Source organism: Kitasatospora sp. MAP5-34 (assembly GCF_029894335.1).
Classification (GTDB): domain Bacteria; phylum Actinomycetota; class Actinomycetes; order Streptomycetales; family Streptomycetaceae; genus Kitasatospora.
In genome coordinates this window covers 57,672-115,342 of the sequence record NZ_JARXZC010000022.1, presented here as the reverse complement: position 1 = coordinate 115,342, position 57,671 = coordinate 57,672, and the positions used below count along the sequence as shown (strand labels likewise).

49 protein-coding genes (2 of these 49 cut by a window edge) are annotated in these 57,671 nt (G+C 70.6%); 23 read left to right on the top strand and 26 right to left on the bottom strand.

Going from position 1 to position 57,671, the window contains the following annotated elements; all coding sequences use genetic code 11:
• A protein-coding gene (locus tag P3T29_RS19395; RefSeq protein ID WP_280717779.1) for an MFS transporter crosses the window boundary here: on the bottom strand, positions 1 to 230 show its beginning. Its footprint begins 1,276 nt before the window's first position; the window shows 230 of its 1,506 coding nt (coding positions 1-230); it begins with the start codon at positions 228 to 230; the stop codon falls past the left edge of the window.
• Between P3T29_RS19395 and P3T29_RS19390 the strand changes: the two genes are divergently transcribed.
• The 8 genes from P3T29_RS19390 (at position 189) to P3T29_RS19355 (ending at position 6,523) form a co-directional block, all read left to right on the top strand.
• Complete coding sequence (locus P3T29_RS19390) at positions 189 to 929, top strand: helix-turn-helix transcriptional regulator (RefSeq protein ID WP_280717778.1); 741 nt, start codon at positions 189 to 191, stop codon at positions 927 to 929. The genes P3T29_RS19395 and P3T29_RS19390 overlap by 42 nt on opposite strands.
• A gap of 15 nt (positions 930 to 944) precedes the next feature.
• Positions 945 to 1,715 carry a restriction endonuclease gene (locus tag P3T29_RS19385; protein ID WP_280717777.1) on the top strand — a complete coding sequence of 257 codons (771 nt, stop codon included), beginning with the start codon at positions 945 to 947 and terminating at the stop codon, positions 1,713 to 1,715.
• Between the two features lie 158 nt (positions 1,716 to 1,873).
• Positions 1,874 to 2,485, top strand: coding sequence for a DUF5753 domain-containing protein (locus tag P3T29_RS19380; protein ID WP_280717776.1), 612 nt, complete (start codon positions 1,874 to 1,876; stop codon positions 2,483 to 2,485).
• A gap of 146 nt (positions 2,486 to 2,631) precedes the next feature.
• Positions 2,632 to 3,432, top strand: coding sequence for a restriction endonuclease (locus tag P3T29_RS19375; RefSeq protein ID WP_280717775.1), 801 nt, complete (start codon positions 2,632 to 2,634; stop codon positions 3,430 to 3,432).
• Between the two features lie 866 nt (positions 3,433 to 4,298).
• Entirely contained in the window at positions 4,299 to 5,144 is an 846-nt protein-coding gene (locus P3T29_RS19370) for a hypothetical protein (protein ID WP_280717774.1), read from the top strand.
• A 302-nt stretch (positions 5,145 to 5,446) separates the two neighbouring features.
• Positions 5,447 to 5,611: a hypothetical protein gene (locus P3T29_RS19365; RefSeq protein ID WP_280717773.1), complete on the top strand. Its 165-nt coding sequence runs from the start codon at positions 5,447 to 5,449 to the stop codon at positions 5,609 to 5,611.
• A gap of 5 nt (positions 5,612 to 5,616) precedes the next feature.
• Positions 5,617 to 6,144: a hypothetical protein gene (locus P3T29_RS19360; RefSeq protein ID WP_280717771.1), complete on the top strand. Its 528-nt coding sequence runs from the start codon at positions 5,617 to 5,619 to the stop codon at positions 6,142 to 6,144.
• A complete protein-coding gene (locus P3T29_RS19355; RefSeq protein WP_280717770.1) occupies positions 6,083 to 6,523 on the top strand; it encodes a hypothetical protein in 441 nt (146 codons plus the stop codon). The genes P3T29_RS19360 and P3T29_RS19355 overlap by 62 nt, the downstream gene beginning before the upstream one ends.
• Before the next feature lie 295 nt (positions 6,524 to 6,818).
• Here P3T29_RS19355 and P3T29_RS19350 read toward each other — a convergent pair whose 3' ends face one another.
• A complete protein-coding gene (locus P3T29_RS19350) occupies positions 6,819 to 7,106 on the bottom strand; it encodes a hypothetical protein (protein ID WP_280717769.1) in 288 nt (95 codons plus the stop codon).
• 126 nt (positions 7,107 to 7,232) lie between these two features.
• Here P3T29_RS19350 and P3T29_RS19345 point away from each other — a divergent pair, with 126 nt between their 5' ends.
• A complete protein-coding gene (locus P3T29_RS19345; RefSeq protein ID WP_280717768.1) occupies positions 7,233 to 7,817 on the top strand; it encodes a TetR family transcriptional regulator in 585 nt (194 codons plus the stop codon).
• A 535-nt stretch (positions 7,818 to 8,352) separates the two neighbouring features.
• Here the strand turns inward: P3T29_RS19345 and P3T29_RS19340 are convergent.
• The gene (locus P3T29_RS19340) at positions 8,353 to 9,900 is read right to left on the bottom strand and encodes a hypothetical protein (RefSeq protein ID WP_280717767.1); all 1,548 of its coding nucleotides are present in this window, start codon (positions 9,898 to 9,900) and stop codon (positions 8,353 to 8,355) included.
• A gap of 384 nt (positions 9,901 to 10,284) precedes the next feature.
• Between P3T29_RS19340 and P3T29_RS19335 the strand changes: the two genes are divergently transcribed.
• The 9 genes from P3T29_RS19335 (at position 10,285) to P3T29_RS19295 (ending at position 21,949) form a co-directional block, all read left to right on the top strand.
• Positions 10,285 to 10,641 (top strand): hypothetical protein, encoded by a 357-nt coding sequence (locus P3T29_RS19335; RefSeq protein ID WP_280717766.1) that lies wholly within the window; start codon positions 10,285 to 10,287, stop codon positions 10,639 to 10,641.
• A 206-nt stretch (positions 10,642 to 10,847) separates the two neighbouring features.
• A complete protein-coding gene (locus P3T29_RS19330) occupies positions 10,848 to 14,114 on the top strand; it encodes a hypothetical protein (RefSeq protein WP_280717765.1) in 3,267 nt (1,088 codons plus the stop codon).
• A 277-nt stretch (positions 14,115 to 14,391) separates the two neighbouring features.
• Positions 14,392 to 14,526, top strand: a complete 135-nt coding sequence (locus P3T29_RS19325; RefSeq protein WP_280717764.1) for a hypothetical protein — start codon at positions 14,392 to 14,394, stop codon at positions 14,524 to 14,526.
• An 81-nt stretch (positions 14,527 to 14,607) separates the two neighbouring features.
• Positions 14,608 to 14,772 (top strand): hypothetical protein, encoded by a 165-nt coding sequence (locus P3T29_RS19320; RefSeq protein ID WP_280717763.1) that lies wholly within the window; start codon positions 14,608 to 14,610, stop codon positions 14,770 to 14,772.
• 95 nt (positions 14,773 to 14,867) lie between these two features.
• Positions 14,868 to 17,615 (top strand): LuxR family transcriptional regulator, encoded by a 2,748-nt coding sequence (locus P3T29_RS19315; protein ID WP_280717762.1) that lies wholly within the window; start codon positions 14,868 to 14,870, stop codon positions 17,613 to 17,615.
• Between the two features lie 144 nt (positions 17,616 to 17,759).
• A complete protein-coding gene (locus P3T29_RS19310) occupies positions 17,760 to 19,016 on the top strand; it encodes a sugar ABC transporter substrate-binding protein (protein ID WP_280717761.1) in 1,257 nt (418 codons plus the stop codon).
• A gap of 31 nt (positions 19,017 to 19,047) precedes the next feature.
• Complete coding sequence (locus P3T29_RS19305) at positions 19,048 to 19,941, top strand: sugar ABC transporter permease (protein ID WP_280717760.1); 894 nt, start codon at positions 19,048 to 19,050, stop codon at positions 19,939 to 19,941.
• 11 nt (positions 19,942 to 19,952) lie between these two features.
• A complete protein-coding gene (locus tag P3T29_RS19300) occupies positions 19,953 to 20,768 on the top strand; it encodes a carbohydrate ABC transporter permease (protein ID WP_280717759.1) in 816 nt (271 codons plus the stop codon).
• A 92-nt stretch (positions 20,769 to 20,860) separates the two neighbouring features.
• Complete coding sequence (locus P3T29_RS19295; protein ID WP_280717758.1) at positions 20,861 to 21,949, top strand: helix-turn-helix domain-containing protein; 1,089 nt, start codon at positions 20,861 to 20,863, stop codon at positions 21,947 to 21,949.
• Here P3T29_RS19295 and P3T29_RS19290 read toward each other — a convergent pair.
• From P3T29_RS19290 to P3T29_RS19255, 8 genes are all read right to left on the bottom strand, one after another.
• Complete coding sequence (locus tag P3T29_RS19290) at positions 21,854 to 22,768, bottom strand: alpha/beta hydrolase (RefSeq protein WP_280717757.1); 915 nt, start codon at positions 22,766 to 22,768, stop codon at positions 21,854 to 21,856. The genes P3T29_RS19295 and P3T29_RS19290 overlap by 96 nt on opposite strands.
• A gap of 116 nt (positions 22,769 to 22,884) precedes the next feature.
• Positions 22,885 to 23,931, bottom strand: coding sequence for a helix-turn-helix domain-containing protein (locus tag P3T29_RS19285; protein WP_280717756.1), 1,047 nt, complete (start codon positions 23,929 to 23,931; stop codon positions 22,885 to 22,887).
• A gap of 168 nt (positions 23,932 to 24,099) precedes the next feature.
• On the bottom strand, positions 24,100 to 26,820 hold the full coding sequence (locus tag P3T29_RS19280; protein WP_280717755.1) for a LuxR family transcriptional regulator: 2,721 nt from the start codon (positions 26,818 to 26,820) through the stop codon (positions 24,100 to 24,102).
• Entirely contained in the window at positions 26,810 to 28,486 is a 1,677-nt protein-coding gene (locus P3T29_RS19275) for an ATP-binding cassette domain-containing protein (protein WP_280717754.1), read from the bottom strand. Before P3T29_RS19275 ends, P3T29_RS19280 begins: the two co-directional genes overlap by 11 nt.
• The gene (locus P3T29_RS19270; RefSeq protein ID WP_280717753.1) at positions 28,483 to 30,246 is read right to left on the bottom strand and encodes an ATP-binding cassette domain-containing protein; all 1,764 of its coding nucleotides are present in this window, start codon (positions 30,244 to 30,246) and stop codon (positions 28,483 to 28,485) included. The genes P3T29_RS19275 and P3T29_RS19270 overlap by 4 nt, the downstream gene beginning before the upstream one ends.
• A complete protein-coding gene (locus P3T29_RS19265; protein WP_280717752.1) occupies positions 30,243 to 31,517 on the bottom strand; it encodes a cytochrome d ubiquinol oxidase subunit II in 1,275 nt (424 codons plus the stop codon). The genes P3T29_RS19270 and P3T29_RS19265 overlap by 4 nt, the downstream gene beginning before the upstream one ends.
• Positions 31,510 to 32,859, bottom strand: coding sequence for a cytochrome ubiquinol oxidase subunit I (locus P3T29_RS19260; RefSeq protein ID WP_280717751.1), 1,350 nt, complete (start codon positions 32,857 to 32,859; stop codon positions 31,510 to 31,512). The genes P3T29_RS19265 and P3T29_RS19260 overlap by 8 nt, the downstream gene beginning before the upstream one ends.
• A gap of 49 nt (positions 32,860 to 32,908) precedes the next feature.
• Complete coding sequence (locus P3T29_RS19255; RefSeq protein WP_280717750.1) at positions 32,909 to 33,493, bottom strand: DNA starvation/stationary phase protection protein; 585 nt, start codon at positions 33,491 to 33,493, stop codon at positions 32,909 to 32,911.
• A gap of 286 nt (positions 33,494 to 33,779) precedes the next feature.
• Between P3T29_RS19255 and P3T29_RS19250 the strand changes: the two genes are divergently transcribed.
• On the top strand, positions 33,780 to 34,751 hold the full coding sequence (locus P3T29_RS19250; RefSeq protein ID WP_280717749.1) for an alpha/beta hydrolase: 972 nt from the start codon (positions 33,780 to 33,782) through the stop codon (positions 34,749 to 34,751).
• Between the two features lie 97 nt (positions 34,752 to 34,848).
• On the opposite strand, the gene P3T29_RS19245 is transcribed toward P3T29_RS19250, so the two are convergent.
• The 6 genes from P3T29_RS19245 to P3T29_RS19220 all read right to left on the bottom strand — a co-directional run bounded on the left by P3T29_RS19245 (position 34,849) and on the right by P3T29_RS19220 (position 41,074).
• Positions 34,849 to 35,478: an FMN reductase gene (locus P3T29_RS19245; protein ID WP_280717748.1), complete on the bottom strand. Its 630-nt coding sequence runs from the start codon at positions 35,476 to 35,478 to the stop codon at positions 34,849 to 34,851.
• Positions 35,475 to 36,578 carry an LLM class flavin-dependent oxidoreductase gene (locus P3T29_RS19240; protein WP_280717747.1) on the bottom strand — a complete coding sequence of 368 codons (1,104 nt, stop codon included), beginning with the start codon at positions 36,576 to 36,578 and terminating at the stop codon, positions 35,475 to 35,477. Before P3T29_RS19240 ends, P3T29_RS19245 begins: the two co-directional genes overlap by 4 nt.
• A gap of 1 nt (position 36,579) precedes the next feature.
• Positions 36,580 to 37,488 carry a glyoxalase gene (locus tag P3T29_RS19235; RefSeq protein ID WP_280717746.1) on the bottom strand — a complete coding sequence of 303 codons (909 nt, stop codon included), beginning with the start codon at positions 37,486 to 37,488 and terminating at the stop codon, positions 36,580 to 36,582.
• A gap of 43 nt (positions 37,489 to 37,531) precedes the next feature.
• Complete coding sequence (locus P3T29_RS19230; protein WP_280717745.1) at positions 37,532 to 38,221, bottom strand: YoaK family protein; 690 nt, start codon at positions 38,219 to 38,221, stop codon at positions 37,532 to 37,534.
• A gap of 80 nt (positions 38,222 to 38,301) precedes the next feature.
• Positions 38,302 to 40,209 carry an amidohydrolase gene (locus P3T29_RS19225; protein WP_280717744.1) on the bottom strand — a complete coding sequence of 636 codons (1,908 nt, stop codon included), beginning with the start codon at positions 40,207 to 40,209 and terminating at the stop codon, positions 38,302 to 38,304.
• Positions 40,210 to 40,240: 31 nt separating this feature from the next.
• Positions 40,241 to 41,074, bottom strand: a complete 834-nt coding sequence (locus P3T29_RS19220; protein WP_280717743.1) for an alpha/beta hydrolase — start codon at positions 41,072 to 41,074, stop codon at positions 40,241 to 40,243.
• A gap of 376 nt (positions 41,075 to 41,450) precedes the next feature.
• On the opposite strand from P3T29_RS19220, the gene P3T29_RS19215 reads away from it, so the two are divergent.
• The 3 genes from P3T29_RS19215 to P3T29_RS19205 all read left to right on the top strand — a co-directional run bounded on the left by P3T29_RS19215 (position 41,451) and on the right by P3T29_RS19205 (position 42,853).
• Positions 41,451 to 42,113 carry a hydrolase gene (locus P3T29_RS19215; RefSeq protein WP_280717781.1) on the top strand — a complete coding sequence of 221 codons (663 nt, stop codon included), beginning with the start codon at positions 41,451 to 41,453 and terminating at the stop codon, positions 42,111 to 42,113.
• A gap of 39 nt (positions 42,114 to 42,152) precedes the next feature.
• Positions 42,153 to 42,635 (top strand): DoxX family membrane protein, encoded by a 483-nt coding sequence (locus P3T29_RS19210; protein WP_280717742.1) that lies wholly within the window; start codon positions 42,153 to 42,155, stop codon positions 42,633 to 42,635.
• A 71-nt stretch (positions 42,636 to 42,706) separates the two neighbouring features.
• Positions 42,707 to 42,853, top strand: a complete 147-nt coding sequence (locus P3T29_RS19205; protein WP_280717741.1) for a hypothetical protein — start codon at positions 42,707 to 42,709, stop codon at positions 42,851 to 42,853.
• Positions 42,854 to 43,128: 275 nt separating this feature from the next.
• Here P3T29_RS19205 and P3T29_RS19200 read toward each other — a convergent pair whose 3' ends face one another.
• The 9 genes from P3T29_RS19200 to lat form a co-directional block, all read right to left on the bottom strand.
• The gene (locus P3T29_RS19200; RefSeq protein WP_280717740.1) at positions 43,129 to 45,120 is read right to left on the bottom strand and encodes an LpqB family beta-propeller domain-containing protein; all 1,992 of its coding nucleotides are present in this window, start codon (positions 45,118 to 45,120) and stop codon (positions 43,129 to 43,131) included.
• 77 nt (positions 45,121 to 45,197) lie between these two features.
• Entirely contained in the window at positions 45,198 to 46,754 is a 1,557-nt protein-coding gene (locus P3T29_RS19195) for an amino acid adenylation domain-containing protein (protein WP_280717739.1), read from the bottom strand.
• Positions 46,755 to 46,859: 105 nt separating this feature from the next.
• Entirely contained in the window at positions 46,860 to 47,402 is a 543-nt protein-coding gene (locus tag P3T29_RS19190; RefSeq protein WP_280717738.1) for an SET domain-containing protein, read from the bottom strand.
• A 72-nt stretch (positions 47,403 to 47,474) separates the two neighbouring features.
• The gene (locus tag P3T29_RS19185; protein WP_280717737.1) at positions 47,475 to 50,957 is read right to left on the bottom strand and encodes an amino acid adenylation domain-containing protein; all 3,483 of its coding nucleotides are present in this window, start codon (positions 50,955 to 50,957) and stop codon (positions 47,475 to 47,477) included.
• 145 nt (positions 50,958 to 51,102) lie between these two features.
• Entirely contained in the window at positions 51,103 to 52,638 is a 1,536-nt protein-coding gene (locus tag P3T29_RS19180) for an aldehyde dehydrogenase family protein (RefSeq protein ID WP_280717736.1), read from the bottom strand.
• Positions 52,635 to 53,897, bottom strand: coding sequence for a Zn-dependent hydrolase (locus P3T29_RS19175; protein WP_280717735.1), 1,263 nt, complete (start codon positions 53,895 to 53,897; stop codon positions 52,635 to 52,637). The genes P3T29_RS19180 and P3T29_RS19175 overlap by 4 nt, the downstream gene beginning before the upstream one ends.
• Positions 53,894 to 54,742, bottom strand: a complete 849-nt coding sequence (locus P3T29_RS19170; protein ID WP_280717734.1) for a formyltransferase family protein — start codon at positions 54,740 to 54,742, stop codon at positions 53,894 to 53,896. Before P3T29_RS19170 ends, P3T29_RS19175 begins: the two co-directional genes overlap by 4 nt.
• Positions 54,739 to 55,737 carry a 2,3-diaminopropionate biosynthesis protein SbnA gene (gene sbnA, locus P3T29_RS19165; protein ID WP_280717733.1) on the bottom strand — a complete coding sequence of 333 codons (999 nt, stop codon included), beginning with the start codon at positions 55,735 to 55,737 and terminating at the stop codon, positions 54,739 to 54,741. Before sbnA ends, P3T29_RS19170 begins: the two co-directional genes overlap by 4 nt.
• A gap of 32 nt (positions 55,738 to 55,769) precedes the next feature.
• On the bottom strand, positions 55,770 to 57,128 hold the full coding sequence (lat, locus tag P3T29_RS19160; RefSeq protein WP_280717732.1) for an L-lysine 6-transaminase: 1,359 nt from the start codon (positions 57,126 to 57,128) through the stop codon (positions 55,770 to 55,772).
• Between the two features lie 375 nt (positions 57,129 to 57,503).
• Here lat and sbnB point away from each other — a divergent pair, with 375 nt between their 5' ends.
• Positions 57,504 to 57,671, top strand: partial view of a 2,3-diaminopropionate biosynthesis protein SbnB gene (sbnB, locus tag P3T29_RS19155; RefSeq protein ID WP_280717731.1) — the 5' end (the start) only. Its footprint extends 867 nt past the window's final position; only the first 168 of its 1,035 coding nucleotides appear in the window; its start codon is at positions 57,504 to 57,506; its stop codon lies beyond the right edge, outside the window.

Genomic DNA, 57,671 nt, shown 5'->3' with positions numbered 1-57,671 from the left:
AACGCGACGTTGACGATCGAGGTGTCCAACAGAACGATGACGTAACTGACGCCCGTCGCAGCGAGTACCCGCCTCTGCAGTGCGGTTCGCGCGCCGGGTCGATCGAGGGTTTGTTCGGTCATGGTGTGGACGCTCGCACGGAAACGGTTCCATGGCGGTGGAACCAACGGCGCGCGAGAATCCACCTCATGACCGAGTCCCGCAGCGACGCCGAGCCCGATGTGGCCCACGTGGCCAGGATCTTTGCCGACGGCACCCGGGCGCGCATCCTGACGGCGCTGGCCGGCGGGGGCAGCCTGGCGGCCGGCACACTCGCCGACGAGGCCGGCGTCAGCAGGCAGGCGGCCAGCACGCAGCTCGCGGCGCTGACCGCGGCCGGAATGATCACCGTGGAACAGTCCGGTCGGCACCGCTACTACCGGCTCGGCAGTCCGCAGATCGCGGAGATCCTCGAATCCCTGGCCGGACTCGCACCGGGCCTCTCCATGCCGAACACGCTCCGCGCGAGCACCCGCGCCGCCGCCCTGCGCAGGGGCCGCGTCTGCTACGACCACATCGCCGGCCGCCTCGGCACCGCCATCACCGATGCGCTCGTCGAACGAGACGCCCTCACCCCGGCCACCAACACCATCAGCCCCACCTCGGACCACCCGTACCGCCTCGGCAGCGCCGCGACCGCCGTCTTCACCGAACTCGGGCTGTCCGAGACACAACTGGCCGACCAACAGCACGAACCACTCCTGCGGTTCTGCCTCGACTGGAGCGAAAAACGCCCCCACCTCGCCGGCCACCTCGGCGCCGAACTACTCACCACCTTCACCCAAGCCCACTGGGTCACCCACTCCCCGAAGAGCCGCGTACTTCGCCTGACCGCCCTCGGCGAACAGGAACTCAGCCGACGGCTCGACATAAGAACCGGAATCGAATGACATGACACGGCCGGGGTGGCCAGGCTGGCGCTGCACGCCATCGAGGAGGGCTTCGCGGTCACCGCGCCCGGGCTGGTCGACTCGGTGCTCTTCAACGGCCATGTGGACGCGAAGGACCGGGCGACGGGTCGCGCGATCCGCCCGTGCCTGGTCAGCGTGGTCGCCGAACGTGACTCCTACGCGCAACTGGTACTCGACGAGCCCGCACTGGATCCTGCCGGCTGCCTGCACCACCTGAACGCCATCGTCTCCCAGCACCCCTTCGACCTGGAGGCGGTCGCGCCGGTCGCCGTCTTCGACCTGACGAAATACCAGTTCATCGCGGAAGTCGACGTGGTCTCCGGCCTGGACAGCCGCCCGGACCTCGTCAAGATGGACCCGTTCGCGTTCGAGCACCTGGTCCGACAGCTCTTCGAGGCCATCGGCTTGGAGGCGTGGACGACGCAGGCGAGCCGGGACGACGGCGTCGACGCCGTGGCGATCAACCGCGACCCCCTGACCGGGGGCCTGTGCATCATCCAGGCCAAGCGGCTCAAGGGAACCGTCCCCACCGACGCGGTACGGGCGCTCGCCGGGGTGATGCACGACAAGGCCGCCGCGAAGGGAATCCTGGTCACCACAGCCTGGTTCGGCAAGTCCAGCATCGACTTCGCCCATCGCACCGGCCGCCTGCAGCTGATCGACGGCCGAGGACTCAAAGCACTCCTGAAGGAACACCTGGGAATCGACGCCCTCCTCGGCCTGCCCAAAGTCCCGCCCGGATGGCGCCCGGACGACGTTCGCTGAACTACCCGGCCCGCCCGAACCAGGTCCAGCGCCGACAGCCGGATTGGGGCGCAGGCCGGAGCCTCGCGCCCCCAGGCCAGTCCGCAGCGGACCGTGCCGGCAGGGGAGAGGGATCAACTCCCGGACAGGGATCGCCAGTCACTGAAACAATCGCACGCATGGTGACCGCATCGAGCTCAGCCGACAGCACCTGGGACGACCTGCTCCAGCAAGGCACCGGCCCCGTGCAGGAGTCGTTCCTGGACCTGGCCAGGAACACCCGACACTACGTCGGCTACCAGCCCGACATCGTCTGGGGAAACCTCCAGACACCCCAGTACGCCGAGGCGATGCTGCGCCTCGTCGTCGACTTCCACGGAATCCCTGACGACATCGAGGCCGGTGTCGCAGCCCGGACCGCCCGCGCCCAGTTCATCGGGCAGGAGGGCCGTACCTACCACGTCCTCCTCGGCGAGCAGGCCCTGCTGACAAACATCGGCGGCCCTGAGGTGATGCGCGGTCAACTGCACAGGCTGATCGACGCGCTCTCCCTGCCCGGCCTCACGCTCGGGATCGTGCCGGCCCGAGCCCGGCTGCTGGTCTACCCCGGAGACGGGTTCTCGATCTTCGACGACCGCAGGGTCGAGGTGGAGGGCTTCCGGGGTGGCGAGACCATCACCGACCCGGACCGCCTCGCCATCTTCCGCAAGGCCTTCGACCGCATCCGGCCGTCCGCGGTCTACGGCCCGGCCGCACGCGACCTCATCGAGACCGCTCTCAGCGGAACCTGACAGCCATGGCGTAACGGAAACGGAGGAGGACGGGACCTCTGCGGTTGCCCCCATGAGGAAAGAGCAAGACCCGGCCACGCCCCTGGCCACGGTCACGCTCGTGATCGCGAAACCGGACGCGGGGGCCAAGGAAAATGGAGACAGGAATGACGTCGCAGGGTGACGGCACCGCCGGAGGCGAGAGCGACCGGACGGGATTCGCCGCACTCGCCGCTGTACTCGCCGCGGTCGCAGGTCTGTGGCAGGGGGCCGTCTGGGCCTGGGCCAACCCGCTCCCCGCAGCCGTGGTGCTGGCCTGCGCAGGAGCCCTGGTCGCCGGGCTGCGCTGGGCACTCGTCCGCGCCGGCCTCGACAAGCCGCTCCGCCGATTCCTCACCCCACTGTGGTCCCTGCTCCGAACAGGTATCACCACCCGCGCCACGCTCGTCCGTACCTCCCTCACCAATTCGATCACCGACCGGCTTGACCAGTGGGCCCACCGGCCGCTGCGCCCGGTGCCGCCGCGCGAGCCGGCTGCGTCCTATGACTTTCGTCCGCTCGGGTACACCCTCGAATCGTTCGACGGATCGTCACCTGGTCAGTTCGAGGACATGTGCCGAGAGCTCCTCGAACGGGACGGTTTCACAGACGCACGGCAGGTGGGTGGCGCCGGTGATCTCGGGGCGGACGTCATCGCCCGCGACGCGGTCGGTCGTCGGGTCGTGGTGCAGTGCAAGCGGCACGCGAAGCCGATCGGCTCGAGGGACGTCCAGACGTTCAACGGCACCGCGCGGCCCGAGCACGGCGCCGCTGTGCCGGTCATGATCGGGTTGAACGGCTTCACGGCGCCGGCCGTCGCCTTCGCCGGGAAACAGCACCTTCACCTGGTCGACCGCGAGCGGCTCGCCCGCTGGGGTGCCGGCCATCACCTGTACGACGTCCTCGGGATCGATCGCACCGTGACCTGATCGGCCCAAGTCCGCTGCTGAGCAGGCGCCTCCGGTGGGTAACCGCCACCCGGGATGACCACACGTCCTGCATGCGTCTGCACGGGGTACACGCGATGCGCTGGTTTGCACGCTTACGACGTGTATTTGAAGGCATTTCAAGGCAGATGAAGAACCCCTTACTTGACTGGGGGTCAAGGGGCCCAGGTTCAAATCCTGTCATCCCGACGTAAGTCGGAAGGCCGTTGGCCGGGAGCAATCCCAGGCCAGCGGCCTTTTCTGTGATGGGCCGTCAGTAAAACGAGGTACCCGCGAGAGCCTTTAAACGATCTTGCTGGGGACCAGATGGGGACCAGCACGCCGCGTGCACCTCCGCAGCGGACGCTCGGGGGACCGGGCAGGCCGGACAGCCAGATCTCCGTACCTGACCAGGATGACCCCAAGCCGTCGCCTTCGGACAGCACTCCGCGAATTCCGGTCGAGAATTCTCCACACCCCTCGCTCCACGGCGCTCGCCTTCCCGTCCTACGCGCAGGGAGCTCCTGATCGAGGCAGCGCAGGAGCAGCCGGGATGGAAACCTCCAACGCCCTGTTCGCAGATTCTGCGAGGGCGCGGGCGGGATTTCCCCGGGGCGCGTCGCGCGCCCGAACTATTGATTCGGTGCCGAGACTTGCACCGGAAGCACCAGGCCGCCGATTTGTGGCGATCCTCCAGTCAGCCACCACAGGGTGCCGGCCTGACGTGCCCTCGACGCGAGCCCATACGCCGCCGCAGGGCCAACCAACCGCCGAGCTGGAACGCTCCGACGCGGGCTGCCCGCAGCCCGGCCGGGATGACGGGCTCTCACGCCGAGCCGGATGTCGGTGCCCATCCGTAGGCTGCGACCATGAACACGGTGCGCGCCAGGGTCTGGCGGTTCAAGGTCGAGAAGGGCCCCGACGGGGCGGAGGCCGTGCTCGCCACGGAGATCGGGCAGGGCCCCCTGCCTGTCTCGCTGTCCGAACTGGTCCACATCAACGCGCTGGCCTGCGACCTCCGTAAGGTCGTGGACCAGCGGGTGAGGGACCACGAGATCTCGTTGCTCACCAGCTACATTGCGGGTGTGTCTGCCAGAACGCCGCTGATGGCCGACTGTCCGGCGCTGGACTCCAGTTCTGGGCACATCCGGCGGTTCGTCAGCGAGTGCACCGGGCTTGGTGTGATGACAGCCGCGAGTGAGGCCCTGTTCGACTGGCAAGCGGGTACGAGCGGTCTGAGCAGCTTCGACGTGCTGCCGGAGCACCTGGTTGGCATCTACAGCAGGACGGGAGTGCGTCCGGATCTGCTGTTCGACCTCGCGGGTGGGCCGGTCGCAGGAGAAGCCCGGGGCCGGCGCAGGGATGCCAAGGAGATGTTCCCGGCCGCGAAGGGCACGGCCGCCCAGAAGGCGCGCCTGGTCAACCTCGCCAAGTGGTCCGTCGCGCACGGCGACCACCCCTACTCCGGGCCGGCGCGGGAGTTGGCCTGGTCGGCCGCCTGCTCGATCAGTTCGGCGAGTTCGTTGTACCGCCAGGGACCGTCTGCCCCTTCGAGCTCCAAGTCCCTATGGACGAAGGCCGACCAAGCTGGCGATGGGCCCAGGGCCTCCCGGCCGACCATGTGCTTCATGAACACCGACTTCAGTGCCTGTGGGCCGGTGCCGGTCCGAAAGGCGTTGTTCTCCGCCCACGCCAGGAGTACGCCCTCAAGCTGATCGTCGTCCAGGGCATCGAGGTACATCTCAACCAGGGAGGCAGCACTTGCCGACGGGTCAGCCAGTCCTATGGGGCCACGGACTACCTCTGCCAGGAAACGTGCGTGGTAACTGTCTGGCGCGTGGAGCAGCAGCTGAAACCATTTCTGGTCTGGTGACAGCTGTGCAAACTTGCCCTCCAGGGCGGGGAGAGCAGACCGCAGCTCAGCCACTTTCACCAGGCCCACGACAAAGGTTGTCTCCACTGATGGCGTTTTCCCGGGGGCCGGGAGTTGCATGGCCTGGATCAGACCGTTGTAGCGATGCCAGATGCCGGCGTCGAGCGAGTCCCGGAAGACATCCAGGTCGCCGAGCTTGACTATGGCGGCCGGGTCGAACTCGCCGACTTCCTCGCCATGGCCGGCCTGCGGCTGGCGCCGGACGCCGAGGTCTGCACCACATCGCCGAACATCGACGGGAAGGCCTGAGGACGATGCCCGCGCACCCGAGCGGCGACTACGCGATCACCGTGATGTACTCCGTGCCCGACGACGCCTGGTACCTGGAACTGGACCTCGTCCGGGAGCAACGGGCCCTCGTGACCGCAGTCGTCCCCGACGAGGACCCGGCGCGCGAGCCGACGGTGTGCTTCGACCCCCACGGGCAACACCTGGACATCCCGTACGAGGTCATGCGCTGGTTCATGGACCACGTCGAGGAGGAGATCCGAACGTCCCGAGCCTGGATGCAACTGCGGCCCGAGCTCGTCGAGGTCATCCACCGGTTGCGCCAGAGGTACCTGGGCGCCATCGAGGATGACGACCTTCCCGATGTCCTCGCAGAGGTGTGCGTCGCTGTCCCCGAGAAGGATCTGACCGCCGTTCTTGAGGCCGCCTTCGGGCGGCATCCTGATGGCACAACCGTGAGCGGTGTCCAGGCGCTTCAGCTCGCAGAGGAGGGTGTGGCGGAACAACGACTACCGTCCCACCACGTCCTCTCCGGGAGTCAGGGGTGGTGTTGAGTCGGCTGATCAGCTGCCGGTTGCCGGCCCGCATGGCCTGGAGTTCTTCGGTGCGCTCCGCCGGCTGACCCGTGAGGTCGACTGCTCGCTGTTCGAGGGTGGTGATGCGGCGCTTGAGCTGGTCGATGTCGTCGGGGCCACCGGGTCCGGAGTCCCTCCAAGCCTGTTCGCCGAGGAGTCCGGAGAGCTTGTTCTCCAGGTGCCGGACCCTTCCGGTGAGGCGGCTGGCGCGTTCTTGGACGTTGGCCAAGTAGCTGTGGCGGACCCGGCGGAACTCGTCGGGGTGATCAGTGGCCAGAGGACCGAGTACGGCATCCGGCACACCGTCACCTGCCGGGCGCTCGGCGTGTCCCGGGCGTGGTTCTACAAGTGGCGGTGACCGGCCGCGCCGACGAACCGGGAGGTCCGACGGGCGAAGCTGGTGGAGCGGATCGCGTACTTCTTCTGTCGCTCGGGCGGCACTTACGGGTCCTCGCGGCTCACGCTGGACCTGTGGTCCGAGGGCTGGCAGGTGTCGGTGAACATGGCTGCCGAGATCATGGCCAAGTTCGGGTTGCAGGGCCGCAGGCCGCCGCGCCGGCGCCGCTCGCTCACCTGGCAGGGCAGGCGCGAAGCCGTCCCTGACCTGGTGCGTCGCGGCTTTGGCGCCGCCTGGTGCGGCGCACTGCGATCCGCTACACGACCGCCTTGCGGGAGTAGCGCACGGCCTCGCGACTCGCCCGCTCCGCGCGTTCGCGGCGGCGGCCGATCGTCGCGGCGTGGCCCTTGAACAGCAGCGGCATCAGCCCGTACACCACCACCGGCACTACGAGCGCGGTCAGGACGAAGGTGCGCAGGTAGACCGGCAGGTGGGCGGTGTACGGGCCGAGGAGCAGCGAGGCGACGGTGATCGCCGGATAGACCGCGAGCCAGGTGAGCAGGACGCGGTGGTGCACGGTCGGAGCTGACGTCGGAGCGGACATGGCGGACCCCCGGAAACTCTAGGTGCGCTGATCGGACAGACTCCAACCAACTGGTTGGTTGGAGTCTGACACGAGCCTGCGCCGCTGTCCAACCATTCAGTTGGGAATCCGGCGTAGGCTGGCCCCATGGCATGGGACACCCAGAGGACAAAGCAGCTGCTGCTCGAGGCGGCCGTCCAGGAGTTCGCCGAGTATGGCCCCGAGGGCGCGCGGGTGGACCGGATCGCCAAGCTGGCCGGTATCAACAAGGAGCGGATCTACCAGTACTTCGGCAACAAGGAGCAGCTCTTCGGGCACGTCATCGACCACGAGCTGGCCAAGGTGATGGCCGCCGCCTCACCGGTGCCCGAACAGTGCCGGGACCTCGGCGAGTTCGCTGGGCTGCTCTTCGACTGGCACTGCGCCAACCCCACCTTCCTGCGGCTGCTGCGCTGGGAGGGCCTGCTGGTCGAGCCGCAGCCGACCGCCCGGGACACCGAGCGGGCCGCCTACTACGTGGAGCGGATCACCGCCATCGCGCAGGCCCAGCGGGCCGGGACGATCGCTGCGGAACTGCCCGCCCAGCACCTGCTGTACGCAGTCTTCGCGCTCTCCGCCTGGTGGTTCACCGCGCCGAAGGTGATCGCAATGGTGATGGCCGGGCTGGCGGACGACAGCCCGGCGGCCCGGCGGGCGGCGCTGGTGCGGCTGGCCGGGAAGCTGGGTAGGTAGGGCCGCTGTTGGAGGCGGGCCGGCGCCCGGCGGCGGTCGGCCGGCCTTCGGGCCGCGCCGCTTCATCGCCATCGCCAGCAGGAAGAGCGCCGACAGCAGCGCGCCCGGTGCGGCCGCGAAGGCGGCGTGCGTCATCGGGGCGCTCTTGGCCTGCGGGTCGTCCAGCCGGGAATCTGCGCGGCTTCGAAGTGCGCGAGGGCCTGGCGCAGTGGGGCTTCGGCCTCGGTCCAGCGGCGGAGGGCGGAGAGACCCTTACCGCGCCACGATGGTCCGCGACAGGCGGATCGTCGTCGGGCTCCACATCGAGCGCTACTACGGCCAGGCCCGGTGACCATCGCCCTTCCGGCGCGTCCGGGGGCGCGGTGCGCAGGCGGCGGGCCGCAGTAGCCTCGCGAACCGCACCACCGCACCACCGCACCACCGCACCACCGCACCACCGGCTCCGGACCAGCCCCGGGGCCGGGACCGGGACGGCAGCGCTGCCATCGCCCCCGTCCCGGGCCGACCCCGGTCGTCGTAGTCCGACCGAGGCCTGTCACTCGCGCCAGGCGCCCCCGGACTCCTCGTAGGAGTCGGCCTGCTCCCGCTCCTCCTCCGTACCGTCGACAACGCCCTCCGCAGCCCCCCTTCGGTTCTCGTCACGCCGCCGGGACTGGTTGCGCTGCTGGGCCATCGAGGTCATCCGGATCTGCTCGCTGACTCCCTGCCCCCGCAGGGTACTTCCGCCGCCTCCGTGGCCCATGGCGACCGGGGTCGTCATCATCCCCGGTGTGGGCCCGATCCCTGGGTGGGTACCCGTGCCGCCGTCCTGAGTGGCCGTCATGTTGCTTACCCCGTTTGCTCCACCGTTCCGGGAGGATGACTGCTGCTCGCTGCTCCGTGAGCTCAATACGCGGCCCAGGCCGACCGGTAGCCCCAGCTGCGGTCCGAGTGAGGTGCCGGTGCGCCCGGTGCCCGTCTCAAGGCGCGACTGCTCCGTACGGGACTGTCCGGTCAGCTCGTCGGACTGCCCGCCGGCCAGGTTGGTGGGCGCGCCCGGCTGTCTGCCTCTGCCGGACAGGCCGAAGCCGAGGGAGTTGAGCGAGGTCTCGAAGCCTCCGAGGAAGCCCCCGGCGCCTGCCCCTCCCACTCCTCCGCCGAGATGCGGGCGCAGTCCGTCGAATGCGGAGAGTCCGGCATCCCGGATGCCTCCGCCGGTCGCACCGGCGCCCGATCCGCCTGTCAAGCTGGAGAGTTGGAGCAGGGAAGGCCCGCCGGGAGTCTGCCAGGCGAAGCCGCCGTTCATCTCTCGGGTGTTTGAATCCTCGTTGTCCGTCAGGTTTTTGACCATCAGGTCCATCCGGTCGGCGGTCCCCCGGAACGAGCCGAGCACCCGATTGAGAACCTGCATGCCGACTATCTTGGCGATCTGCTCGCCTGCCGCGACTGCCAGCTTGCCGAACATGTCTCCGGGCTGTCCCAGGTCCAGACTCTCGACGATCCGTCGGAACGAGCTGCCCTTGGAATCGACGTCGTCGGCATGACGCCTCAACTCCAGTGCGCAGCTGGTGATCTGTGCCAGGTCGACGCCGAACCCCTGGCCGTTCGACTGTGCCGGTGCGCCGCCCGTCACGGTCCTGACCGCAGCGTCGGCCAGATCGGCCAGCGGCTTGGTCAGAGCGGCGGCGAGCTTGTTCACCGCCTCGTCGAGGATGCGGGAGACGATCGCCTTCCCTGCTGCGATGATCGCGGGGATGCCCCACCCGCCGCTTGATGAAGCTGCGTCCAACTCGGCTTGAATCGTCGTCAGTTGGGTCAATGTCTCGCCCTTGCAGACTTCGATGACCACCGCCGCCGCGTGTAGTGCGGTGCTGGTGGTCTCGCAGGCCTCCACGATCATGCCGGAGTACTTGGATATGTCGGCCCACACCCCGGCCATCCGGTCCGCCGCCGTGCCGTGGCAGACCTCGGCCACCTTCTTCATCGCCTTGTCCGCAGCCAGCTGGGTCGAGTCGATCGTCAGGACTAAGCTCTTCAGCTCGTCGGCGAGCTTGACCAGTTCATCCTCGTTTGCCTGGGGCCAGTGCAGCCCGAGGAGTCCCATGACAGACGCCAGCTCTGACGGTAGTTCGATTCCCACGCTGCTGCCCCCAGCTGCTGCACGACTCCTACACAGATTGCACGGTGCGACGATACACATACAGAGTGCTTGTAACTAGAAAAAAACTGTCAGTCACGAACAAACCTGCTGCTGCCTTCTCGACCACTCCGCCGCAGGCGTCGGCCCCGGCTCCTGGGCCTTCGACCGGTGCTGTAGGCACTGGGCTGGGCCGTGGCGAAAGCGCCGCCATTCTCAGGGAGTTCGTCGCCCGGGGTGCGGCGCTGAAATGCATCATCGCGCCTGCCACTGACAGCGGACCTTGGAGCGGGCCCTGCCGAGGTGGGTGAGGATCCCGGTAGACCACTGCTACGGGAGGGGCCGTACGCAGTGGACGGCGAGGGAAAGGGGGAGTTCCCACCTCTTTCCACGCCCGACGACGCCGCCGACACTCCTGCCAACCGCGCCCGCGCCGACCGCATCGCCCGGCAGGCCGCCGACGCGGGTGACGCCAACGCCCTGCGCCAACTCGTTGTCCGGCTCATCGAAACAACCGGTTCCCCGCAAGCCCGTCAACTGCTCACCTGCGGCCTTGAGCCCGACGGAACTCCGACAGCACCTTGGTTGCAGTGGGAGGTGCTCCTCGGCCGCGAGTTCACCGTGGAGCGTCCAATCTCCCAGGCGATGAAGGCGTTCCTTCAACGCCGTGAGGTCGACCCGGCTCGGTGGGTAGGCAAGGCAGGCTGAGGGCCGGGTGGCGACGAGGGCCCAGCCGAAGCAAGCGCCCTCAGCCTTCTGCAACACCGGCCACGGCTCGTGGACCAAGCGGCCGTTTTCCCCATGCTCATGCGGCTTGAAGAATGACCTTCTCGAACCGGGTTGTGCCGTCGGCAAGCGCACTACCGCGAAAAACCGGGTGCCTGTGCCGCGTCCTCAGGGCACAATCATCGCCGATGCCTCAGCTGATCACCGACAGGCTGCTCGCCGCTGTCGAACCACTGCCCCATTCGCTTCGGCTGCGCGAGGTGGCTCGCACCGCCGCTGCCCTCGCCTCCTCCGATCTGCTGGCCCTGCTCGCCGAGCTGGACGGCCGTGGCCCGTATGAACGTCGGCTCGCCGCGTTGGCCGCCCTCGCCGGACGGCAGGCACGCCATCTGATCGACCGGATCGACGACCCCGACCCGGTGGTGCGCCGCTACGCGCACCGAGCGATCGGGGAGCTGCCATTCCCGGGCGACGACCTCGAGTTCACGATGCTCACCGCGCCGAAGGCGGTCCGTGACGAGTTGGCCCGCGCCATCCTGCAGGCCGGGCGTACAGCGGTGGCCGAGCGGTTGGTGCCCGTCATCCGCAGACGCTGGGGCGCCGCCGAGGCGGCCCGGCTGCTGCCGGTCTGCTCGGCCGAGATCGTCGTCGCCGAACTGCCGATGCTGGCGCACGCGATCACCTTCTCCACCTCGCTCGGACGCCGCCACCCGGGCGCCGTGCTGGACGAGGCCGAGCGCCAACTCGCCGATCTGCCGTACGGGTTGCGGCAGGCTTTCTGGGAACGGCACGCCCTTGGCCTGGCAGCTGCCGCCACCCGCGAACCGGCCCGGGCGCTGGAACTGCTGGAGCGCCACCCGGTGCGCACCTTCCCCGGTCCACTGCGCGACCGGCTTGCCGACCTCGCCGCTGTCTCCGCCGAGCGGACCGTCCGTCTGCTGCTCGCAATCGACCGGCACCGCCACGACCCACCGCTGCGGGCCGACTTGGCCCGCCGACTGGTCGCGGCCCGGCCGGACGGCCTTGCCGCGCTCGCGCACCGCCACCACAAGGACCACCTGGCGCTGCTGCGACAGATGCCCCCGGCCAGGCGGGCCGCCTTCTACGACGAGGTGGCGGCGCTGCCCGGCCTGTACCGCTACTGGTACTCCGTCGACGTCCTCACCGTGCTGCCCGCGAAGGAGCGGCACGTGCGGGCGCGGGCCCGGCTGGCAGCGGACAGCCATGACGTCGTCCCAGTCGCCCTGCTGCCGGTCGCTGAGGCACGGCCGAGGCTGCTGGCCGAAACCCGCGCGGCCGATGCCTGGGACCGAGGCTGGGCCTGGGCACAGCTGGTCCGCCAAGCCGAACTCTCTTGGGAGGCAGGCGCCCTGCCCGAGGCGCTCGAACTGCTCACCCGACTGCGCAACGAGCAGGACCAGGTCCGCCGTGAGGCGCTGGACGCGGTCGCGGCCGTACCGCCGAGTCTTTTCGACGACGCCAGCGCGGGGCTGCTGGAGCGGCTCACCGACGATGCCCTGGCGGCCCGGGACTGTTCGGCGGGCACTCGCGCCGCGCTCGTCCGCCTCGCCGGGGCCGTCCTCGGTGAGCACGCGGGCGGGTCGGCCCGCGAGCTGGTCGCCTGGGCCGTCCGCACCGTTGAACGGACCAACGGCGCCGGCCTCAACCTTCCTCCACGGCGGGAAAGGGCGGCGGTCGATGAGTTGCGGGGCGCCCTGGAACGCTCGGCACGGTCCCGAGACGCCGCACTGCTGCTCGCGGTGGCCGAGACGCTCGGCGCCCGTGCCCGACGTGCCCCCGCCCTCGCCGAGCTCCTGGAGCGTCTCCTGCACTCAGGCGGCGACAGTGCCGCCGAACGGGCCATCGCACAGCTGCTACGCGACCCCGCCACCAGCCCCGAACACGTGGCCCGGCTGCTCGTGCTGAGGCCGTCGGCCGTCACCCTGGCCCCGGTGCGGGCCGTACTGACCCGGGTCCGCACCGATCTGCTCGGCCCCCTGCTCACCACTCCCCTGAGCGCAGCCGACCTCGCCCACGCCGACCGTTGGACCCCCGTACAACAGCACGCGGCCATCGAACAGCTCGCCCGCACGGTCGGCGACCCCACACGGGCCCTGGACGAGCGGGTCGCCGACCTGCGCGCCGCCGCCCGGATCCCCGTCCACGGTGAGGACCTGCTGCGCCGGTACGCGAACTCTGCCGAGATCGTCCTCGCCGAGGCCGCGCTCGCCGCGCTGCCCTGGACCGAGCGCCCCGCCGGGGCACTGCCCGAGTTGCTCTCCCACGCCGCCGACGACCGGGCCCGGGTCGCCCTGTACGCGGCGGGCCGAGCCGCCCGGTTCGCACCGAGCGGCGAGCTCTCCCTGGGGCTGCGGCGGATCGCGCTCGACCCGGGGGCGAAGGTGACCAGCCGCAAGCAGGCCATCCGGCTCGCCGCCGAACACCTGGTCCTGGCCGAAGCGGCCGCCCTGCTGCGTGAGGCGTACACCGCGCCCGGGCAGCACCAGGACGTCCGCGCCGCCGTGCTGGCGACGATCAGCGAACGGATTGCCGACCTGCCGTTGTGGGACGTGCTCACCGACGCGGCCGACGGACCGCCGGCGCTGCGGACGATGCTCGTCCAGCACCTCCGCGCGCACGAGGTGCCCATCGAGCACCGCCCCGCGTTCGCCGGCCTGATGGCCCGACTGGCGATCGACGACGACCTCCTCGTTGCCGCACCCGCGCGAGGACAACTCGTCTCCTGGGGCCGGTACGCGCCGGAGGCGGTGCGGGCACTCACCCCTCTGGTGACCGACCTCGCCGAGCGCGACCGCTGGGATGGAGCGGCCCGAGTCCTGACCGGGGTGGCGCTGTCGGACGCCGTACACCCACTCGGCGGCTGCGCGCCGGGCAGCGTCCTGGCGGACGCCCTGACCACACTGATCGAGACCGTGCACGCCGGCGAGCCGGCTCTCCCCGGCCGCGACCAGCCGGCCCGGCGGCGGATCGCCGCGCTCACCGGCTCGTTCTGGAGTCCGGATGCCCCCTCGGAAGCCTTCCAGGCCACCCAGCGCGAGATTGCCTCGCTCCTGCTGACCGAACCCACGCTGCTGCCCGAGGCCACCGGCCGACTGGTCACGGCACTCGACTGGGAAGCACCCGACCTGGGCGAGCGACTTGCCGAGCTGGCCGTCCTGGTCGCCGAGCGTCCGGCGCTGGCGGTGTCCACCGCCGAGTCGCTGCGCCGATACGGCAGCGGACGACGGGAGGCTCCCGAACACGCCCTGGCGGCCGCCCGCCGGCTGGCCGCCGGCGATGGACTCGCTCCCGGCCTGTTCGCCGTCGTACTGACGACGGCCGGGGCGCAGCTCGGCTGGCCCACCGCCTGGCGGGAGGTGCTGCACACGCTGCGCCGCCATCCGCGGCCGGACGTCCGCGACGCCGCGCTGGCGGTGTTCACCGATCCAGCGTGAGCGGACCTTGTGGGGGCTTACGGCTCGGTTCGGACGTGCGCGGGGTCGAGTCGGAGTTCCTGGTAGGTCCAGCAGTCGGCGATCAGCGTGGCAGCCTCCGCGCCGCACGGGCAGATGCGGTTGCTGCTGTTCATGCCGTCGGGTCCGCAGCAGCCGACGGCCCGGCGTGGGCCGGGGTGGGGGCGCAGGCCAGCGGTGTCTTCGGGGTGGAGTACGAACGTGTCGCGAGGGCCGCCGGGCACGCGGGTGTTCGTCGGAGCGTCAGGGGCGGGGGCGCTTGGGACGACGTACGGGCACCGAAGGGTTCGGGATCGATGGCGTAGGTGCCACGGGCCATGGTGACGCCTGGCTGGTCGCCCTCGTCCTGGTCCGCATAGCGCTGCTCGGGCAGTTCGTCGAGACTCCTCGGTGAGGTCGGTGCCCAGGCGCTCCAGAAGGATGATTTCTCGGGTGTCCTGCAGCAGGTCTCCCACGTACCCGCCTCATCGTGCAGTTGGCGACCAACCCCGCGTTCGCCACCAGCACCGGCGGCTTCTTCGTCGCCAGAGGCGCCAAGCCCCTCGACTGCCCACCGGCTGGCCGTGACGAGCAACTGCAGCGCGAACTGTGGCAGGCCACCGCCGACTTCCTTCAGGGGGTGCGCCGCAGCCGCCGGTGACCTGTGTGGCTGGAGTCACTCGTCCCATGGGCCGCCCTGAGCTGCCGTTCTCTAGAATGGTCACAGTCGGCGAGGGCGGACAGAAGGGTGCGTGAGTGGCGGGGTCAGGCGGACCGCTGTCCCGTCGCGGTCTGCGTGGCCGCGAGGTTGAGCTCGAGGAGCTTCAAGCACTGATCGCTTCGGTGGCCCGCACCGGAAGCGGCGGGTTGGCCCTGATCCGGGGGGAACCGGGTATCGGCAAGAGCACGCTGCTCGCCGAGGCCGTCACCAGGGCCAGGGCAGCGGGATTCTCGGTCGGTCTCGGCAAGGCCGACGAGCTGCATCGCATCGTGCCGCTCTCGTCGTTGGCGGCATGCATCCTGCACGGTGATCAACCGCTGCTGTCCGGCGATGCCTTTGCCGATCTTGCGCGCAGTCACGATCAGCGGATCTGGCTGGTGGAGCGGATAGCGGAGGCGATCGAAGCCAGAGCCGGCAGCGTGCCGGTGCTGATCGCCCTGGACGATGTGCAGTGGGCCGACCCGCTCAGCCGGTTTGCCCTGAAGCAGCTTCCGACGCGCTTGTGGCCCTCGCCGGTGCTGTGGATGCTGGCCGGGCGACCGGAGCCCGCTGGTCCGGCGGAAGAGGTCGTCGCCGCCGCGAGGGGCACCCTCCCGACGGTTACCGTGCCGGTGGGGCCACTGTCCGGCGCGGCCATCGGCCAACTGGCCGACGACATGCTGGGTGCGGCCGTCGACGAGCGGGTACGGGACCTGCTTGACGGAGCCGGCGGGAATCCGTTTCTGGCGGTCGAGATGCTCGCGGGACTGAGGACCGCCGCAGGCTCCGGTGAACTCGTTCCCCCAGGGCTCGTCGTGGGTGTGCGCGGCAGGCTCAGCTCCCTGCAGCCCAGCACACTGCGCCTGCTCCAGATGGGAGCGGTGTTGGGGCGCAGGTTCGCCTTCCATGACGCCGCCGCGCTCTGTGGCCGACCGTCCACCACGTTGATCGCGGCGCTCGAGGAGGCAGTGTGCGCCGGGCTCCTGGAGGATGACGGCGATCACCTGGTCTTCCGTCATGACCTGCTGCGGCAAGCGGTCTACGCCGACATCCCGCCGTCGGCCCGGAAGGCGCTGCACCGGGAGGCCGCCAACCAGCTCGTCTCCGCAGGCCGCCGGTCGATCGACGCGGTGCCGCACATCCTCAGGGGCGCCCTGCCCGGGGACGAGGAAGCCGTGGCGTTGCTGCGGCAAGCCGCTGACAACGTGTTGCCGGTCGCGCCGGGGCTCGCGGCCGACCTGATGGTGAGCGCCCTGGAACTGGTGCCGTCGGGACGGCCGTTGAGGTTCCTCGTGGGTGAGCAGGCGATCGTCTGTCTGACCAGGGCCGGCCGGAATCGAGAGGCGTTGTCGACCGGCGACCGGCTGTTGGACTGCCGACCACCGGTGGAGACGTTCAGTCGGCTGCAGGCCGCCCTCGGCGGGACGCTGTGGAACCTGGATCTCGCCGGTGAGTTGCGCCGTCGGGCCGAAGCGGCCCTCGCTGTCGGGGGCGGCACCCCGGAAGTCGGGGCGAGACTGGCGGCCCTGCGCGCGCTGGCGCAGTCCCGCGCCGATGATCTCGTCGCGGCGCGCGCGGCCGGCGAGACCGCGCTGCGTGCTGCCACCGCGAGTGGTGACTGCGAGGCGCACATCCTGGCCCTGTGCGGGCTCGGCGAGATCGCGCTCAACGCGGGCGAGAACGCCGTCGCACTGGAGCGATTCGCCGCGCTCAGCGCCGTCGACTCCGCCTTCCTGCCCGAAGAGATCGTCGCGCACCAGCACATGGACGACTTCGCGTCGAGCGAACGACTGCTCCTGCGGGCGGCAGACCATGCCCGCGCGCCCCGCCAGGCGATGCTGATGTGGGGTCAGGGCCAACACCACCTGGCGCTCGGCAGGCTCGCCGACGCCGAGGCCGACTTCGTGACGATGGAGCGCCTGGAGGACGACGTACAGGTACCCGTCCAGCAGGTGAACTCGCGCGTTATCCGCTCGCAGATCGCCCTGCTGCGCGGCGACCGGGAGGCGGCGCGGCAGCACCTGGCCGCAGCGCAGGACAGACTGGCGGTCAAACCGAACCCGGGCAACACCGCCGCCGTGCGCTTCCTTGAGGCGGTCCACGCCGAGGCCGACGGCGACGTCGGGCTTGCCGTCGACAGGATTCGGCAGGTGCAGCAGGAAGGTTCCTTCATGCGCTGGCGGCTGTTGCGCAACTGGATCGATTCCGCGATAGGCATAGCCCTGCGAGGCGCGGACCGCGAACTCGCCGAGGACCTGGCCGCGCAGGCCGCAGCCCACGCCGAACGCAACCCGGCCGTGCCCACCGCCACGGGCATCGCGGCGCAGGCACTCGGGCTGGTCAGTAACGATCTCGCCATGCTGGAACACGCCGTCACACTGCTCAAGGCGAGCCCTCGCCCGCTGGTGAGGGCCGCCGCCTACGCCGATCTCGGACGGGCACTCCTGGCAGCGGGCCGGAAGTCCCAGGCGGTGGCCGCCCTTACCCACGCCCACGGCACGTTCGCCGAGTCGGGCGCCCATGCCGCAGCGGAACGCGTACGGCGCGAGCTGGCTGGTGCTGGGGCCGGCAGCCACCGTGCAGCGACCGTGCAGCGCCCCGTCCAGGGCTGGGAGGCCCTCACGGTCTCGGAGAAGAAGGTCGCGCGCCTCATCGCCGAGGGCTGTACCAACCGGTCGGCCGCCGACCTGCTCGTCGTCTCCCCGCACACGGTCAACACCCACCTGACCTCCGTCTTCCGCAAGCTGTCGATCAACTCCCGGGTTCAGCTCGCCAACCTGGTCATGGCCTTGCCCGACACCTGAGCGGACCTGCTGGTGCTCCGCCACGGCCTGAAGGAATTCCGCAATGGTTCATCAGGTTCAAGGTCGTCAGGTTCAAGTTTCTGGCTCTCCTCGTCACCTCCACCGGCACTCCGGCCACCCACGACACTCGGTAAAGGCGCCACAATGACCTCACCAACCAGACCACTTGCGCGGCGGATCACCGCCCGCCTGGGAACCGGAATCGTCGCCCTGGGCCTGGTCGCCACCGGTTGCGGTGGCCCAACCGATACCGAGTCCGCAGCAGGCAGGGTCACCTCCATCACGGCGCTCGACTACTACTCCGACGAGCCCGAACACGCCCAGTGGGGCGAGTTGCTCACCGCCTGCGGCAAGTCCGCCGGCGTAGCGGTCCAGCACAGCAGCGTTCCGGGGGCGTCGCTCATCCCCAAGGTCCTTCAGCAGGCGTCGTCGCGGACCCTTCCCGACCTGTTGATGCTGGACAACCCCGACCTGCAGCAGATCGCACAGACCGGCGCGCTGACCCCGCTGGACCAGTACGGCATCGACTCCAGCGGCTTCGCCAAGGGCATCCTGTCGGCGAGCACGTACCAGGGCAAGCTGTACGGACTGGCGCCCGACGTCAACACGATCGCCCTCTTCTACAACAAGGACATGCTCGCCGAGGCCGGTGTCGCCGTGCCGAGGACCTGGGACGAGCTGAAGCAGGCGGCAGCCAGGCTGACCCGCCAGGGGCGCTACGGCATGGCGGTCGACGCCAACGCCACTTTCGAGGGCACCTGGCAGTTCCTGCCCTTCCTGTGGTCCAACGGCGGGGACGAGAAGCAGTTGGACACCCCGCAGGCCGCGCAGGCACTCCAGTTGTGGGTCGACCTGGTGAAGAGCGGGTCCATGTCGAAGTCGGTGCTGAACTGGAAACAGTCCGACGTCAGCGATCAGTTCGTCGCCGGCCGGACAGCCATGATGATCAACGGCCCCTGGCGGATCTCCGCCCTGAACGAGGCGAAGGACCTGCACTGGGGGGTGGCCACCATCCCGGTCCCGCACGCGGGGCAGACCCCCGTCACCCCGCTCGGCGGCGAGGTGTGGACGGTCCCGCAGAGCGATTCCAAGGCCCGGCGGCAGAAGGCCGCCCAGGTCCTCGCCTGCCTTAACGACTCCGCGAACATGCGCGCCCTGGCCGAGCAGCACTTCACCGTGCCCTCCCGCTCCGCCGTGGCCGCCCAGTACGCCGAGCAGGAGCCGTCGATGGCCGCGTTCGCGAAGAGCGTCGAAGCGGCCCGTGCCCGTACCGGCGAACTCGGCGTCCACTGGCCGAAGGCGGCGACCGGGATATACACCGCGATCCAGTCCGCGCTGACGGGCGAGCAGACGCCGGAGGAAGCACTCAAGCATGCGCAGCAGATCGCGACCGGCTCCTGAGGGGAGTCAGCCCAAGGAGACTCGGTCGGCCGTGGCCGGGGCACGCTTCCGGGAGCTGTTCGCCCAGTGGATGTTCATCGCGCCCGCCGCCGCGTACTTGCTGCTGTTCTTCGGCTACCCGATCGCCAAGAACATCGTGATGAGCTTCCAGCACTACACGGTCACGACGTTCTACACCGGTGCCGCACCGTTCGTGGGGCTGCAGAACTACGCGGAGATCCTGTCGTCGGACCCGTTCCCCAAGGCCCTGCTGACCACGGTCCTGTTCACCGCCGGTTCGATATTCGGGCAGTTCGTGATCGGGCTGGCCTTCGCCCTGTTCTTCCGGCGCAGCTTCCCGCTCAGCCGCGTGCTGCGGTCGCTCCTGCTGCTGCCGTGGCTGCTGCCGCTGGTCGCATCCGGGACGACGTGGCGGTGGATGCTCGACGCCGACTCAGGAGTCGTCAACGACGTGCTGCGGGGCCTCCACGTCCTGCCGGCCGGCGTCCCCTGGCTCACCGGTACCTCACAGGCACTCGTGTCGGTGACGCTCGTCAACGTCTGGATCGGGATCCCCTTTAACACCACGATCCTGTACGGCGGGCTGCAGGACGTCCCGACGCAGCTGTACGAGGCGGCGCAGCTGGACGGCGCCGGCCCGGTGACGACGTTCCGCCATATCACCTGGCCACTACTGCGGCCCGTGGTGAGCGTCCTGCTGGTGCTGGACGTGGTCTACACGGTCAAGGTGCTGGACACCATCCTCGTCGTGACAGGCGGAGGACCGGCCAACGCCACGGAGACCATCGCCACCCAGTCCTACGAACTGTCCTTCCAACAGTTCGAATTCGGGCGCGGTGCCGCGATGAGCAACGTACTCGTCGTCATCTCGCTCGTCTTCGCCCTCGTCCACCTGCGCGCCAACCGTCGCGCCCAGAACGCCTGAGAGGCGATCCCGTGAAGCGCGTCCCCAACCGTGGCCGGCCGTCCACGATCGTCGGGATCGTCCTGCTCGCGCTGATGCTCTTTCCCGTCTACTGGATGGTGAATGCCTCCCTTCAGCCGACGGGCAGCACACTGCGGGGAGGCTGGTTCCCCTCCCACCCGGACTTCAGCGGTTACGTCACCGCGTTGCGCGACCAGGGACCGGGCCTCGTCACCAGCCTCGTCGTGGCCCTCGGCAGCGTGACGCTCAGCCTCGGGCTCGCCGCTCCGGCGGCCTACGCGCTGGCCCGGTTCCCCGTCAGAGGGACCGATCTCGTGCTCTTCGGCATTCTGGTTACCCAGATGGTGCCGAGCATCGTCGTGGCCAACGCGCTCTACAGCGCCTACAACGACCTGGGACTCCTGAACTCCTACCTCGGGCTGATCCTCGCCGACTCCACCGCAGGAGTCCCCTTCGCGATCATCATCATGCGTGCGTTCATGCAGGGCATTCCCCGGGAGATCACCGAGGCCGCGCGGGTGGACGGCGCCGGGAGACTGCGCGTCCTCCGATCCGTGGTGCTCCCGATGAGCGTGAACGCGTTGATCACGGCCGGCCTCTTCACCTTCCTCTTCGCCTGGAGCGACCTCCTGTTCGCCCTCACGCTGACCACCACGGAGACCGTACGGCCGGTCACTGTCGGCATCTACCAGTACATCGGTGCTCAGACGAACCAGTGGAACGCCGTCATGGCCACCGCAGTTCTGGCCTCCGTCCCGGCGGCCGTGCTGCTGGTCGTCGCTCAGCGTCATGTCGCGGCCGGCGCCACCAGCGGGTCCGGCAGGTGAGGGCCGCACTCCTGATCTAGCGGATTCACGCGATGTGCCGACCCAGGCCCGCTGGCAGTGTTCCGAAGGCACACCTGCTGAGGGGGGAGAGCATGTCGCTGGATGTCGTACTGAACACGGCTTGCGTGCCGGACGACGACAAGCTCGACTACTGGAACCAGGCTCTGACTCGTACGCTCGTCCCGCAAGCGGTCACCTCCCGCGTCAGGACGCCGTTCTCGGGCCGGATCACCTCGCACCGTCTGGGTTACCTCCAGGTCTCCACCATCGAGGCGGACCCGCAGCGGATGAGCCGTACACACCGGCACATCGCGCAGTCCGACCGGAAGTTCGTGTCCGTCGGACTGCAGAGCTCCGGGTGCGGCGAGCTGGCCCAGGACGGGCGGACCGCCCAGCTGGCGCCGGGCGGGCTCGTGGTCTACGACACGACCCGTCCCTACACCCTCGACCAGCCCGAGGCCTTCCGCCTGCACGTCTTCCAACTACCCCGCCGCGTCCTGGCGATGCCCGAGGCGGACATCCACCGCTTCACCGCGCGGGAACTTCCCCCGGACGCGGGTGTGGCGGGAATGCTCGCGCCCTTCCTGACCGCGCTGGCCACCGCCGCCGCCGGGCAGTGCAGCCCCCGCGTGGGCGAACAGCTGGCGGGCACCGTCGGAGATCTGCTGGCCGCACTGATCACCGAGCAGACCGCAGGGAGCGGGCCGGCGGACCGGGGGAGTGCCGGAGGCGGCATGGCGTTGCGCGTGCGTGGCTACGTCAACGATCACCTGTCGGATCGCGATCTCTCCCCCAGGACGATTGCCGCCTACCACCACATCTCCGTCCGCTACCTGCACAGACTCTTCGAGGGCGAGGGGACCACGGTCACCCGGTGGATACAGCAGCGCCGGCTGGAGGAGTGCAGCCGTGAACTCGCGCGCCGTGGGCGGGTCAGCCCGACCGTGTCCTCGGTCGCCCAACGCTGGGGTTTCGTCAACGCCGCCCACTTCAGCCGGGTCTTCCGAACCGCATACGGCATGTCGCCACGGGAATGGCGCAGCGCGACCATCAGCACGGCCCCGTCCCAGGGTGCCCTGGCCGCCTCACCCCAACTGCCGGTGCAGGGCGATGTGCAGGGTGTCCACGGCCTGGATGAACGCGGCCCGGGCGGTGTCGGTGGGACAGACCGCGTCGAGTAGCAGGAAGCCGTGCATGATGCCCTGGTAGCGGGTGGCCACCACCGGGACCCCGGCCGCGCGGAGCCTGGCCGCGTACGCTTCGCCCTCGTCCCGCAGGACGTCGGCCTCGGCGGTGACCACCAGCGCCGGTGGGAGCCCGGCGAGTTGTTCCAGGGTGGCGCGTAGGGGCGCGGCGGTGGCCTCACGTCGGCGGGGCAGGTCGGGCAGGTAGGCATCCCAGAACCGGCGCATGTCGTCGCGGCGCAGGAAGTACCCCTCGGCGAACTGGCGGTAGGAAGGGGTGTCGAAGTCGGCGGCGGTCACCGGACACACCAGGACCTGGTGCACCAGCCGCACGCCGCCCCGCTGCCGGGCGAGCAGGGTCAGTGCCGCGACCAGGTTGGCACCCGCCGAGTCGCCCACGGCCGCGATCCGGCGCCCGTCGAGCCCGATCCCGTGGCCGTGCGCGTGTATCCACTCGGCGACGGCGTAGCACTGTTCGACGGCCACCGGGTAGCGCGTGAGGGGCGCCCGGTCGTAGTCGACGAACACCACCGCGGCGTCGGCCCCCACCGCGAACTCGCGCAGGAGGCGGCCGTAGGTGGCGGCGTCCCCCAGCGCCCAGCCGATTCCGTGCAGGAACAGCACCACCGGGGTCGGTTCGTCGGCGCCGACCGGCCTGACCACCTGGACCCGGACGGGCCCGGCCGGTCCGCCGGGCAGCACGAACCATTCGGCGGTCGTGTCCTGCGGGTCGTCCGGCCCGTCGTCCAGGGGGAGGAAGGAGAGGTACGGGAGCTCCTCGCCCGCTGCGGCGGGCCGGCGGGCGTGGGCAGCCACTAAGTCCTGAAGCGCGCTTTCGAGCACCGGGGGCCGCGAGTACGAAGGGGCGGTGTCGGACACTCAGGTCTCCTGGCGTAGCGGCCGGTCGGGCCGGATGACACTCAGCACGCTAGTCACCGATCGGCCGGCCATGCTGCCGAGAAGGCACTGCCACTTGCTCCACCGCGCACGGCTCCGGGCGGGCAGGCACGGCCCGGCGGGCCGGCCGCTCCTTCGGAGGTACGGCGCGCGCGCCAGTCGCTCGGGGACATCCCGTAGGCGGCGCGGAAGGCCCGGCTGAAATGCGCCGGGTTGACGAAGCCCCACCGCTGGGCGACGGCCGACACCGTCGGCGCGGTACGGCTGCGCCGGGCCAGCTCCCGGGCGCACGCCTCCAGCCGGCACTGCTGGATGAACCGGCCCACCGTCACCCCTTCGCTCTCGAAGAGCCGGTGCAGGTAGCGCACCGAGATGTGATGCGCCTGGGCGATGATCTCCGGTGACAGCTCCGGATCGCCCAGGTGGCGGTCGATATGGTCCCGCACCCGCCGGACGAGATGGCCGTTCGAGGTGTGAGGGTCGGTGGCCGTCGGCCCGGTGAGGTGGGCGATGAGCGTGATCAGCAGGTCGGCGAAACTGCCGCCCAAGCGATCGCCGACGGAAGCGGGGCAGGAGTGTGCGGAGGCGGCCAGCCTGCCGAGGAAAGGCAGCAGGACGGCGCCGAACCCCTCGGTGGGGGTGACGGCCGTCCCCGCCGCCTGCCGGATGTCGGACTCCGGCACAGCCAGTAGTCTGCGCGGCACCTGGAACACGTGGGAGCGGAAGCGCTCCGGGTAGTCGAAAAAGTACGGCCGCGCGGTGTCGTACAGCACGAGGCCGCCCTCCGCCACCTCCGCCCGACGTCCGTCCTGCACCAGGACGGCGCGGCCGGACACCTGTACTCCCACCCCCACCTGCGGCTCCGCCTGCGGGGACCGTGCGATCAGCCCGGGCGTACGGGACACCCGGGTCGCGTCCGCCGCCAGCGTGGACACTCGCACGTATCCCAGCCGGTGCGACTCCAGGCTGCCCTCGAACGGCCGACCGGCCGGTGGCGCCACCTCCACCGGAACCAGTGTCCGCGACACCGCTTCTCCCCAGAACGCCGCCTTCTCCTCGTCCGGGACGGATGCGGTCGTCACCAGCACGTTCACCTGACTGCCCCTTTCGGCCGATGCGCTGCGACGTCAGCCTGGTTCGCAGATGGGCAGGCGTGGTAGGTCATTTGACTGCCGGTCTGCGGGGCGGTCCGGTCGTACACTGTCGGACCGGACGCGGTGCACGGGCCGTACACCGGCGACCGAAGGGCCTCAGCGCGTGGCGAGCGCGTGGGCGAGCGCGGCCCGCGAGGTGATGCCGAGCTTGGGAAAGATCTTGTACAGGTGCGCCGCGACGGTCCGGGGCGACAGGCGGAGCGCGTTGCCGATCTCCTTGTTGCTCATGCCGGTCGCGGCGAGCCGGGCGATCCGCAGCTCCTGGCCGGTCAGCCCGGCGACCGAGGTGCCGGGTGCCGGTGCCACCAGGTCGCCCGCCGCCCGGAGTTCCTCCTCGCAGCGCTGCGCCCAGGGATCGGCCTGGAGCCTGCGGAAGACGTGGTGCGCCGCGCGCAGGACGTCCCGGGCCTCGGCACGGCCCCGGCGGCGCAGCCACGAGCCGTGGGCCAGCCGCAGGCGGGCGAGTTCGAAGATCCACTGTTCGGCTCCCGGCACGGCGTACGCCGCGCGGTAGGCGGTGTCGGCGCTGTCGTCGTCCGAGGCCAGGGCGGCGGCTGCGGCCAGTACGAAGGCGTGGTGGCCGGACAGCTCCGCAGATCGCTCGGCCCGCGCGGCGGCGACGTGTGCGCGTGCCTCGCGGTGCCGGCCCGTGTGCACGGCAGCGTCCACGAGGTCGAAGAGCAGTACGTGGAACCAGGGCAGGCCGCCGGGCCGCCGTCCGGGCGGAGTGATCTCGGCGAAGTGCGCGTACGCCTGCTCGCGCCGTCCGTGGGCAAGGGCTGCCAAGCCCCGCAGATGGGTCAGCCGGTCCAGGACGAACCGCAGGCCGGCCCGCATGGCGGTCGGCCTGATGAGCTGCTCGATCTCCCGCAACCCCGCCTCGTCGCCCCGGCCGGCGAGGAAGTGGGCGTAGTAGTGGCGGAACATCAGTGCGTTGCAGTGGTAGCCGAGTTCCTCCGCGGAGTCGGCCTCGCGCAGGCAGACGGGTCCCAGGTCCCAGCGGCCGCGCAGGAAGTCCTGGTAGGACTTGGCCTTCGCCACCGAGCCCTGGGTGGCGTAGCCGTGCAGCCCGGTGAAGCGCCGCCACAGGTCGCCGTCGGCGCTGTCGACTGCCGAGGCGGTCCACAGCAGGAGCCAGGCCGCCCCCGCCTCCTGCTCCGCGTTCATTCCGTCGACCACCGTGCACAGCTCCTCGGCCACGCCCCGGGACGGCTCGGTCCAGGCGCGGTGGCAGAGTCGGCCCGGCTCGGAGACGTTCTCCCGGTGCCGGGCCAGGGCCTCCCAGGCTCTGGGATCGTCCGTGTAGGTTGCGGCGAGAAGCAGTTTGAAGTACACCTGCTCGGCCAGTCCGCCGAAGGACTCGGCGCCGGGCGTCGTCAGGGCGTCGAGGGCTGCGGGCAGCAGGGTGGAGGAGGACTCGAAGTCGATCCGGTGGCTCTGGTCGACGTACACCACCGCGTACGCGAACAGCGGGGCGATGTCCGGTGGCACCGGGGCGCGCTTCAGCTCCGCCACCAGGGCGGCGGTGTGGTGTAGTTGGCCGCCCCGGGCCGCCATCACGGCCGCCCAGGTGAGCCTGCGGGCCCGCTCGTCGGGGTCGGCGCTGAGCGCGGCGGCCCGGTCGAGCAGCAGCGCGCCTTCCGCGTCGCCGCCGCGCCGGGCGAGTCGGCGGCCGGCGTCCTGCAGGCGGCCCGCGAGCGCTTCGTCCGGGAGCAGTGCCGCCGACGCCTCGTGGACCAGCCGTCGGGGGTCGTCCGGTGCGAGGAGCCCGGCGAGGACGCGGTGGGCCTCGCGCCGCGCGGCCTCCGACGCCGTCGAGATCACGGCCGTACGGACCAGCGGGTGCCGGAAGACCAGTCGTCCGGCCGGGTCGAGCCGCGCGAGGCCGTCCGCCTCGATCCGCTCCAAGGCCGCCTCCGCGTCACCGCCCGCCGTCCCGCACGACCACGCCGCGCTGCCGCCGGCCGTGCCGGTGGCGAGCGCCGCCAGCAGCAGAACGCGCCCGGCCGCAGGAGTCAGCGAGGCCAGCCGCTCGGCGAACATCCGCTCCAACCGCCGCCCCAGGGGCAGCCGGTCGGGCAGCGGAGCCACGCCTCGCTGCTGCTCGCCGCGCAGCTGCCGTGGCAGCTCCACGAGCGCCAGCGGATTCCCCGCCGCCTCGTCGAGGAGCCGGTCGGCCGCTGTGCTGGCCAGCTCCGGGTGGCGGCGCAGCAGCAGTGCGGCCGCGTCCGGGCGGGACAGCGCCCGTACCTCGACGGGCTCCGGCGGCCACGCCTCCGCCGCCGCACCGTCGGGGCGGCTCGCGCCGACGATCACCAGCGGCAGTTCCGCGCAGCGCCGACGAAGGAAGGCGAACACGGTCGCGCTGGAGGAGTCGATCCAGTGCAGATCGTCGAGGACGAGCAGCAGCGGGCCGCCGCGCGCCGCCTCGTCGAGCAGCGCGAGCGCGGCTGCCCCGACGGCGAAGCCGCTCGGCGGGGTTCCCGCGTGGCCGCCGAAGGCGCTCTCCAGCGCGTCCCGCTGGTGGGGCGCCAGGGCACGGGAGCGCTGCAGCAGTGGCCAGGCGGCCTGGTGGAGGGCGCCGAAGGCGAACTCCGTCTCCGCCTCGACGCCGACCGCCCGCAGCACGGCGAAGCCGCGCTCGCGCGCCCGCTGCCCGGTCCACTCCAGCAGCGCGCTCTTGCCGATACCGGCCTCGCCGCGCAGCAGGACGGCCGAGCCGCCCCCGCCGCTTGCGGCCTGCTCCAGGGCTGCCGCCAGCAGGTCCGTCTCCTGCTGCCGCCCGACCAGAGCCGGGCCGTTGGTGTCACGCCGCATCCTGGTCCCCCGGGTAGGCCGTCCTCCCGGCGGCGCCGACGGCCGGACGGCCCAGCTGCAGCGTGGCGTCCACCGGGAAGGGCAGCAGGTCGTGGTGCTGGTCCGGCAGCGCTATGACGAGCGCGCAGCGGGGGAGCGCCGCCCGGACTCCACTCAGCAGCCGCACGGCCGTGGGCCGGTCGAGCCCGGCGGTGGGTTCGTCGAGCAGGAGTACGGCAGGGTCGCGCAGCACTGCGCGGGCGATGGAGAGCCGACGCCGCTGTCCTTGCGAGAGTGTGCCGCCCATCGGGCCGGTGGGCGCGTCGAGTTCGAGGTCCGTCAGCGCCGCCGCAGCGAGGGCGGCATGCAGCGCCTCGTCGGGGGCTGCGGGGGCCGCCTGCCGGAGGTTGTCGGCGACGGTGCTGTCCGCGAGCCAGTCGTCGGCTTCTACGAGGGTGAGCACGGTGGCCACCGTGGCGGCGGAGAGCAGGTACAGGGGGGAGCCACCGAGGAGGACGGACGGGCTGTCGATGCGTCCCGCGAGGAGGTTGAGCAGGGTGCTCTTTCCGCTTCCGTTCGGCCCGGTGACCAGAGTGGCGCCGCCCGGCGGCAGGACGGCCGACCAGCGGGTCCGGGCAGCCCCGAGGCCCACCGGGAGATCGTGCACGACCAGCGGCGTGTCGAGGCGGGGGAGGGCGGCCGGGCCGGACGGCAGCAGGCGGGCTCGCGCTCGCGTGAGCAGGTCGATCAGCCGCCGTGCGGAGTGCGCGGCCGTGCCGTGGTCGTGCAGGATCTGCGGCAGGGTCTCGACCAGTTCGTAGCCGGCCGCGACCAGCAGGACCTCGCCGATGGCGTCGGCGACCGGCTGCAGCGTCGAGCGGCCGGAGAGGGCGAGCAGCAGGACCGCGACCTGTCCGAGCGCGGCGAGCAGGCGCAGCAGCAACCGACCGGTGCGCAGGGCGGCGAGTGAGGTGGCGTCGGCTCGCCGGGCGCGCTCCACCCGCCGGGCGACCTGCTCGCGGGCCGGGTCGACGGCGTCCAGGCAGCGCAGCTCGGGGAGCACGGCTCGTGCGCTGAGCAGTGCGGACCGGGCGGCGGCCCGGTCGTCGGCGGCCTCGGCGCGGTGCGCGGCAGCGCGGCGGTCCGTCCGCAGGGCGACGGCGAGTGCCAGTGCGAGCAGCAGCGCCTCCGCAGCCCCGGCCACCGGGTTCGCCACGCAGATCAGCGCCACTACGACCACGGCGGTCACCCCGACGCCGGCCAGCGGAGCGACCGTCCGGGCCGGCGCCGCGCCCACGGCCGCCACGTCGTCGGTGAGCCGGGCGAGCAGCGCGCCGTCGCGCCGATCCCGCAACTGGCGTGGCGGCAGCGCGCCGGCGGTACGCACCATCCGGGCCCGCAGCGCGACGGTCGCGCCGAGCAGGGCGCGGTGGCTGGTGAGGCGTTCGGTGTAGCGCAGCCCGGTCCGGCCGAGAGCCAGCGCCCGGACGGTTCCCGAGGGATACATCCACGACCAGGTGGTGTTCGCGCGCAGCGTGACCAGTGCGCAGGAGGTGAGGAACCAGCCGGACACGCCGAGCAGGGCGGCGGCGGCCACCTCGGCGGCGACGGCCAGTTGTGCGCCGAGCAGCAGGTCGCGCCGGGCGCGGCGGTCGGCCGAGGTCCAGAGCAGGGTGAGGGCCCTCATGAAGTGACACCGTAGGGCGTCACCGTGCTGATGCGGCCCCGGTCGACGGCGACGACGGTGTCGGCGATCCGCAGGAGTGCGGGGCTGTGGGTGGCGAGCAGGACGGTCCGGTCGCGCGCCAGGGTGCGTACGGCGGCCATCACGCGTTCTTCCGCGTCCGGGTCCAGATGGGCGGTCGGTTCGTCCAGGCAGAGCACGGGCGCGTCCCGCAACAGGGCCCGGACGAAGACCAGTTGCTGGATCTGACCCGAGGAGAGCCCGCTGCCGCGTTCACCGACGACGGTGTCCAGGCCGTCGGGCAGCGCCGCCCGCAGGTCGGCGAAGCCGAGCGTGGCGAAGGCCGCGTCGAGCGCCGCGTCGTCCGCGTCCGGGCGGGCCAGCAGCAGGTTCGCCCGCACCGTGCCGGGGAGCAGGTGGCAGGGCTGGCCGATCCACGACACGGCACGGGGGTCGGCGGGCTGCCGCGTACCGTCGGCCTGATGGGTACTCGACCCGCTGTCAGGGGCGAGCAGCCCGGCGGCGACCGCCAGCAGCGTGGATTTGCCCGCTCCGCTGGGGCCGGTGAGGGCCAGCACCCGACCCGGGTGCGCGGTCAGGGTGACGTCGTCGAGAGCGGGCCGGTCGCGCTGGGGGAAGGCGACGCCGACCCCGCTCAGGTGGATGCTGCGGGGAGCGTCGGCGGGCCGTGGCGTCGCCCGCCCTGTGGCGGTCACGTCCAGCAGGCCGTGGACGAGCTCGGCGGCGGCGGACGCCTCGGCGCGGGCGTGGTAGCCGCGCGCCAGCTCCCGTACGGGCGCGAAGTAGGCGGGTGTGAGGACCAGGGCGAAGAGCGCCGTGCCCAGGCCCATGGTCGAGGGGATGCCGGGCAGGTGCAGGTAGTCGAGCAGCACCAGGCCGCAGTAGGTGGCGACCACGGCGAGCGTCCCGGTGATCAGCAGTTCCACCCAGGCGGTGGACAGGAACGCCACCCGCAGCACCGCCTGGGTGCGGTGGGCCAGCTCCCGGTCGTCCTGCTCCACGGCCAGGGCGGCGCGCTCGTCCGCGCCCAGGCCGACCAGCGTCGGTAGTCCGCGCAGCTGGTCCAGCAGCCGGGCGCTGAGGGTCCGGGCGGCGGTCAGCTGGGCCTGGACGGCGGTGCGGGTGCCCATGCCGATGACCTTGAGGTTGGCCGGCAGCAGCGGGGTGGCCAGCACCAGCAGCAGGGCGACCAGCCAGCTGCCCGACGCGATCGCCGCCAGCACGATGCCGCTCGCGATCAGCATGGTCCGGCGCGCCGGTACGTAGCCGGTCAGCCAGTCGGTGAGGCGGTCCACCTCCTCGTCGAGGGCCTGGACGTAGGCGGCGTCGCCAGGTTGGGACTCTGTTGTGGAGGCGGGCTGCCGCCAGGCGGGCAGGGCGGCGTCCAGCAGTCGGCCGCGCAGCGCGTGCCGGACGGCGGCGGCCGCCTCGTCCGCAGCCCGGTCGCCCGCCGTGAGCAGCCAGGCCCGCAGCGCGAGCCCGGCTGCGACCAGGCAGACCGCCGGCAGCACCGAGACCGGGGTGACGCCCGACCGCTGCCCGTGCAGGGCCAGCTTTGCGGCCAGGCCGAGCCCGGCCGCCCATCCCACGGTGCCGAGGGCGGCGAGCCCGCGCAGCCTTCCGGCGCGCCGGAAGGCTGGTGCCTGCGCGTGCGCCCACTCCCGCAGCCGTCGCAGCGCCCGCTGCTGGTCCTGCTGCGCGTCGTCGGCCAGGCGCGCCAGCAGAGCGGCGGTGTCGCTCACCGCCGGGCCGCCCGGTCGATCTCGAACTGCCCTGCGGCAGCGGCCCGTCGGTCGCCGACCAGCCAGGCGGTCAGCGAGCCGGCGCTGAACAGGACGAGTGCGACGGGGGCGATCCACTCGCCCTGACCGCCGAACACGTCCTGCGCGACCGCGAGCATCCCGAGGCCGAGCAAGGTGAACCCGACCCGGCGGGCGACGGTCCACAATCCTGTTTCCTTCACTACAATATGACTGACAGTCAGGTCTATGTGAACCTCAACGCGCTTCGCAGGTACGGCGAGCGCAGTCGGTGTCGGCGGCCGGTACTTCCCCCGGAACACCCACCAGGCGTAGATGTTGTAGGCGAGCACGACGGGCATGCAGCAGCCGATACCGATCAGCAGGAACACCTGCGACCCGACGGGGCTGGCGGCGGCGTGCACGGTCAGGCCGGGCGGCACGACGACCGGGGCGGTCGCGGTCACCAGCGCCAGCAGCCCGGCCACCTGAGCACAGAGCACGGCGATGAACGGTCGGGCGTCGGGCTCGCGGCCGAAGCCGTACCAGGCGAGGGCGCCGCAGCCGGCGGAGGCCGCCACCAGGAGGCCGAACAGGACGGCGCGCAGCGGTTGGTCGAAGCGGAAGTGCTGCGGGTCGGCCACCTCCAGGCCGAAGCCCAGTACCAGGCAGGCCGCGACCGTCAGGGCGAGCAGCGGGCGCCCGAGTCGCCCGGCCCGACGGCGGGCGCTGCCCTCGGTCTTGGCCTGCAGCCAGGCGGCGCCGGCCAGCAGGTACAGCGCGGTCACGCCGAGTGCGCACAGCCCGCTGTAGGGAGTGAGCCAGCGCAGCGCGCCGCCGTCGAAGACACCCCCGTGCTGCGGCAGGCCGCTGAGCACGGTACCGACCACGAGGCCCTGGCAGAGCGTCACCACCAGTGAGGAGACGCCGAACAGCCGTCCCCAGCCCCGTCGGTAGCCCGGTGCGGAGCTCTGCATCTCCAGCCCCAGGCCGCGCAGCACGAACGCCAGCAGCATCACGACCAGCGGCAGGTAGACCCCGGGGAGCACCGTCGCGTAGATGCCCGGCAGCGCCGCCCACAGAGTGACCCCGGCGAGGATGATCCAGCTCTCGTTGGCGTCCCAGGCGGTCGCGACCAGCTCGGTGTACTCCTTGCGCCGCTCGTCGTTGCGGTCGAAGAGGCCGAGGATCCCGATCCCGAGGTCGTAGCCGTCCAGCACGACGTACGCGCCGAGTGCGAAGAGGATCAGCGCGTAGGAAGCGTACTCAGCCATGGGTGGCCTCCAACAGGGTTGTCACGTCGAGGACTTCAGGCCCCGCCTTGACGACGCGCACGATGTAGCGGACCCAGACCGCGACCAGCACGGCGTAGACGGCGACGAAGCCGGCCAGGCTCAGTGCGGCCTCGGCCGTGGACAGCTGGGAGACGGCGTCCGAGGTGCGGATCTTGCCGTAGACCACCCAGGGCTGCCGTCCGGTCTCCGCGGTGATCCAGCCCCCGGTGATCGCGATCAGTCCGGCGGGCGTCATCCAGACCATCAGCCGGTGGAAGCGCCGGGCGGTGAACAGTCGTCCGCGCAGGCGCAGTACGAGTCCGGCGAAGGCCATCGCGAACATGGTGAGCGCCGTGAAGTACATCGCGCGGAAGCCGTAGAACGCGCTCCACATGTTCGGGCGCTGGTCCGGCGGGGTCTGGAGCAGGCCGGGCACGTGGGCCTGGCCGGTCAGGTCCTTGCCGATCACCGCGCCCAGGTGCGGGATCTCGATCCGCAGGTCGTCCTTGCCCCGGCCGGGGTCGGGGACGACGACCAGGTTGTAACCGTTGTTGTCCGTCTTCCAGTTGCCTTCGAACGCCTGCAACTTGGCGGGCTGGTGCTGCCCCATGAACGCTGCCGTCTCGTCGCCGACGTACAGCTGAACGGGCATCAGGAGGGCCAGTACTCCGAGTGCGATCGAGAGCGTGCGGCGGGCGAAGGCGAGCGAGCGCTGCCGCACCAGGTACCAGGCGGCGATGCCGCCGACGAACCAGGCGGCGCTGATCAGCACCGCGAGCAGCATGTGCGGGAAGCGGTACGCGAACGCCGGGTTGAACAGCACCTGCCACCAGTCGCGGGCCTGGAACTGGCCCGCGACCTCGGTGTAGCCGGCTGGGTCCTGCATCCAGCTGTTGGCGGAGAGGATCCAGGTGGTGGACAGCAGGGTGCCGAAGGCGACCATCCACGAGGCGAAGGCCATGGTGCGCGGGCGCACCCGTCCCTCGCCGTAGAGCATGATGCCGATGAACCCGGCCTCCAGGAAGAAGGCGGTGATCACCTCCATCCCGATGGTGACACCGAGGACGGGGCCGACCGCATGTGCGTAACTGCCCCAGTTCAGGCCGAACTCGAAGGTCATCACCGTTCCGGCGACCACGCCGAGGCCGAACCCGACCGCGAAGATCTTCCGCCAGAAGCGGAACATCTGCAGGTAGAGCGGATTGCGGGTGCGCAGGTAGGCCGTGTACGCGACGGCGAGCAGGATCGACAGCCCGACGGTCAGAGCGGGAAAGGTCATGTGGAAGATGGCGGTGATGGCGAACTGCCATCGGGACAGTTCCACCGTCGCGGGCGAGGCCATGGCGACTCCTGTCAGCGCTGCGGGGTGAGATGTGGGCGGAACCGGCAGGTCACAGCCGCACCAGCGGGGTGTCCACCAGGTGCTCGGCCAGGAACCAGACCTGCGTCTCGCCGGTCCGGACGGCCTCGGAGACCAGCAGGTCGTTCGTGCCGTCGTCGCCGAGCGCCGCCACCCGGCCGGCGGCGTCGCGGGCGTCGACGAGGATCGCCTCGTGCGCCGACAGCAGCCGCGACAGCATCGCCGGCACCTCCTCGACGCCGTCCGGCGGACGCGGGATCGAGGTGAGCTCCGCGACGTGCCGAGGGTCGCCGACCGCCACCCCGCCAAGGGTCTGAATCCGCTCGGCCAGCGCGTCCACCAGCGCCAGTTGCTCGTCCGCGTGCTTGTCCAGCAGCAGGTGCAGCTGGTAGAAGGTCGCCCCCCGCATCAGCCAGTGGTGCTTCTTGTAGAGCGAGTAGAGCATCCGGGTGTCCGCGAGTACCCGGTTGAGTCGTTGGCAGGAGTAGAGACGCGCATCGCGGGAGAGGCCGAGCGGAACCTGGTTGACGGTGCCGAACTCCTGGATCTCCTTGCCCTTCTGATGCAGCAGCGGCTGGCTGCTGGCGCTGGTGCCTGGGTGGTCGGAATTGCTCATGGGGGAGCTCCCTCGGGTTCTCGCGGTCCGGTGACTCGGCCAAAGCTATGGGCGCGCGAAGTGCGGGTTTGTTCCCGAGCGCACTGACCATTGCCCCTGCGCGCCCGGCCTGGGCACGGAGCGTCGACTGCGCGCACAGACCAGAGGCCGGGCACCGTCGGGCAACGCGGCCCGGTCGAGCGGTTCTACGGTGGCGATCGCGCCTCGGGACTCCGGGGCCGGGCCGGGCAACGCCTCGGCTGGCACCCACCAAGGCTGACCATCCCGCACCATTGAGGAGACGGAAATGACGCACGACTACACGCCGGTCCAGCCCGAACTGGAAACCGCTGCCGCCGCGTTCGCGCAGGCCACCGCAGAGCCCCCGTACCTGTTCGACCTGACTCCTGCCGAAGGCCGCAAGGCGGTCGACGAGGTCCAGTCGGGCCCGGTCGAGCTGCCGGCGATCGACGAGGAGTGGATCACCGTGTCGGGCGGGCCGACCGGCGGCGTCCGGGTCCGGATCGTGAGGCCGGCCGGCTCCCAGGGGGTCCTGCCGGTGATCCTCTACATCCACGGCGCCGGCTGGGTCTTCGGCAACGCGCACACCCACGACCGCCTGGTCCGGGAGCTGGCGGTCGGTGCGAACGCCGCCGTGGTCTTCCCCGAGTACGCGCTGTCGCCCGAGGTCCGCTACCCGGTCGCCATCGAGCAGAACTACGCCGTCGCCCAGTGGATCGTGCGGGAGGGCGCGACCAAGGCGCTGGACGGCTCGCGGCTGGCCGTCGCGGGCGACTCGGTCGGCGGGAACATGAGCGCGGCCCTGACCCTGATGGCCAAGGAGCGCGGCGACGTGTCGCTCCGTCACCAGGTGCTCTTCTACCCGGTGACCGACGCCGCCTTCGACACCAACTCGTACCACCAGTTCGCGACCGGCTACTTCCTGCGCCGCGACGGCATGCAGTGGTTCTGGGACCAGTACACGACCGACCCCGCCCAGCGCGCCGAGATCACCGCCTCCCCGCTGCGCGCCACCACCGAGCAGCTGACCGGGCTGCCCGCCGCCCTGGTGATCACCGGCGAGGCCGACGTGCTGCGCGACGAGGGCGAGGCGTACGCGAGCAAGCTGCGCGCGGCCGGTGTCCCGGTCACCGCCGTGCGCTACCAGGGCATCATCCACGACTTCGTGATGCTCAACGCCCTGCGGGGGACGCACGCGGCCGAGGCCGCCATCACCCTGGCTGCGCAGACCCTGCGCGACGCGCTGTACGCCGTCTGACGTCCTGGAGTAAGGGGTGCGGGGCACTGCTCCATGAGCAGAGCCCCGCACCCCTTGGGTTACCCGAGTGCCTACCTGCCGACGGACGGTGTCGAGCTCACTGGCGGCTGACGGCGAGGGCCGCGAGCTGCTCCGTGAACGGGACGACCGTGTCGGCCGTGGCGTGTGCGGGGACCGGGCGGCCGGTCATGAGATCGGCCAACTCGCCGGCCGCTCGGGCGATCCGGGTGGCCAGGCCGCCGCCCGCGTCCCCGGCCGAGCCCCAGTCCTCGGAGGCCGCGTAGACGGCGGTGGGCGCCACCACGGCTCGCAGATAGGCGAACAGCGGCCGCATGGCGTGTTCCAGGGCCAGCGAGTGCCGGGCGGTTCCACCGGTGGCGGCGACGAGCACCGGGCAGCCGGTGAGCGCGTCCTTGTCGATCACGTCCACGAAGGACTTGAAGAGACCGTTGTACGAGGCACTGAAGATCGGCGTCACGGCGATCAGCCCGTCCGCCGTGGTGACCGCCTCGATCGCCTCGCGCAGCGCGGGTGGCGGGAAGCCGGTGACCAGGTTGTCGGCGATCTCCCGTGCCAGGTCGCGCAGTTCGATCACCCGGAGGTCGACCTCCCGTCCGCTGTAGCGCAGTTGGCCGACGGTGGCGCCGGCCAGCCGGTCGGCCAGCAGTCGGGTCGACGACGGGACGGACAGCCCGGCCGCGACCACCACCAGGCGCAGGGCGCTCACTTGGCGACCTCCAGCGCCTCGGTGGTCTCGGCGGCCGCAGCGACCCGGGCGGCGTGGGTGGGACCGTCCGGCACGATCGCCGGGCGGCCCTTGGCGAACTCCTTGCGCAGCACGGGGATGACCTCCTCGCCGAGCAGGTCGAGCTGCTCCAGGACGGTCTTCAGGGGCAGGCCGGCGTGGTCCATCAGGAAGAGCTGCCGTTGGTAGTCGCCGAAGGTCTCCCGGAAGGTCAGCGTCTTCTCGATCACCTCCTGCGGGCTGCCGACCGTCAGCGGGGTCTGCTCGGTGAACTCCTCCAGCGACGGTCCGTGCCCGTACACCGGCGCGTTGTCGAAGTACGGGCGGAACTCCCGTACCGCGTCCTGGGAGTTGCGGCGCATGAACACCTGCCCGCCGAGGCCGACGATCGCCTGCTCGGGGGTGCCGTGGCCGTAGTGGGCGTAGCGCTCGCGGTAGAGGTTGATCAGCTTCTGGAAGTGCTCCTTGGGCCAGAAGATGTGGTTGGCGAAGAAGCCGTCGCCGTAGTACGCGGCCTGCTCGGCGATCTCGGGGGAGCGGATCGAGCCATGCCAGACGAACGGCGGCATGTCGTCCAGCGGGCGCGGGGTGGCGGTGAAGGACTGCAGCGGGGTGCGGAAGCGGCCTGACCAGTCGACCGTCTCCTGACGCCAGAGTTCGCGCAGCAGTGCGTAGTTCTCGATCGCGAGCGGGATGCCCTGGCGGATGTCCTGGCCGAACCAGGGGTACACCGGGCCGGTGTTGCCGCGTCCCATCATCAGGTCCACCCGGCCGTCGGCCAGGTGCTGGAGCATCGCGTAGTCCTCGGCGATCTTCACCGGGTCGTTGGTGGTGATCAGCGTGGTGGCGGTGGAGAGGATGATCCGCTCGGTGCGGGCGGCGATCCAGCCGAGCATGGTTGTCGGCGAGGACGGCACGAACGGCGGGTTGTGGTGCTCGCCGGTCGCGAAGACGTCCAGGCCGACCTCCTCCGCCTTGAGGGCGATGGCGACGATGGCCTTGATCCGCTCGCGCTCGCTCGGTGTCCGCCCGGTGGTGGGGTCGGCGGTCACATCTCCGACGCTGAAGATACCGAACTGCATGTCATCGCCTTTCGTCGTGGATCTCGGCGATGTAGCCGCCGGGGAACTGCACCATCGCGCTGTCGCGCTGCGACGATGCCTGTGGCCCCCACAGCACGGTCGCGCCGGCGCCCTGGGCCTTGGCCAGGGTCGCGCCGAGGTCGCTCACGGCGTAGCCGGTGGTCTCGCGTCCGAAGGGGTAGGGCAGGTGCCCGTCGGTGAACGCGACGGACGTGCAACCGAACGGCGAGCTGATCCGGACGCGCCGGTAGGCGGTGCCGGGCAGGCCGAGTTCGGCGCCCGGTGCATGCCGGTCGTCGGACACGATCCGGCCGCCGGTGAAGGCCAGATACGCGCGGAGGAACTGGCGGGCCGCAGCGCTCGGCACGTACAGGCGGTTCTCCGGTACGGACGCCAGCGGCGGGTACGACGGTGTCTTGGTGTGCCAGTACAGCTGCGCGCCGATGCCGCCGGGGAACTGCACGATCGCGTCGCGGCCGATGGGGTCGGCGAACGGTGTGACGACCGTGTTCGCCCCGGCGGCCTCGGCCTTGTGCACGCCACGGTCCAGGTCCTGGACGAGCCAGCCGGTGCGCTCGGCGCCGAACGGGTACGGGACGGGCGTCTGGTAGTCGAATACGGACAGCGTGCCGACGGGGGAGAGGATGAGCTCGGACTTGGTGAGGCTCGGGGTCGGCGTGACGTCGACGACGGCCTGCGGGGTGTTGGTGCCGCCGAAGGTCGACTCCCAGCTGGTGACGAAGGAGTCCGTCGAGCCGGGCGTCACGTACACGTGTGCCGTGTCGTACTGGGGGCCGACGGCGATGTCGGGGCGTCCCGCGTTGGGTGCCGCAGGGGCCGAAGGTGCGGTGGTGAGGGCGAGGGCTGCGGTGGCGGTGACCGCAGTCAGCAGTCGTAGGGACAGATGCATGAAGTGTCCTTCCAAGGGAGGGGGTTGAGGGTGGGCGGATGCCTCAGTCGCGCTCGCGGTAGCCGATCGTGATCGCGGCGACCAGGCCAGTGCTGGCCAGCAGGGCCCATGCGAGGTGTCCGTGGATGACGAGCGCGGCGCCCGGGGCGGCACCCGCGAGCATCGCCAGGACGGCGTACAGGCGACGGCTCAGCCGGGGGTTGGTGCCGCCGGCCAGCGAGGAGTCCGCCGCTATGCCGGTCAGGGTGAGAGTGAGTACCGTCGTCGTCATGTCCGGTACGCCCAACTTGCGGACCGTGCCGTTGCGCAGGCCCATGGCGACGGCCAGCAGCGCGATCAGCGCCTCCGTCGCGTGCCCGTCCGAGGCGAACGCGACCACGGTCGCGGCCCCTTGCAGTGCGGTCTCGGCCAGCAGCGCGGTGCGCAGCCAGCGCACCCGGCTGCCGTCGCGGTGCCTGAGCGCCAGGCGTCCGGCCAGCAACGAGCCCAGCAGGAAGGCCGCGAGCGAGGTCAGCGAGCCGGCGACCGAGAAGCCGGGTGTGCCGACGAGGGCGAAGGCCACCACGACGACGTTCCCGGTCATGTTCGCGGTGAACACGTGCCCGAGGCCCAGGTAGCTCACGGCGTCGATCAGGCCGCTCACCGCAGTCAGCGCGAACAGGGCCAGGGCCAGCGGGTGGCGGTCCCGGATCTGCGCGGTGACCACGGCGCTCTCGGATTGATTGATCATCATATTCACCTCCTTCCAATGTAGTTGAGTGCCGTGCGTTGCCGGAGGGGGCTCGGCGGCGCACGGCGGGTACCGGGGGCGGGTCAGAAGAAGCAGGGGTCGTCGAGGGCCGGCCCGCCCTGCCCGGGAACGATCTGCCCGCGCGCCTGACGCCACTCGCGCTGCTCGTCGGAGGCGGCGGCCGCCTCGACCACCGACTCGGCCTGCCGGACGCCGGTCCGGCTGCTGAGGCCGTTCAGGCTGGGCGCGGGGGTGGCCTGGTAACCGCCGAACCGTGCCACCGGGCTCCACAGCGGGACCACGGCGGGCAGCTCGGGGGCGAGGCCCTCGTGCTCCTGGGAGCTGTGCACGATGCGCCCGCCGACCACCGTGAGGACTGACTCGATGTGCGGGATGTCGGCCTCCTCCACCGTCAGGTAGTCCGCGCTGAGCACCGCGAGGTCGGCGTAACAGCCCACCGCCAGGCGGCCCTTGACATCCTGCTCGCCGGTGAGCCGGGCGCCGCCCAGGGTGTAGAGCTCCAGCGCCTCTTCGCGGCTGAGCCGGTTGGCCGCCGGGCGGAGGGTGCGACCGCTGACGGTGCGTCCGGAGACCAGCCAGTGCAGCGCGACCCAGGGGTTGTAGGAGGACACCCGGGTGGCGTCGGTGCCGGCGCCGACCGTCAGCCCGCGCTCCAGCATCGCCCGCACCGGCGGCGCCTCGGCTGCCGCTGCGGCGCCGTAGCGGCGCACGAACGCCTCGCCCTGGAAGGACATCCGGTTCTGCACCGAGACGGCGCCGCCGAGTGCGGCGATCCGGTCCAGGCTCGCGGGGGAGACCGTCTCGGCGTGGTCGAAGAGCCACCGGTTGCCGCCCGGGAAGAGACCCTCGGCGGCGAGTTTCTCGAACACCGCCAGGTCGCGGCGGATCGTCTCGTCGTAGCTGGCGTGCAGCCGGAAACCCCAGCCGTTCTCCGTCAACAGCCGCACGGCCTGCTCGAACCCCGCCTCGTACGGGCCGAGTTCGGGGCGTGGCTCGGTGAAGTTCTCGAAGTCGGCGGCCGCCCAGGTGAGGTTCTCCCCGGCGCCGTTGAGGCGCAGCCACTCGTCGCCGTCGCCCGGGCGGACGCTGGCCACCCAGCGCGCCAGGTCGTCCAGCTCCTGCCCGGCGGTCTGCGGGAACAGGTGGTAGGCGATCCGCAGCGTCAACTCGCCCTGCTGCGCGAGCTGCATCACGGTGCCGTAGTTCTCCGGGAAGCTCTGGAAGCCGCCCGCCGCGTCGATGGCGGAGGTGAGCCCGAAGCGGTTGAGCTCGCGCAGGAAGTGCCGGGTGGACGCGGCCTTGTCGGCCTCGTCCAGGGTCGGTGCCTTGGCGAGCGTGGAGTACAGCAGCAGGGCGCCGGGGGCCGCCAGCAGCATGCCGGTCGGCTGTGCGTCGTGGCCGCGTACGATCTGTCCGCCCACCGGGTCCGGGGTGTCGCGATCGAACCCGGCGGCCCGCAGCGCCGCCCGGTTCATCAGCGCCGACTGGTACAGGTGCAGGACGAAGACGGGGGTGTCGGGTGCGGCGGCGTTCAGCTCGGCCAGGGTCGGCAGCCGGCGCTCGGCGAACTGGTCGGCGGACCAGCCGCCGACCACGCGCACCCACTGGCCGGGCGGGGTGCGCTCGGCCTGGGCACGCAGCATGGCCAGCGCCTGGCGCAGCGTCGGCACGCCGTCCCAGCGCAGCTCCAGAACGTAGCCCAGGCCGCCTCGGATGACGTGCAGGTGCGAGTCGTTCAGGCCCGGGACGGCGCGCCGCCCGAGCGCGTCCACGACGCGGGTCTGCGGGCCGATCTGCGGCAGGACGTCCGCGTCGTCGCCGACGGCGCTGATCAGTCCGTCGCGGATCGCGATCGCACTCGCGCGCGGGCGCGACGGGTCGCCGGTGTACACCTTGGCGTTGCGTACCACCAGGTCGGCGGCGTGGTCGGGGTGGCCGGGGCGGAGCCCGGCCACTGGCATGCTCGACATGAGTTCTCGCTCTCTCTGCGGGGCGGGCCGGTCAGTCGCCGATGAAGGCGAGCAGTTCCTTGTTGACCTCGTCGGCGTGCGTCCAGATCAGCCCGTGCGGGGCTCCCTCCAGCACCACCAGGCGGGCGCCCTCGATGCGCTTGGAAAGCGGGATCGCGGTTGAGCGCAGCGGCAGCGTGCGGTCCGCGTCGCCGTGGATGATCAGCACGGGGACGTCGATCTTCGGCAGGTCCGCGCGGAAGTCGGTGAGCCAGGCCGGGACGCAGTCCAGGGTGGCCTTGGCGGAGGCGGAGACGCCGACGTTCCAGCTGTACTGGACCACCTGGTCGCTCACCCGGTCGCCGCCGAGCACGTCCACGTTGTAGAAGTCGGCGAGGAAGCCCGCGATGAAGGCGGGGCGGTCGGCGCGGATGGCGCCCTGGATCTCCTCGAAGACGATGCCGTCCACGCCGTCGGGGTTGTCGTCCGTGCGCAGCAGGAACGGCGGCACCACGCCCAGCATCACCGCCTTGGCGACGCGCTCGGAGCCGTAACTGCCGAGGTAGCGGGTGACCTCGCCGGTGCCCATCGAGAAGCCGACCAGGGTCACGTCCCGCAGGTCGAGGCCGGTCAGCACGGCGTCGAGGTCGGCCGCGAAGGTGTCGTAGTCGTAGCCGAAGGCCGGCTTGTCGGAGGCGCCGAACCCACGGCGGTCGTAGGTGACGACCCGGTGGCCGGCAGCGAGCAGCGCTGCCACCTGCTTCTCCCAGGACGCCCCGTTCAGCGGCCAGCCGTGGATGAGCACCACGGGCCGGCCGAAGCCGTGGTCCTCGTAGTACAGGTCGATGGCGTGCGAGTTCTCTTCGCCGACCGTGATGAAAGGCATGGTGACAGTCCTTGTCGTTCGGGCCGAACAGCGCGAGCCGCACGGTCCGTTGAGCTTGGCAGGAGTCAACCTAGGGTGACGTCGGGCCGCGACTGTCCTGTGCACGCACTGGCTCTGTCCTGTGCGGGCAACGACCGTGTGAGCAGCACCGGGACCGATCGCGCACCGGCGGCCAGTGCAGCGTGGGAACAGTCCTGGGCACGGCGGGAGCAGAGATCTCCGGGCGCCGCCGGATAGCGTCTTGGCTGTGCCGGAGCGCCTTCGGTACCGCTCGGGTCCCGAGCCATCGATGCCTTACGACGTCCCCGCTGATGTCCCCGCTGATGTCCGCGCCGACGTCCTTGTGACATCTCCTCAGCCGAAAGTGAGAACCACCATGGTCGACTTCGACCTCGTGCACGCCGCCCCCAGCTCCGACCTGCTGACGCCGGACAACTCGATGATGCTGTTCGTCGACCACCAGCCGCAGATGTTCTTCGGCACCGGCAGCGGCGACCGCACGGCGATCATCAACGCCACCGTCGGCCTGGCCAAGGCCGCCCGGGTCTTCGACGTCCCGGTGGTGCTGTCCACGGTGGCCGCCGAGTCCTTCTCCGGTCCGATCCTGCCCCAGCTGAAGGCGGTCTTCCCCGAGCACGACGTGGTCGACCGGACCTCGATGAACGCCTGGGAGGACGCGGCCCTGGTCGAGGCGGTCAAGGCCACCGGGCGCAGCAAGATCATCCTTTCCGGCCTGTGGACCGAGGTGTGCCTGGTGCTGCCGGCCCTCTCGGCGCTGGAGCAGGGCTACGAGGTGTACGTGGTCTCGGACGCCTCCGGCGGGGTCAGCCCGCTGGCCCACGAGCACGCCCTGCAGCGGATGATCTCGGCCGGCGCGGTGCCGGTGACCTGGATACAGGTGCTGCTGGAGCTGCAGCGCGACTGGGCCCGCACCGAGACCTACCTGCCGGTCATGGACGTGGTCAAGGAGCACGCCGGCGCCTACGGCCTGGGCGTGGTTTACGCGCAGACCATGATCAACGAGCACGCGGCCGGCTGACCGACCGGCAATCGGGCTACAGAGAAAGCGAGTTCACCAGTGAACACAGGTCTCCTCCTGCTCCGGCTGGTGGCCGGACTGCTGGTCGCCGGGCACGGAGTCCAGAAGGTCAGCTTCCATCTGGGCGGGCGGGGGCTGGCCGGCGGTACCGAGGAGTTCCGTCAGGACGGCTTCCGTGGCGGGGTGTTCACCGCGCTCACCGCAGGGGGCAGTCAGATCGGGGCCGGACTGCTGCTCGCGGCGGGCCTGCTGACACCCCTGGCCGCCGCCGGGGCGATGGGCGTGATGACGGTCGCGCTGACCGTCAAGCGGCCGCACGGGTTGTGGGTGCAGAACGACGGGTTCGAGTACCCGTTGGTGCTGGTCACGATCGGCGCGGTGCTGTCCGCCACCGGCCCCGGTGACTGGTCGCTCGACGCCACGCTCGGGCTGCTGCCCTGGCCGCTGTGGTGGCTGCCGGTGGCCGTGCTGGCCGGCGTCGGTGGCGGCCTCACCACCCGCCTCCTGCTGCACCGGCGTTGAACCACGTTGTCGGCGCGGATCGTCCCGTGCCGACAACGCTCACGCTCCCTCGGTCCCTCGTTCCCTCGGTCATGATCGGGCTGAACAGCTTCACGGCGCCGGCCGTCGCCTTCGCCGAGAAACAGCACCTGCACCTGGTCGACCGCGAGCGGCTCGCCCGCCGGGGTGCCGGCCATCACCTGTACGACGTCCTCGGGATCGACCGCACCGTGACCTGATCGGCCCAAGTCCGCTGCTGAGCAGGCGCCTCCGGTGGGTGACCGCCATCCGGGATGACGCCGTGTCCCGCTACGGCAACTGTCGGGCTTGCACAACTCCTGGGCAAGGGCAGTGTGGTGGCGCCGAGCCGCACGCTGCCCTTGCCCAGGAGTGCCGATGAGACCCAACCACCATCCCTTCCCACCGGGCCGCACGTCAGCCGAACGCTACGAATCCGGCGACAGGGTCGCGCAGGTCCGACGGTCGACGGTGGAGCCCCCAGCGGGGCTGTGGGCTACTCGCGCCAGTCCAATGCTGTGAGGTCAGGACGGTCGAAGCCGAAGGCGTGGGCGTAGAGCGCGAATTCGGTTTCGAGCGCGGCTGTCTGGTTCTCCAGTCGCCGGAAGCCGTGTCCTTCGCCCTCGAATGCGAGGTAGGCGTGAGGGACACCGCGACCGGCCGCTTTCACGAGGAGACGCTCGCACTGCTCAGGCGGGCAGACCCGGTCGTCGAGGCCTTGTAGCAGCAGGAAGGGCACCGTCAGGCGGTCGGTGCGGTTGACGGGGGAGCGGTCGCGATAGCGGTCGATCGCTTGGGGCAGGGGGCCGACCAGCGCGTCGAGGTAGCGGGATTCGAAGTCGTGGGTGCCGCCGGAGGCGAAGGCGACCAGGTCGAGGGCGGGGTAGTAGAGGGTGCCGCAGCGATAGGTTGTGACGGAGACCAGCGAGGCTCCGGCGGTCCACCCGCCCGCGCTGCGGCCCCGGATGCCCAGCCGGTTCGGATCGGCGAGGCCCTCTGCGACCAGCCCCAGCGCGGCGGCCTGGCAGTCCTCGACGTCGACCACGCCCCACTGGCCGCGCAACCGTTCGCGGTAGGCGCGCCCGAAGCCCGTCGAGCCACCGTAGTTGACGTCCAGTACGCCGACGCCGCGGCTGGTGAAATAGGCGATCGACAGCGAGAGCACCATGGGGCTGCGGGAAGTCGGGCCGCCGTGCACGAAGACGACATAGGGCGGCAGCGCGTGTTCGGGGCCCGCGTAGTCGGGGTTGCGCGGAGGGTGGACGACTGCATGCACCTCGCGACCGCCCGGGCCGGTGAAGGTGCGCGCATACGGCTTGGAGAGGTACGCGGGGTCGACGCTGTCGGTGTGCGGGTGGCCGATCACCTCGGCGGAGGGCACGGCACCGCCGGTACCGGGGCGGATTTCCACGACCTCATAGGATCTGGCGGGTCCCGCACCGCAGGCGACGACACGGGTACCGTCGGCGGGGACCGCGAGGGTCGGGGCCCACTCCGTCCAGGGACCCGGGACGTCGGTCAGCGTGGCGCACGCCGGGTCCAGGAAGCCGAGACGAGTGGTGCCACGCCCGTGCACGACGGCGATCCGACCGTCGGACAGCGGGGCGAACCAGCGGCAGCCGACTTGCCAGAGCGGACCGCCGAACTCCTCCTCGGCGGTGTGGAGAGCCATGACGGCACCAGTGGTGAGGTCGAGCCGGTGCAGGTTCCACCAGCCGTCGCGCTCACCCGAGAAGAGGAGTTCATCCGGGCTTGCCCACTCCACCTGGCAGACCGGCTCCTCGGGCCCGCCGGCGACGGTGCGCGGAGCGCCGAAGGATCCGTCCGGGCCGATGTCGGCGACTCGCAGTTCGGTGCTGTCCCAGGGCATCGCCGGGTGCTCCCAGCCGATCCAGGCGACCCGGCGGCCGTCGGGTGAGAGTCGGGGGCCGGTGATGAAGTGCCGGTCGGCGGCGAGCACTTCGACGGCGGACGGGTCGGCGGCGGCCGAGCCGTCGAGTGGGACGGCGACCAGGTCACGACTGACGGCGGCGGAGTCCGGTCCGTGGTGGGTCTCGCGGACGCACCACACGTCGTCGCCGACCATGATCGGGTCGACATAGCGGAGCGCTGCCGACTCCGTCGGCTCCGGGGTGAGCGCGACGGGTACGGCCGGTGCGGTGTCAGGGGTGACGCGGTACAGGCGCTGGTCGGCGAAGTGGGTGAAGACGATGACGGGACCCTGCTCGCCGGCCTGCCCCGTCCAGGGTGCGCCGCCGTACTCCATCACTCGGCTGCGTACGTTCCAGGGGGCGGGCAGCGCGTCCTCGGTGCGGCCGTCCGGGTGGCGGCGGACCAGAGTGAAGCGTCCGTTCTCGGCGGGCCGGGGTTCCGTCCACCAGGTTTCGGCGCCGACAGTGCCCAGCCAGTCCGGGTGTCCGCTCTGCGTCGATGCGTCGGTGGCCGAGATCGGTGACTGCCACGTGCCGTAGGGGGCGGTGACGGTCATACGGTGATCCTTTCGTCAGGTTCCCTGATTTGGTTGCTGCGGAGCCGCTTCCGGCCTGCGATCGCGGATCGGAAGCCTCAGTGGAACGTAGCCATAAGTGCCTTGCGGTCGGTCTTCCCAGAGTTGTTGAGAGGGAATTCATCGAATGCCCGGAAGCGGTTCGGAGCCATATGGCGAGGAAGTTTCGAGGAGGCGTAGGAGCGGAGCTCGCGGATGACCTGCTGATCGTCCTCAATTCGCCGAACGAAGCATGCCACCAGGGACTTCGCTCCGGTCCGGTCGGGAACGAGTGCGACGACCGCGTCTTCCACGTAGGGATGCCGCTTGAGTACCTCCTCGATCTCCCCGAGCTCGATTCGGAAACCCATGACCTTGACTTGCTGGTCGGCTCGTCCGACATACTCGAACTCCCCGCCAGGAAGGGCGCGGGCGAGATCACCGCTGCGGTAGTAGCGAGTTCCCGTAAATTCGTCGGAGAGGCGGACGAAGCTCTTCTGCGTGGTGTCCGGACGACGGTGGTAGCCACGGGCCACGCCATCCCCGGTGATCCACATCTCACCGGTCTCGCCCGGCGGGAGTTCCACCCCGTGCTCGTCCCTGATGCTGATCGAGAGATTCGACAGAGGACGGCCGATAGGAGAGCTGATGCCGCTCTCGAAGTCCGCGTCGGTCAGCCGCTTGAAGGTTGCGTGCACGGTTATCTCGGTGATTCCGTACATGTTCGTGAACTCGGGGGCACGGTTTCCGCAGCTCAAGCTGAACCTGCGGACGCAGTCCAGGTCGACCTTCTCCCCGCCGAATATTATGTGACGCAGTGCGGGCAGGGCCGCCGGCCGCTCCGCGTGCGCCTTGGCCAGGTGGCGGAAAACTGATGGAACCTGGTTGAGTACGGTGATTTTCTCGGCCGCCAGGAAATCAATGAAGGCTTCCGGTGTCTGTGTGGCATCGGCCGGCACCAGAGTTGCCCGGCCGCCTTTTGCGAAGGCTCCCCAGAGTTCCCACACGGAGAAGTCGAAGCTCATGGAGTGGAATATGCTCCATCGGTCGTCCGCCGACACGTCGAACAGCGGCAGGGCTGCCCGCAGCATCGACAGCACATTGGCGTGCGTGACGACGCAGCCCTTCGGGTTTCCGGTGGACCCGGAGGTGTAGATCATGTAGGCGGGGTCGGACCCTGCTATCCGCACGTCCGACACCCCCGCTGTTTCCTCCGGAGCCGCCTCCGGAGCCGCCTCCCGGGGGATCTCCCGGGGGTCGAGCACCCCCAGGTGCTGCGGGGCGAACGACTCGGTGATGTCCCGGGGGCCCACCACGAGCGAGACCTGGGCGTCGTCCAGTAGATAGTGCAGTCGTTCGAGCGGGTAGTACGGGTCCAGCGGCACATAGGCGTGGCCTGCCTTGAGAATGGCCATCATGCCGACCACGCTGCCCGGGGAGCGGTCGGCGACCACCCCGACGAAGACCGGCCCGCCCGGGGCGAGGGCGCGGATCCGCCGCGCCAACCCGTCCGACCTCCGATCGAGCTCCCCGTAGGTGATCGACTCCCCGCCCCCCGCCACGGAAATGGACTCCGAGTTCTCCCGGGCGACGGAACCGAAAAGGTCAACCAGTGATTCGGATCTGGACAGATGCACTTCCCACTCCCGGGGTCGGCGGACGAGGTCCCATACCTATGGAAATCAACAGCGGCGGACGGAGAGGTGCTGCTCCCACCGTCCGGAAGAAGCGGTCGCGGACGGCTAGTCCGTGAGCGGCGCGACGGGGCGTGCACCGCCGGATTCCGCCCCTGCGGCGATGCGCCGGGCGAGGAACGGCGTGAATCCGCCGGCGTAGCGCGATTGCAACTCCTCACGGTTCCAGTCGTCCCCCCTGATCTCGCTGCGGCAGTAGGAGGTGCCGCAACGGCAGTCTCCCGGGACGAGCCTCGCCGCGACGTCGCCGAGCAGCGCATAGTCGATGGTCAACTCCTCCCCTGCGGCCACCGCCCGACGCGTGGAGAAGGTCGTGGGGTCCGACATCCACAGGTTGGAGTCGCACGAATGATTGACATGGAGGGTCTCCCGCTTGTCCACCAGGTGGAACTCGTCGTCGATCTGGATTGCATCGTAGGCCACGTCGGAATACTTTCGACCCTCCCGGTGCGCGAAGAACTCGGCTCGATCGAGTCGCGTCCCCTCGAAGGTGAAGACGGCCTGGCCGGGCTCCAGTGCGATTCCGGCGAAAACCCCGAGGCCGTCAACGGCCGACTCGCCGGTGGTCACCGGGAAAAACGTGCGGAACATCTTGTCCAATCCTTTTCGGAAGGTCGGGAAAGCAGGTGGGAGAAATGTCCAGACGCTCGACGAGCGGCGGGGTCATCTGGACCTTGACCGGCGGACCCGATCTGCCCGGTCGCGCATGCTCCGGACTCGACCGTCCAGTTCTTCGTGCACGTTCTCTGGTGTCAGGCGGGCCGCCAGCAAGCGTACGGTCGGTTCTGAGTAGACCATATGTGCAGGTACTTCCGTGCCCAGTTCCCGGCTGATATTGCGGGAGGCGGAGAGCACCATCATGGAGTTTGCGCCGAATTCGAAGACGTCGTCGTCGGGGCCGAGTTCCGGGGTTTCCAACAGGTCGGCCCAGACCCGGTGGACAACGGCCTCGGGCCGGCTTTCCCCGGAGGTGTTCGACACCGGGGGCCGGTCGAGAGCACGGCTGGCGGCCCGCAGCCTGCCGTGCACCCCTTCGGTCGCTGTTTCCGGGCCCTGCTGGGCAGGCGGCTCCAGAGCAGCGATCGTGGTGAGCGGTGCCGCGACCGCAGCATCCAGGAACGCCGCGAAGGCAGTGGCCGTGCGCTCGGGTGAGCCGGGGAGGGTCTTCGCCGCGTCCACCGCCCACTCGATCCGGGTCGCGTCGGACCCGGCCGCTTCGGTGAGGAAGACCGACACGTCGTACATGGAGTTGACCGGGACTTCGCGCCACGGCTGGAAGCGCAGGCCGTCCGAGGCTGTGACCGGCGGTGCGAGAGCCTGTACCTGCTGGCTCAGTACCACCCGGGCCAGGCCCGAATCGCCGCGGGCGGCCGACCCGGGGAGGTCCTCCAGGATGTCCTCGTAGCTCAGATCGCTGTGCTCGACCGCCTGCCGGGCGAGCGCAGCCACCTGCCCGATGTAGTCAGCGAAGGACAGCCGGACGCAGGCGTCCACGGTGAGCTGGTCGCTCACGGGCACCAGGTTGACGAAATGCCCGACGGCGTCTGCGCAGTCCACCAACCGACGCTGCGAGATCGCGATCGTCACGGTCTGGACAGAAGCGCCGGTGCGCTGTCGCAGGAAGGCCTTCAGCGCGGCGAGTACCACCGTGAACGGTGTTGTCCCCGCTTGTCTGGCAAGTTCCAGCACAGCCTGCCAAGTTGCGGTGCTGACCTCGCGCCTCTGCATGTGCACTCTCCGGTCCGTCCGGTACGTCCGGTCCGTCCGGTACGACGGGGCGGGCGGAGGCAGCGCGGGCTGGGCGCGGAAGCCGGCCAGCGCCTCGCGCCAGTACGCGTGCAGAACGTCGCGTCGGTCGGCCCCGGGGGTCAGCAGCGGGTGCAGTGCGGCGAGTCCGCCCACACGTCGCAGCGCGATGTCGGGATCGTCGTACGCGGTGGCGAGGTCGCGTTGGAGTACCTCCGCCGACTCGCCGTCGAACACCAGATGGTCTGCGGCGAAGACGAGCACCGCGAACTCGTCGCCGAGCACCAGCTCGGCTTCCCACGGTCGGACCGTCACGTCGAAGCGCCGGTCCAGCCGGAGCCGGAGCAGCTCGTCGACCTCGCTCGCGGACCCCACCCGGACGACGGGGAGGTCCACCGCCGCCGGCGCGGACACCCGCTGCTCCAAGCGGTCGTCGGTGTTCACCGCGAACGTGGTGCGCAGGCTCTCCTGGCGGGCCACGACTGCGGCGAAAGCGCGGCGCATCCTTGCCACATCCACCGGTCCGTCCAGTCGGATGGCGTGGACGACCGTGGTCGCCGTGGCGTCCGCGTGCAGTTCTCGCCAGGCCCACAGCCCCTCCTGGGCGCGGCTGGCCGGGTAGGTTCCCGGCTCGACCGGTGCCGCCCGCACCTGCTGGTCGTCCGTTGACCCGTCGGCCAGGGCCCGGATGGTGGGACGGGACAGCACGGTCGCCGTCGAGACGGGCCGCTCGTCGTCGCGCAGGCGCGCGGCGACGTGTATCGCGTCCAGTGAAGTTCCGCCGAGTTCATGGAAGTTGTCATCGATGCCGACCGCGTTGACACCCAGGACCTCCGACCAGACGGCGGCAACGCGGCTCTCCCACTCCGTCCGTGGGGCCACGAACGGCTTTGCGCCGTCGGGGCGTTCCTGATCCATGGCCAGTAGCGCATCGGTGGCCACCTTTCCGTTGGCGGTCACCGGGAAGGCGGGGAGCACCATGATCCGGGACGGCATCGCATGCGGGGGCAGCTGTTCGGCCAGCTGTTGCCGGATGTCGGTCCCCCGCACCCAGGCAGGAGCCTCGACGGCCGCGATGAGCCGCTTCTCTCCGCTCTCGCCCGTGGCGAACACGAGGGCCCTGCGGATTCCCTCCATCGCGTTGAGGGCGGCTTCGACCTCGGCGAGCTCGACCCGGAACCCCCTCAGCTTGACCTGTCCGTCGCGACGGCCGCTGAACTCCAGGACGCCGCCGGGCAGGAACCGTCCGAAATCGCCGGTGCGGAAAACCCGCCTGCCCCGGACCTCGACGAATCCCCTGCTGCTTCCGTCCAGGTAGCCTCGGGCGAGGCAGGCACCGGAGACCAGGATTTCGCCCACCTCGCCCTGGGGGACCGGTTCCAGCAGCTCGTCCACGACCTCGACTGTGGAACCGGCGACGGCACGGCCGATGGGGACCCGGTGGTGGGGGTCCTCGACCGGGCCCACCAGGTGCAGGGTGGCAGTGACGGTGGTCTCGGTCGGCCCGTATCCGTTGACGATCCGCAGACCCGGCACGGCGGCCGCCAACCGGGCCAACAGCCCCTGGGGAATCGGCTCCACCCCCACCAGGACCCGGGCCGCCCGCCCCCCGCCTTCCTGCTCCGCCGCCTGGACCAGGGGCGCGAGCAGCCCCGGGGGGACGTAGGCGCTCTGGACCGCATCGCCGTCAAGGAACCGCCACAGTGCCTCGCCGTCCAGCAAGCACGCCTGGTCGGGTACGTGCAGGCAGCCGCCGTACAGGAACGCCGAGAAGATCTCCCACACCGAGACGTCGAACGACGGCGGTGCCAGGAGGCTCGCCGTGAACGCCTCCGGCGCCGGCGCCAGGGCCTCGTACGAGGAGAGCATGTTGAGCACGCTGCGGTGCTCCACCACGATGCCCTTGGGGGTGCCGGTCGAACCCGACGTGTAGATGACGTACGCGGCGTCGCCCGGGTCGCCGTCGACCGGCTGCCACGAGGAGGCGGCGAGGTCGGTGCGGTCGGCAAGCCGGACGAGCGGCAGGTGGTCGGGAGCCGGGGTTCCCTCGTTCGGGTCTGTGATCACCAACGCGGCCGGGGCGAGATCGGCGAGGATCAGGTCGCGCCGGGGGAGGGGGACATTCGGATCGATCACGCAGTAGGCGGCACCGGCGTGGAGGACGCCGAGCAGCGCGACAACGGTGTCGGCGGTCCGTCCGCCCAGCACCGCGACACGGTCCCCGCGACCGACTCCGAGTCGGGCCAGGTCCGCTGCCAGGGCGACTGCGCAGGTGCGGAGTTCGGCGTACGTCCAGGACCGGCCGTCGGCCGCTCGGAGCGAGGGGCGGGAGGGGTGCCGGTCGACCCGGTCGGCGAACACGGCGGTCAGAGTCGAGGACGGGACGGAGGAGGCTGCCATCAGCCGCGGTACCTTTCGTTCGCATCGGTCCGGAACGCGGAGTCGTCGCGCCGGTTCCGGGCCCGCCGGGCCGGGCCGCAGCGGTGGGCGGTCTGCGGGCCCCGGCTGGGCGGGTGCCTCTTCGGGGCTCCGAGTTCGCATCTGGTCAGAGGAAGTTGACGTTCTGGGCCAGCGTCAGTCGGCCTGAGTAGTTGATGGTGTTGGTGGCCGAGCGCATATAGGCGCGCCACGCGTCGGAGCCGGACTCACGCCCGCCGCCGGTGTCCTTCTCGCCGCCGAAAGCACCGCCGATCTCCGCGCCGGAGGTGCCGATGTTCACGTTCGCGATGCCGCAGTCCGACCCTTCGGCCGAGAGGAAGTACTCGGCCTCGCGCTGGTCGTTGGTGAAGATGCTGGAGGACAGGCCCTGCGGGACGTCGTTCTGCAGGGCCACGGCCTCGTCGAGGTCCCGGTAGGTCAGGACGTGCAGGATCGGTGCGAATGTCTCCTGCCGGACGCCGTCGGTCTGCCGGTCGAGGCGGACGAGGGCCGGCTCCGCGTACACCGCGTGCGGGGCCTGCGAGTTGAGCCTGCGGCCTCCGCCGACCAGTACCTTTCCGCCGTCCGCCCGGACAGCGCCCAGCGCGTCCTGCATGGTTCGGTAGGACTCGGCGGAGATCAGGGGCCCGACCAGCGTCGTGGAGTCGAACGGGTTTCCCGGGGTGAGGTGTCGGTATGCGGCGACGAGCCGGTCCGTGAGCTGGTCGGCGATCTCGTTGTGGACGATCAGGCGTCGCAGCGTGGTGCACCGCTGCCCGGCGGTTCCCGCGGCGGCGAAGACGATGGCGCGGACGGCGAGGTCCAGATCGGCGGAGGGCGTCACCACGGCGGCATTGTTGCCGCCCAGTTCGAGCAGGCTGCGCCCGAAGCGTGCCGCGACCCGTGGTCCGACCTCGCGCCCCATCCTGGTCGAGCCGGTGGCGCTGACCAGGGCGACTCGGTGGTCGTCGACCAGCACTTCGGCCAGAGTGCGGTCACCGAGCAGGAGCCGGTGCACATCGGCCGGCGCGCCCACCTCCTCGGCGGCGCGGGCCAGCAGCGCCGCGTAGCCCAGCGAGGTCAGCGGGGTCAGTTCGGAGGGCTTCCAGACCACGGTGTCGCCGCAGACCAGGGCCACTGCCGTGTTCCAGGACCACACTGCGGCAGGAAAGTTGAAAGCCGAGATCACACCGACCACGCCCAGCGGGTGCCAGGTCTCGGCGAGGCGGTGGCCGGGCCGTTCGGAGGCGATGGTACGCCCGTAGAGCTGCCGGGAGAGGCCGACGGCGAAGTCGCAGATGTCGATCATCTCCTGCACTTCGCCGAGCGCTTCGGAGTGGATCTTCCCGGCCTCGATCGTGATCAGTTCGGCGAGCGCGGCCTTGTGCTCGCGCAGCAGTTCACCGAGCCGGCGGACGAGTTCCCCCCGACGAGGGGCCGGAGTGGCACGCCAACGGAGGAATGCCGCCCGAGCAGCGGAGACCGCGTCTTCGGCCGTCGCCGGGGTGTCCGCCCGCAGGTCGAACAGTTCCTCCCCGGTGATCGGCGTCCGGGCCCGCAGCCCGTCGCCCTCCGGCACCGTGACGCCGAGTCGGGTGAGCGCGTCCAGCGCACGGGTTCGGAGGTCCTCGGTGCTGGGCAGCGAGTCGAAGGTGTCGGTCACGGGGATTCCTCGCAGAGAGTGCGGACGACGTGGAGAAGCAGGGTGGCTGCCTTCGCGCAGGCGTCCGGTTCGGAATATTCCCTCGGCGAGTGGCTGATGCCGTCGTGCCGACCGGGAACGAAGATCATGGCGGAGGGGCACAGAGCGGCCATCTCCTGTGCGTCGTGCCCCGCGCCGGAGATCAAGGACCGGTGCCGGTAGCCGAGCCGTTCAGCCCAGCCCGCGACGACCTGGCGCAGAGACTCGGCGAAGGGCACCGGCCGAGTTCGCACGGTCCGGCGGGACTCGCAGGCCAGCCCGGTCCGTTCGGCGCGGACCTCTTCGACGAGAGCGTGCAGATGCGCCTCGGCGGCCGTGAGCACCTCGTCGTCGGGTGCTCTCATATCCAGGCTGAACCGGGCGGTACCAGGGATGATATTGGTGACGCCGGGCTCCAGCAGCATACGACCGACGGTGGCCGTGAGGCCGTGGTCCTGGTGGTCCGAGGCGTACTCGAACATCCTGTCCGCCAACCGGGTCGCGGCGCGGGCCGCGTCCACGCGGAGCTGCGGAGGGGTCGCACCGGCGTGGGCGGCCCGTCCGACGACTGTCAGTTCGTGCCACGAGATCGCCTGGACCCCGGTCGGCACACCGATGTCCGAGTCCGACGAACTCAGCAACGGGCCCTGCTCGATGTGGATCTCGAGATAGGCCAGCGGAGCGTCGAGAACGAATCCGGGGCCGGCGAAGCCCGTGTCACGGAGAGCCTCGGCGAGGGTCACCCCGTCCGGATCCCGGAGTGCCAGGGCCTCGGCCAACGGAATCCGTCCGGCGGCGACGGCGCTGCCGAGCATGTCCACGCCGAAGCGTGAGCCCTCTTCTTCCGTGAAGACCGCGACGATCAGCGGTCCGCGGAGCACGATCGCTGCACTGCGCAGGGTGCGCACCACCTCCAGTGCGGCCAGGACCCCCAGTGCTCCGTCGAAAGCACCCCCTTGCGGCACGCTGTCGACGTGTGAACCGATCACCACTGGCGACCGTCCCGGTTCAGAGCCCTCGAGCCGGCCGAACACGTTGCCGACGGAATCCACCTGCACGGTGAGCCCGAGCTCCTCCATGCGGGCCATGATCCACCGTCGCGCCGCGACATCGGCGGGGGAGAGTGCCGGTCGGGAGACACCGAACAGGTCTGCCTCCGGGGCCTCGTAGCGGCCGAAGGACCCGAGTTCCTCCAGCGCCGACCACAACTGCTCCGGGTCGACCTCCAACTGGTCCGTCATGCGCTGCGTCGCCCCCACTCCTCGGTCTCGGTCCGCCAGGCGGTGTACTGGGCCGCCGCCCGGCCCGCTGTCCCGTCGTCGAACGTCCGGCGCCGGAACGCGGGTGTCTCGTCACGGGGTTGAGGGGTTCCGCCCGGGGCGACGGTGCCCGGCTCGGTCAGCTGCGTGCGGACCTGCATCAGCAGATCGAACGCGAGCCCGAAGGCTCCGGCCTTGCATCCCCAGAGGGATTCGTACCCGAACGGGTCCGCCAGGCGCTCGGTCCGGATGACGGCTCCCGTGTCGACACCCGGATCGACGTAGTGCACGGTTGCCCCTGCGGCCCGGAGGAAGCGCTCGCGGTCCCCGGTCGCCGCGACCTGCTCAAGCGCGTGCATGCCCCGCGCGTGGGGCAGCACGGCCGAGTGCCCGTTGATCACGGGCGGGTCGCCCGCCATGAGCCAGTCGGGCACGAGGATCTCGTCCAGGAAGACGAACACGGGGCTGCCGGGCCATTCCCCGCGGATCAGCCCGCGGGCCTCGACCGAATTGAACGTCGTGCCCAACTGCCGGTAGGGGGCGTCTTGCTGGGCTTGGAGCCCAGGGAGGCCGAACATGCGCACCATGGCCAGATCGGTCGGACTCAGGGCGCCGTACACCGCTTCCACCCGGCTGCGCTCCTGACTCGTGCCGAGTCGGCTGCCGGCCAGCTCGGCGTGGACGGCCAGGCGCCGCTCCAGCAGCGCGGGGTCGGCGGCTTCGCGGATGTACACGGGGTGCGCCGTCTCGGAGTCCGAGCGGCCACCCCAGGCATCGACGAGGAAGGCGGCGTGCAGGGTGGGTTCGCACAGCAAGGGACTTGTCATGAGACCTTCTCGGCAAGGGCGACACCGGCGAAGTGGAGATCAGGCAGGTCGGGCAGATTCTGTTCGGCCAGATGCTGCTCCACCCAGGTGTCGTCGTAGATGGTGTCGGTGTAGCGGTCCGCCAGGTCGGGCGATATGGCAACGGCGACCGTGTCGCCCCGGTCGGCCAGCCAGCGGAGCGCGCCGCTGACCACGGTTCCGGTCGAGCCGCCGGCCAGCAGTCCGCCGCCGGCCAGTTGCCGGCAGCACCGGACGCTCTCGCGTTCGGTGACGACCACCACGTCGTCGAAGACGGTCGGATCCACCAGTGGCGGTTTCAGGCCCGAGCCGAGGCCGGGGATGTAGCGGGTGCGCGGTGGCCCGCCGAAGGTCACCGAGCCCTCTGCGTCGACGGCGACCACGCGGACCCGAGGGTGGTGCTCACGGAAGTACTGTGTGCACCCCATCGCAGTGCCACCGGTCCCCACCCCGACGAACAGGACGTCCAGATCGGGGACCGCCTTGGCGATGGCCGGCGCGGTGCCCTCGTAGTGCGCCAGCCGATTGGCCTGGCTTTCGTACTGGTTCAGCCACATCAGGTGCGGGTCCGCCGCACAGCGCGACCGTACGTAGTCCAGGCGGGCCTGGAGGAATCCGTGGACGGGGTGCGGTGTGTCGATCATCACCACCTCGGCGCCGAGGGCGTGCAGAAGGTTCAGCGTGGAGTGGTTGCAGCGGACGTCGGTGACGCAGATGAAGCGGTAGCCGCAGCTGGCGGCGATGACGCCCAGCGCGACGCCGAGGTTGCCCGAGGAGGACTCGATGATGGTGTCGCCGGGCCTCAGGCGTCCGGTCCGCTCGGCATGCCGGACCAGGGCCGAGGCGGTGCGCAGTTTGATGGAACCGGCGGCGTTGTACCCCTCCAACTTCAGGTAGAGACGCCGCCCCGTGATCTTGTTCAGGTCCAGGAAGAGAGGCGGAGCAGTGATCTCGAACGGGTGTTGCACTATCGTCATCGGTATCCTCGGCACTCTTGAGTCGTCGACCCTTATGCGCTCGCGCCGACGGCGAGGACCGAGCGGTCCAGTGCCGCGATGGCCCGGTCTACATCGCCGATGCTGATGTTCAGCGCCGGTCGCATGCGCAGGGAGCGTTCGCCGCAGGGCAGCGCGATGACCCGCTCGACTCGGTACAGGTGGGCCAGCACCAGGTCACGGGTGATCTGGTCGGGCAGATCCACGGCAGCCAGCACACCGCGGCCCCGGGGGTTTTCGAGGACCCCGGGATGCCGGGCGGCCAGCGCGCCGAGCTGCTGCTGGAGGTATGCGCCGGTCCGGGCGACCAGGCTGAACCGGTCCTCGCGCTCGATCGCCTCCAGCAGCGCGGTCGCCCGGACCATGTCGGTGAGGTTGCCGCCCCAGGTGGAGCTGATCCGGGAGGACACCTGGAACACGTTGCAGGGGACCTCGTCGATCCGTCGGCCACCCATGACACCGCACACCTGGGTCTTCTTGCCGAACGCCACCAGGTCGGGCTCCAGGCCGAGCTGCTGGTACGCCCACGCCGTGCCGGTGGAACCGCAGCCGGTCTGGACCTCGTCGAGTACGAACAGGGCGTCGAACTCGTGGCACAACTCCTGCATACCCTTCAGGAAGTGTGCGCTGAGGTGGTTGTCGCCGCCTTCGCCCTGGATGGGTTCCGCGATGAAGCAGGCGATCGTGCCGCCGGCCTGCTCGAAGGCCGTTCGAGCCGCCGCCAGTGCGCTCGCGTCCGCCGCCGCGTTCTGCGCCGTGTACCGGTCCAACGGGAAGCGCTGCGCGGGAGACGGGATGCGCGGCCACGCGAACTGAGGAAAGCGCTCCGTCTTGGCCGGGTCGGTGTTGGTGAGCGACAGCGTGTAACCGCTGCGGCCGTGGAAGGCGTTCTCCAGGTGCAGCACGGACAGGTGGTTGGCGGTGTCGGTGCCGAGCCGCTGCGCCTTCCAGTCGAAGGCGGCCTTCAGCGCGTTCTCGACAGCCAGCGCCCCGCCGTCGATGAAGAACAGGTGCGGCAGAGCCGGATCACCGAGGACGCGGGCGAAAGTCGTCACGAACCGGGCATAAGCGGCCGTGTAGGTGTCCGGATTGGCGGTTTTGTTGATCGAGGCCAGGCGTAGCGCCGCCACCGTGTCCGGATCCTCCGTGAGCACGGGCGGATTGACTCCGAGCGGCAGCGAGGCGAAGAAGGTGAACATGTCCAGGTACTGATGACCTGTCAGTGAGTCGACCAGCCAGCTCCCGCGACTGGCCTCGAGGTCGAGTACGAAGTCGAAGCCGTCGGCCAACACGTGCCGGCCCAGCAGGCGGTGCACGTCCTGCGGCGTCGGCTCCTGCCCGCCCTGCGCCTGCTTCGGGGCATGCCGAGCCACATCTGTCATTTTCACGGAACAAGACCCCCATAGTTCCAGCGCGGCTGGTTCGTTCGGTTCCGGTGAACCCCGTGCGGGCCGAGACACTCGGGCGTGCATCCGGGGCAGGAGTTAGGGAAAAGAAAAGGAATCGACTCGCGACGGAGCTGGGAGGATGCCCCCAATGTCCGGATGGTGCTGCCGCGATCAGAGTCGATCAAGCTCCCGCCAGCATCGCAGCGTGGGCGTATCGTCGTCAACGTCAATTGCGCGCGAGGCGTCAGCAGATGGCAGCGGGCCCGCTACGTGGGGACTGAGGAAAATCCTCACTTGACCAGGCCGGACGGGCATCCATAGTGTGTCGCCGGTCGAGAGTTGATCATGGGGGTTGACGGCATGGAATTGCTGCGTAACTTTGATATTCCCAGCGGTTCGAGCGCGGGGAAGCAATCGAATCCGGTATTCAAGGTTGTCACGGGTACGACGGTCTCCGATATCATCGATTCCCGTCGGAACGAGCTGCGTGAAGTCGTCTGCGGGGCGTATCTTCGCTACCATCAAGGA

Bases quoted from the DNA above. Each gene is read 5' to 3' on its own strand.
- P3T29_RS19190 (WP_280717738.1), bottom strand. From the start codon at position 47,402: ATGTTCCGCACGTTTTTCCCGGTGACCACCGGCGAGTCGGCCGTTGAC.
- P3T29_RS19200 (WP_280717740.1), bottom strand. From the start codon at position 45,120: ATGACCGTCACCGCCCCCTACGGCACGTGGCAGTCACCGATCTCGGCC.
- P3T29_RS19380 (WP_280717776.1), top strand. From the start codon at position 1,874: ATGGTGACCGCATCGAGCTCAGCCGACAGCACCTGGGACGACCTGCTC.
- P3T29_RS19205 (WP_280717741.1), top strand. From the start codon at position 42,707: ATGATCGGGCTGAACAGCTTCACGGCGCCGGCCGTCGCCTTCGCCGAG.
- P3T29_RS19265 (WP_280717752.1), bottom strand. From the start codon at position 31,517: ATGGCTGAGTACGCTTCCTACGCGCTGATCCTCTTCGCACTCGGCGCG.
- P3T29_RS19255 (WP_280717750.1), bottom strand. From the start codon at position 33,493: ATGAGCAATTCCGACCACCCAGGCACCAGCGCCAGCAGCCAGCCGCTG.
- P3T29_RS19390 (WP_280717778.1), top strand. From the start codon at position 189: ATGACCGAGTCCCGCAGCGACGCCGAGCCCGATGTGGCCCACGTGGCC.
- P3T29_RS19215 (WP_280717781.1), top strand. From the start codon at position 41,451: ATGGTCGACTTCGACCTCGTGCACGCCGCCCCCAGCTCCGACCTGCTG.
- P3T29_RS19230 (WP_280717745.1), bottom strand. From the start codon at position 38,221: ATGATGATCAATCAATCCGAGAGCGCCGTGGTCACCGCGCAGATCCGG.
- P3T29_RS19185 (WP_280717737.1), bottom strand. From the start codon at position 50,957: ATGGCAGCCTCCTCCGTCCCGTCCTCGACTCTGACCGCCGTGTTCGCC.
- P3T29_RS19350 (WP_280717769.1), bottom strand. From the start codon at position 7,106: ATGTCCGCTCCGACGTCAGCTCCGACCGTGCACCACCGCGTCCTGCTC.
- P3T29_RS19275 (WP_280717754.1), bottom strand. From the start codon at position 28,486: ATGAGGGCCCTCACCCTGCTCTGGACCTCGGCCGACCGCCGCGCCCGG.
- P3T29_RS19365 (WP_280717773.1), top strand. From the start codon at position 5,447: ATGCCAGATGCCGGCGTCGAGCGAGTCCCGGAAGACATCCAGGTCGCC.
- P3T29_RS19235 (WP_280717746.1), bottom strand. From the start codon at position 37,488: ATGCATCTGTCCCTACGACTGCTGACTGCGGTCACCGCCACCGCAGCC.
- P3T29_RS19330 (WP_280717765.1), top strand. From the start codon at position 10,848: ATGCCTCAGCTGATCACCGACAGGCTGCTCGCCGCTGTCGAACCACTG.
- P3T29_RS19345 (WP_280717768.1), top strand. From the start codon at position 7,233: ATGGCATGGGACACCCAGAGGACAAAGCAGCTGCTGCTCGAGGCGGCC.
- P3T29_RS19310 (WP_280717761.1), top strand. From the start codon at position 17,760: ATGACCTCACCAACCAGACCACTTGCGCGGCGGATCACCGCCCGCCTG.
- P3T29_RS19260 (WP_280717751.1), bottom strand. From the start codon at position 32,859: ATGGCCTCGCCCGCGACGGTGGAACTGTCCCGATGGCAGTTCGCCATC.
- P3T29_RS19280 (WP_280717755.1), bottom strand. From the start codon at position 26,820: ATGCGGCGTGACACCAACGGCCCGGCTCTGGTCGGGCGGCAGCAGGAG.
- P3T29_RS19340 (WP_280717767.1), bottom strand. From the start codon at position 9,900: ATGGGACTCCTCGGGCTGCACTGGCCCCAGGCAAACGAGGATGAACTG.
- P3T29_RS19225 (WP_280717744.1), bottom strand. From the start codon at position 40,209: ATGTCGAGCATGCCAGTGGCCGGGCTCCGCCCCGGCCACCCCGACCAC.
- P3T29_RS19250 (WP_280717749.1), top strand. From the start codon at position 33,780: ATGACGCACGACTACACGCCGGTCCAGCCCGAACTGGAAACCGCTGCC.
- P3T29_RS19360 (WP_280717771.1), top strand. From the start codon at position 5,617: ATGCCCGCGCACCCGAGCGGCGACTACGCGATCACCGTGATGTACTCC.
- P3T29_RS19370 (WP_280717774.1), top strand. From the start codon at position 4,299: ATGAACACGGTGCGCGCCAGGGTCTGGCGGTTCAAGGTCGAGAAGGGC.
- P3T29_RS19240 (WP_280717747.1), bottom strand. From the start codon at position 36,578: ATGCAGTTCGGTATCTTCAGCGTCGGAGATGTGACCGCCGACCCCACC.
- P3T29_RS19295 (WP_280717758.1), top strand. From the start codon at position 20,861: ATGTCGCTGGATGTCGTACTGAACACGGCTTGCGTGCCGGACGACGAC.
- P3T29_RS19220 (WP_280717743.1), bottom strand. From the start codon at position 41,074: ATGCCTTTCATCACGGTCGGCGAAGAGAACTCGCACGCCATCGACCTG.
- sbnA (WP_280717733.1), bottom strand. From the start codon at position 55,737: ATGACGATAGTGCAACACCCGTTCGAGATCACTGCTCCGCCTCTCTTC.
- P3T29_RS19175 (WP_280717735.1), bottom strand. From the start codon at position 53,897: ATGACGGACCAGTTGGAGGTCGACCCGGAGCAGTTGTGGTCGGCGCTG.
- P3T29_RS19375 (WP_280717775.1), top strand. From the start codon at position 2,632: ATGACGTCGCAGGGTGACGGCACCGCCGGAGGCGAGAGCGACCGGACG.
- P3T29_RS19170 (WP_280717734.1), bottom strand. From the start codon at position 54,742: ATGACAAGTCCCTTGCTGTGCGAACCCACCCTGCACGCCGCCTTCCTC.